The organism is Polaribacter sp. SA4-12, assembly GCF_002163675.1.
Classification (GTDB): domain Bacteria; phylum Bacteroidota; class Bacteroidia; order Flavobacteriales; family Flavobacteriaceae; genus Polaribacter.
In genome coordinates this window covers 3,180,928-3,238,598 of record NZ_CP019334.1, presented here as the reverse complement: position 1 = coordinate 3,238,598, position 57,671 = coordinate 3,180,928, and the positions used below count along the sequence as shown (strand labels likewise).

Genomic DNA, 57,671 nt, shown 5'->3' with positions numbered 1-57,671 from the left:
TTTTTTGGGGTGCTTTTGAACAAGCAGGAGGATTAATGAGTTTATACACTGAACAAAAAACAAATAGAATTTTATCATTTTCTTTACCTTTTATTGGGAATGAAATTCCTGCAGCAGTTTTTCAATCTGTAAATGCTTTTTTTATTATAGTATTAGGAACTGCTGTTGGTGGGTTTTGGCATAAATGGAAAAGTAAAGGAAAAGAATCTTCTTCATTATTTAAAATGGCAATAGGTGTAATCATTATGGCCTTTGGTTTTTTCTTTATGAGTAAAGCTGCTTCTGAAGTAATTATGAATGGAGATGAAGTTGCAGAAAAATCTGCAATGATATGGTTAATTTTAGCTTATCTTTTTCATACTATTGGAGAGTTATGTGCTTCACCAGTTGCACTGTCATTTATAACAAAACTAGCTCCTCTAAAATATGCTTCATTAATGATGGGTGCCTATTTTGCAGCAACAGGGTTAGGTAATAAAGTTGCTGGTTTTATTGGAGGACTTTCTGAAAATGCTGGAGATTTTGAAGTATTTACAGGTATAGCGATTACTTGTACGATTTTTGGACTGTTAATAATTGCTGTTTTAAAACCTTTAAAACGATTAACACATGGTGCTGAAGATATGAAAGGAACAAATAATGAAGAAACAGAAGGTTTCGAATTAGTAGACTATTAGTAAACATATAAAAAAACCTCATGAATTCAATTTATGAGGTTTTTGAATTTTAAATAAATATAATTTTATGAGTACAAATGTTATTAGATTTGAAGGTTCAGATATGAATCGTAAACTATTAATGGGACACCCATCTGGTTTATTCGTTTTGTTTTTTACCGAAATGTGGGAACGTTTTTCATACTACGGTATGCGAGCTATTTTGGTTTTATTCTTAACCTCTTCAATAACGGGAGATAATCCAGGATGGGGATGGTCTAGAGAAGAAGCTTTAGGATTATATGGTACTTATACTATGCTTGTATATTTTACACCAATTATAGGAGGATATTTAGCAGATAAATTATTAGGTTATAGATGGGCAGTAGCTATCGGAGCACTTATTATGACTATTGGCCACGCAACAATGGCATTAAATACTCCTTGGAGTTTATATGTTGGTATTGGATGCTTAGTAGCAGGTAATGGATTATTTAAACCAAATATCACTTCTATTATTAACGGTATATATAAAAATGCTCAAGATAAAAAAGACGGTGCATTTACCATTTTTTATATGGGAGTTAATGCCGGTGCTTTTATAGGTATTTTATTATGTGGTTATGTAGGTGAAACAGCAGGATGGCACTATGGATTTGGTTTAGCTGGTGTTTTTATGTTTCTTGGGATGCTGCAGTTTTGGTTTGCTCAAGGTATTTTTGGAAGTATAGGATTATCTCCATCTAAAACAATTGAATATAATGATGCAATTGAAAATAGTAATGAAAAAACAATAATTACCGAAGAAAAGGTTCCTGCTAACGTTCAGAGAGATCGTTATATTGTTGTAGGTATTTTAGCTTTTTTTACTATTTTTTTCTGGGCAGCATTTGAACAAGCTGGTGGTTCAATGACCATCTTTGCAGGAGATTATACAAATAGAGTTTTAGAAGGCAATTCTGCAAATATATTTAGAATTGCAAATACGCTACTAACAGTCGTTCCTTTATTGATAATTACATATGTACTATTTCAATTGTTTAAAATCACTTTTAAGAAATATGCATTATCTAATATTTTCTTAGGAATTAGTTTTTCTATTATCTGGTGCATAGTTATTTGGATGTTAAAAAACCAATTTAGTGATGTTAAAACAGAGGTTCCAGCTTCTTGGTTTTCTATTTTAAATTCATTTTACATAATTGCTTTTGCTCCATTAATTTCAAAAATTTGGGAAAGTAAATACAATCCCGCTGCTACTGTAAAGTTTGGTATGGGATTAGTTCTTTTGGGTTTAGGTTTTGGAGTATTAGCCTATGGTTCGTCTGCAATTCCTCAAGGAGCACAAACAGCATCCGTTAGTATGATTTGGTTAATATTAGCTTATTCTCTCCATACTTTAGGTGAGTTATGCTTATCACCTGTTGGTTTATCTTATGTATCAAAACTTGTACCTGCCTCTACAATTGGAGTTATGTTTGGACTTTGGTATATTGCAGTAGGTATGGGAAATAAAGCTGCCGGTTCTATGGGAGGTCTGATAGATAAAATTACTGCAACTTACGATATGAGTACCTTTTTCTTAATTTTTACGATTGTACCAATTGTTGCTGGTTTAATTTTAATGAGCTTAACATCATTAGTTAAGAAGTTAATGCACGGAGTAAAATAATTTTATTCAATAAAATAGAACTTAGAAAAAGAGCTTTATATAAAGCTCTTTTTCTTTTTATTGTAAATTCGGCATATCATTTGCGACTCACTTTAATATGAAGAAATATTTATTACTTATTACGTTCACACTGTTTTACTTGAGTTCGAATGCGCAAGAAAGTGTAAAATGGCTTTCTTTTGAAGAAGCAATAGCTCTTAATAAAGAAAATCCAAAACCTATTTTAGTTGATGTCTATACAGATTGGTGCGGCTACTGTAAAAAAATGGACTTAAACACATATGCTAATAAAACCATTTCAGATTACATAAATAAAAGTTTCTACGCTGTAAAGCTAGATGGTGAAGAAAAAAAAGACATTATTTTTAATGATCATACTTTTAAATTTCAAAAACAAGGAAGAAGAGGTTATCACCAATTACCAGCAACTTTAATGGATGGAAAATTATCTTACCCAACCACCATTATTCTTTCTACGGATGAAAAAGTGTTAGATAAAATTCCAGGTTATTTAGATAAAAAAATCATGGAAAAAGTATTAGTTTTTTTCTCAGAAGAACACTACAAAACAAAAAAATGGAAAGATTTTGAAAAAAAATTTAAAAGTAAATTGTAAATTTATTTCTAAATAACATAAACTTAAACCTTGGCACACCATTTGCATCACAAAAAATATGAAAAAAACAATACTACTTTTAACAATTTTGGCTTTTAGCTTACAAACAAAAGCTCAAAAAATAAATTGGCTTTCTTTAAATGAAGCTTTAGAACTTCAAAAGACAACACCAAAAAAAATAATGATGGATGTTTACACGAATTGGTGTGGTCCTTGTAAATTATTAGACAAAAAAACCTTTCAAAATAAAGATGTTGCAGACTATGTAAATAAAAACTACTATGCTGTTAAATTTAATGGTGAAGGTAATGAAACTGTAAATTTTAAGGGAAATTCTTACGGAAATCCTAATTATGATAAAACCAAAGAAAATAAGAGAAATAGCTCTCATGGTTTTGCAAATTTCATAGGAATTAATGCCTATCCAACTATTGTGTTTATGAGCGAAAAAGGAGATTTAATAATGCCTTTAAGAGGATTCCAAAATCCAAATCAGCTAGAATTATATTTAAAATTATTTAAAAACGACGAACACAAAAATATTACGACTAAAGAAAAGTTTGAAACTTATAACAAGAACTTTAAACCTGAATTTAAAGTAACAAAAGATTAGTTTTTTAATATGTAAGCTCCTTTTTGACCTGTATAATGAAAAGGAATCTGATTTTGTAAACAAATCTTTTCCCAACGGAGAACATAACTTTTATAATTAGAACCATCAGCAATTATTATTGATGGTTTTATTTTTTCAATTAATCTTGTCATATTTATTTTAGGCGAATATTGTAACACAACAATTGGTTTATTCATTCCATAAACTTGATAAATACCTAAACTGTCTATCAATAAAACATCTTTATCAGAAAACTTAATAAAGTTCTTAAAGCTCATTTTTTGTATTTCAGTTACACTTTCTGCAACACTGTATGATTTAATGCTATTTTCATTTAATAGCTTTAAACTGTCTAAATCGTGTTGTAAAAAGAGCTGTTCTCCTGTTCTTTTCCCAATTATAGAGAATCTACTTTTATGAAAAACAATTACTTCTTCTTTTGATTTATTTTCATTCGATTCTAACAGAAAAACACTTTGTATTAAAATGATAGAAATGAAAAAGTAAATCAATCTTTTTGATGTTTTATCAATCAAGAAATAAATACCTAAAAAGATAAAAGCATACCAACATATCATCGCATTAAATGAAATGGAAATTTCTTTAAATAAGAATTCTTCTTGATGAGAAATCCAACTGACAAATGCATTCATCCAGGAAATAATTATTCCGTAAAAATCTGCTAAAACCTGTGGTAAGATATTTAGAAGAGAAGTAATCATCACTAAAACTCCTCCGATTAAAATTGCGCCTAAAAAAGGAATAATAACCAAGTTTGAAGCTAAGAATAATCCTGGAAATTGTTGAAAATAATAAATACTTAAAGGTAATATTCCTATTTGAGCAGCAATTGAAACTGTAAATAACTGCCAGAAAAAATCGACAACTTTAGATTTTGGTTTCCAAATAGCATAAATTTTTGGTTGTGTCCAAAGAATTCCAAAAACGGCTAAATAACTTAGCTGAAAACCAACATCAAACAAAAACATAGGTTTTATCAACAATAAGAAAAACATTGAGGAAATAAATGAAAATTCAACTACATTTTTTCTTCTAAAAGACATTCCTATGGCTAAAAAAGTAAACATGGTAACTGCTCTAACTACCGATGCAGAAAGACCTGCGATAAAGGCAAACATCCAAAGTAAAAAAACAATGATAACCGTTTTAATAAACTTACCGTACTTTAATTTTTCAACAGGTTTAAAAAGGAAAGATAAAATCAATAAAATAACACCAACATGTAAACCTGAAACTGCCAAAATATGGACTGCTCCTGCTCTTTGATAATCTCTTATTAATTCTTTCGAAATATCTTGTCTTTGTCCTAATAATAACGCATTAATTACGGCTAACTCGTTATTCTTAAAATTATATTTCTTTAATGATTCTTGAATTCGATTTCTAAACTTTGCTGACAAACCAAACAAAGTAGTTGTAGTTGAATTTAACTTTAAAAACTGATGCTTCTCTGTAAATAATTGATGATGAATTCCCTGTTTAGCTAAATATGATTTATAATCAAATTGATGTGGATTTAATGACGGAATTAACTCTTTTAAAATAGGCTTTAAAAGTATTTGATTATCAACTTTTAAACTAGTAGAAACACTATCTCTTTTAATATTTAACAGCACAATACCAGTAGTTTTTACACCATCAATTTTAATAACATTCGCTTCATATTTATTATAATAATTTCCTGGCTTTAGAATCGTACGAATCTGAAGAATTACAGTTGAATTTTCTTCTAAATGATGTTCATAAAACGAATCGTAATTCCTATTATCATTAATAAATACTGATGAAACGCCGATAAAAAAAAAGAGTAAGAAGGTAACGAATGTTCTTAAAACTCTATTATTAATTTCGAAGACAAGCATCGTTAGAAAACCTAACAAAAATAGGGTTTCTCTAAAGTTAAAATTCCAAAATTGAGTAAAAAACTGGAAACATATTCCTAGAATTCCAAGCACAACAAAATGCAAGGGTAAATAATTGAGTAACCTTTTCATAGCAAGTTAAAGTTAGTGAAAATAACTTTAATAATTTTATCAATAGAAAGTTACAACGTTTATAGACAAAAAAATCAATGGTTTTAATAAATATGATGTAACTTATTTATTAAACAACATCCTTATTAACGAAGCTTTTAAATAGGTTTGCTCCAAAAATCAGAACAGAAAGACAAATTACAGAAAGAATAAAACGTAAGTCTAATTCCCAAAAATTAAACAAAAACGAACTTAATGAAATAAGAAAAAGGTGAAACACTGATAGAATCAAATTTGTTTTAATTTTAAAAAATAAAAAGAACAGATATAATCCAGAAAAAATAAGAAGTGAAAAGAGTGGAATATTATCAACCCAAGTATTCATAATACTCAATTTCCACCCCATAGTTTCATTAATATTAAAAAAATTAACAAAAATCTTCCCAATTAAGTCAAATACAAAAGAAGCAATTAAAACCAATATTGCCATTCCTTTTGTTAAAGGTTCTCTATATTTTTCTATGAATGAAATCATTCTGTTATCTTTTTTTTGATTATTCAAGAAACTTACAAGCTATGTTTGTCTTCTTATTACAAGATTTTTGTTGCTTTTACGAATGCTTTTTTCCAGTATTTTTCTGATAACGAAGAAACAATAACTCCTCTTGATGAAGTTGCATGTATAAACCGAATTTGTCCTTTTTTATGAGAAACCACCAAACCTACATGGTTGATACTTCTTCTTCTATTTGAGGTTCTAAAAAACAATAAATCTCCTTTTTCAACTTTACTTAAAGAGATTTTTCTTCCCTTTTTAGCCATATCTCTAGAAACTCTTGGCAAATGAATGTTTTCATTCCCAAAAGCAACAAAAACGATTCCGGAGCAATCCATTCCGCTTTTTGTTGTTCCTCCAAATCTATAACGAACACCTTTATATTCTAAAGCATTTGCTACAATTTTATCAACTTTAGAAATTGGTTTTTTCTTAGTTTTAACAACAGTTTTAGAAGATGAACAAGAACTCATCATTAAAGAAAACAAAACCGCTAAAAATAGTATTTTCTTCAAACTGAACCTTATTTTAAATTACTTACAATTTGTTTCGCTACTTTTTCGGAAGCACCTTTTCCTCCCAATAATTTTTCTAATTCAAAGTATTCTAAAAACAGCTTTTCACGATGGTTTTCATCTAGAATTTTAGTCAACTCTGTTTTTAAATTTTTAGTATTAAAATCATTCTGAATTAATTCTTTAACAACTTCCTTATCCATAATTAAATTCACCAAAGAAATAAATTTTAAAGTGATAATTCTTTTTGCAATCTGATACGAAATAGCACCTCCTTTATAACAAACTACTTGTGGCACTTTAAACAAAGCAGTTTCTAAAGTTGCAGTTCCAGAAGCAACTAAAGCTGCATAAGAAATACTCAATAAATCGTAGGTTTTATTGTTGATAAAACTCACTTTTCTCTTTCCTATAATATTCTGATAAAAACTTAAATCTTGACTTGGAGCACCTGCAATTACAAATTGATATTTAGAAAAATCATCAACCATAGACAACATTACAGAAAGCATTTTTGTAATTTCTTGCTTTCTACTCCCTGGTAATAAAGCAATAATAGGCTTCTCTGTTAAGTTGTATTCTTTCTTAAAAGCAACCTCATCTACTTGCTTTCTATCTGCAATTCCATCAATTAAAGGATGCCCAACAAATTGAACTTTGTAATTATATTTGTCGTAAAACTCTTTTTCAAAAGGAAGAATTACAAACATTTGATCAATATCTCTTTTAATGTCTTCTACTCTACTTGCTCTACTTGCCCAAACTTGTGGCGAAATATAATAATTGGTTCTAAAACCTTTTTCTTTTGCCCATTTTGCAACTCGTAAATTAAAGCCTGAATTATCTATAAAAATAATAACATCTGGATTGAATTCTGCAATATCTTTTTTACAAACTTTTATAAAACCTAATACTTTAGAAAGATTCATTAATACTTCGAAAAAGCCCATAAAAGCTCGTTCTTTATAATGACTTACTAAAGTTCCGCCAACGTGTTGCATTAAATCTCCACCCCAAAAACGAATATCTGCATTTGCATCTTCTTTATACAATGCTTTCATTAAATTTGAACCATGTAAATCTCCAGATGCTTCACCAGCAATGATGTAATATTTCATATTTTCTAAGTTAGAAAAACTTTAAAACTAAAGTTGTAAATGCAATTAAAATGGTTGCTAACAAAACTCCTTTTGCTTTGTTATCTTGTTTCTTTTTGATAAAAATAAAGAACACAAATAAATTAGGAATTGCAGCTAAAGACAATACTTTTCCGTACAATTTTCCTTCTCTAATTAAATCTATGGTTTCGTAAAACCCATATCTTGAAAAATATTCTAAATATAAGAAAACACCTCCAAAAGTTGCAAATAACGAAACTAAAATCCCTATTAAAATGTGCTTTTTTACAGTTCCCAAGAATTTAATTTTTGAATCATATGATGAGCAGTCATATCAAATTGAACAGGAACCACAGAAATATATCCACTTTCTAAAGCAAATATATCTGTATCTTGACCTTTATCTTTATTCACAAATTCACCTGAAAGCCAGTAATATTCTTTACCTAAAGGATTTTTACGTTTATCAAAATTTTCTTTCCAATACCCATTTGCTTGTCTACAAATTTTAACTCCTTTTATCTCTTCCTTTTTTAATTTAGGGATATTTACATTTAAAATAATCCCTTCAGGAATACCGTTTAACAAGGCGTTTAATGTAATATTCTTTACATAATCTTCAGAAGATTTAAAATCTGCATGTAGTTTATAGTCTAATAAAGAAAACCCAATTGCAGGAATTCCTTCTATACCAGCTTCAATTGCTGCACTCATTGTTCCTGAATAAATAACACTTATTGAAGAATTTGCGCCATGATTAATACCAGAAACACACAAATCTGGTTTTCTATTTAAAATTTCATTAATAGCCATTTTTACACAATCTGCAGGTGTACCAGAACATGTATACTCTAATTGCGGGCCTTCATCAATTGTAATAGGATTGCAAGTCAAAACATTATCAACTGTAATTGCATGTCCCATTCCACTTTGTGGACTATCAGGTGCAACTACAACAACTTCACCTATTTTATTCATTATTGTAATTAAAGCTCTTAAACCTGGAGCTGTAATTCCATCATCATTAGTAATTAAAATTAATGGTTTGTCTTGCATTTATAAAATTTTAGATACAAATGTAATTGATTTTATACTATTTTCTTTTTAACATTTTGTAAAGAATAAAATTTCTCTTTTTTACGTAATATTGTAGTAGACCAAGGTTGTTTTTAAATTATATAAGAAGAAACACAAATGGAAATTATTTCTTAAACTTTTAAAGGAATATATACTTACTAAAAAATTTGGCATTATTTTAGTAGATTAGCAAAGCACAACTAGTAATTACTGAACAAGAATCACGACATAAAATTTATGAATACAAAATTTAAAATAACCTCATTTTTATTAGCAACGCTAATATTTTTAAGCAGCATACAAACACAGGCATCAAATTTAGATACCGATTCAGATCCGGAAAAGGATAAAATATTAGTTTATATTTTAAGAAACATCCTTACGAGAAGTCATTTTGTTGTAAAAGATATGAATGATGATTTTTCTGAATATGTTTATAATGAATTTATTGATGGCTTAGATCCAAATAAAAGATACTTTACTCAAAAAGATATTAAAGATTTTTCGAAATTTAAATATGAAATTGATAATCAATTATTAAAAGAAGATGTTTCTTTTTACAACTTGGTATATGAAAGATTTTCTAGCAAAATTAAAAATGCAAAATCTTATTATGGAGATTTATTAGCACAACCATTTAACTTTAAGAAAAAAGAAACAATTGATGTTGATTATGAAAAAGTTTCGTTTGCTAAAAATGAAAATGAATTAATAAATTACTGGCGCAAACAACTTAAATTAAGCACATTAATTAGAATTCAAGATAAAATTGAAAAGCAAAAAGGAAAAGTAATAAAAGACCAAAAATATAAAGTTAAAAATTTTAAGACTTTAGAAAAAGAAGCGCGTTTAGAGGTTCTTAAAAACATGGATGACTTATATGTTAGAATTGAAGAATTAGAGCATGAAGATTGGTTTTCTACTTTTTTAAATAGTGTTGTTGGTGCTTTTGACCCACATACAACTTATATGGCGCCAAGTATTAAAGAACGTTTTGACCAGGATATGTCTGGTAAACTAGAAGGAATTGGAGCTAGATTACAGAAAAAAGGAATTTATACACATGTTTTTGAATTGGTTTCTGGAGGTCCTGCATGGAAACAAGGAGATTTAGAAGCTGGTGATATTATATTAGAAGTTGCCCAAGGAAGGAAAAAAGCTTTAGATATTGTTGGTATGCGTTTAGATGATGCTATTAAATTTATCAAAGGAAAAAAAGGAACTGAAGTTAGACTTACCGTTAAGAAAAAATTAGATGGTTCTACCAAAATAATTTCTATTATTAGAGATGTTGTAGAACTAGAAGAAACTTTTGTAAAATCTAGTATTGTAGAAAAAGAAGGTAAAAAATACGGAATTATAGATTTGCCTAAATTTTACATAGATTTTGATGAAAAAAACTATAGAGATTCTGCAAAAGACATGGAGAAAGAAATCGAAAGATTGAAAAGCGAAGGTGTTACTGGTTTAATTGTAGATTTAAGAAATAATGGTGGCGGTTCTTTAAAAACGGCTATAGAAATTAGTGGTTTATTTATTAATGAAGGTCCTATTGTACAAGTAAAATATAGAGGTGAAAACCCTATAATAAAAAAAGATATTGATCCTAAAGTTCAATGGGAAGGAGCTGTAGTTGTTTTAGTGAATGAATTTTCTGCTTCTGCTTCAGAAATTTTTGCAGCTGCAATGCAAGATTATAGAAGAGCTATTATAATTGGAGGAAACCAAACGTATGGTAAAGGAACTGTACAAAGCGTTCTACCAATTAATCAGTTTACTAAATATGATAAAAATTTAGGAGCGTTAAAAATGACGATTCAAAAATTCTATAGAATTAATGGTGGGTCAACTCAAATTGAAGGTGTGTACTCAGACATCGCAATACCAAGTAGATATAGTTATATGAAATTAGGAGAAAGAGATTTAGATGGCGCATTAATTTGGGATAAAGTGAATCAAGCAGAATATACGCAAACAAATTCTTATGAAAACTTTTCTGATGTAATTTTTAACAGCAAACAAAGAATTGCTGCTGATTCTAAATTTAAATTGATAAATGAATATGCAAAATGGTTAAAAGAGAATCAAGATGATACTTCTTATTCTTTAAACTATAAAATGTTCGAAAAAGAAAATATTGCTCATGAAAAAGATGCTGAAAAATTTAAATCTGTTTTCGATTATAAATCTGATTTAAATTTTACTTCTCCAGAATATGAACTTTCTCTATTTAAAAAAGATACTGCTTTAGCAGACAAAAGATTGGCATGGCATAAAAACTTATCTAAAGATGTTTATGTTTTTGAAGCATTAAATGTTTTAAGTGAATTAAAACTAAAACTTTCAAACCAAATAGTAAAACATTAAAACCTAAAAATCATCAATAATAGCCTGATAATATAACATTATATTATCAGGCTATTTTAAATACTAAAAAATGAGTTTTAAAGTAACATTTGCATCAAAATGGTCTGATTTTGACCCAAACAGACACATGCGTCATACAGCATATAATGACTATGCTGCAGAAGTAAGAGTTCGGTATTTTAGAGATCAGAATTTCTCTATAGAAGAATTTACAAAACACAATATTGGCCCTATTTTATTTACTGAAGAGACTTCTTTTAGAAAAGAAATACATTTAGGAGAAAATATTACTGTAGATTTTAAATTGTCTGGTTTATCAAAAAATAATGAACGTTGGAAAATAACACATCATGTTTTTAATGAAGCTGGAAAGTTATCAGCAATTATAAAAGTATATGGAGCTTGGATAGACTTAACTAAAAGAAAGCTAACAGTTCCGCCAGAAGAAGCACAACACTTGTTTGATATTGCAGAACGAAGTGACGATTTCAAAGAAATTTCACTTACAAGAAGTTAGAAACTTAAAAAAGTGTTAGTGTTTTCATTCTTGATTAGGTGAGAAACCATATTAATCTAACTTTAAGTTCCTATTCGTTTTATAATATCTAAAGTAATTGCATACTTTTAATCTTTATAACAAAAAAAATCGTCTAAATTTCTTTAGACGATTTTTTTATGATTAATTATTTGGTGATTTCTACCAGAATAAAGCATATAATACTGCAAGTAAGATACATACTATAAAAGAACCAATATTAAATAAAGGTGTAGTTTTAAATAAGTCTTTACTTAACTCAATACCTTTAGGGTCGTCAATATATTCAGTGATAATTTCAAACTTGTATGGAGATTTAGACTCAATTGCATATTGTCTTTTACTTTGAATATTACTTAAAACGATCGTAATTATCATCGTCAATAAAGTTGCAATTCCCATTTGATGCATCCAAGGTTCAAATACTGCAATAGGAATAAACTTTAATGCTAATGCAATTGGAATAGATAAAACTGCTCCCCAAATTGCTGCATTATTAGTTGTTTTCTTATAAAACAAACCTAACATAAAAACTGCTAAAATACCTGGACTTACAATACCTGTATATTCTTGAATAAACTGAAATGCTTGATCTATTCCTCCTAAAAGTGGAGCAACAATAACGGCAATCAATAAAGCAACACCTCCAGAAATTCTACCAACATTTACTGTTTTTTTATCACTCGCATTTTTATCTATATACTGCTTATAAATATCCATTGTAAAAATGGTAGATGTAGAGTTAACCATAGAAGCTAATGAAGAAACCACAGCTGCAGCTAAAGCAGCAAAAGCAACACCTTTAAGACCTGTTGGTAAAAATTGTAATAACCAAGGATATGCTTTATCAGCTTGTCCTGCAGATGGTGTATTTAACATACCTGCCCCACCTAAATTGGCCATAATATCTGGATCATTTACCATAACATATGCTGCAATACCTGGTATAACAACTATAAATGGAATAAGTAATTTTAAAAATGCCGCTAATAAGATTCCTTTTTGAGATTCTTTTAAAGATTTAGCAGCTAAAGTTCTTTGTATAATATATTGGTTGAAACCCCAATAGTATAAATTTGCAACCCATAAACCACCTACAAGTACCCAAATACCTGGTAAGTTTACATAGTTATCATTTGACTCTTCAAGTATCATATGAAATTTTTCTGGAGCTGCGTCCATTACTTTAGAGAATCCTGCTAATACTCCTTCTCCTCCAGAAACTGTATTCAATGCTAAGTACGTTGTAATTAACCCTCCTAAAACTAAGAAGACAACTTGTATCACATCTGTCCAAGCTACTGCAGATAAACCTCCGTAAAGAGAATACGCAGCTGCAAATAGAGCCAAACCAATAATAGCATACGTCATATCTACACCCATGATTGTTTCAATTGCCAAACCTCCTAGGTATAATACAGAAGCTAAGTTTACGAATACATATAGAGCTAACCAGAAAACAGCTAAAATTGTCTTTAAATTGGTAGAAAAACGTTTCTCCACAAATTCTGGAATTGTATACAATCCTTTTTCGATAAAAATTGGTAAGAAATATTTACCCACTATTATTAATGTTAATGCTGCCATCCACTCATAAGAAGCTATTGCAATACCCAAAGCAAATCCAGAACCAGACATTCCGATAAATTGTTCTGCTGAAATATTTGCCGCAATTAATGAGGTACCAATTGCCCACCATGGTAAAGATTTACTGGCTAAAAAATAATCTTCAGCGTTTTTTTGATGGCCATCTTTATCTCTTGAAACCCACAAACCAACTCCTAAAATTAAAATGGCATATGCAATGAAAACTACATAATCCCACGTTCCAAATCCTGCTGTCATAATTGTTATTTTTGTTTAGTTTAATTAATTAATTCTGTAAATATTGATTTTTTTATTTTTTGAATTGTTTACTTCCGTAAATTAAATGTGTTTTTAAGTAAATAGATGAAACAAATCGGTTTTTATTTAACTCAAATGGTGGATTTCAACAATTAAGTAAGTTTTCTTTACCATTTTATGTTCATCCAATAAAAATTAAGTAGCAAAGATGTAAAAAAAAGTATTCTTTCAAGTATAAATATACAAATATTTTTAAATAAAAACATACTAGACCCTACTAGTTGGTTTTTATTTAAAAAAGTTATAACTTTGTCTTACTTATGATCTCAATTAAAAAAAAATCTAGTATTCCAAAATATAAGCAAATAATAACTGCTATAGAAAACGCTATTTTGAATGGAGAATTAAAAAAAGGAGACCAACTACCTTCTATTAATACTCTAAAAAATAAAAACAAACTATCTAGAGATACTGTTTTAACAGCTTTTAATGATCTTAAAAATAGAGGCATCATTCAATCTGTAGTTGGTAAAGGATATTATGTCTCTAGCGAAAATATAAATGTACAGCAAAAAATATTTTTACTTTTTGATGAGTTAAATTCATTTAAAGAAGATTTATATAATTCTTTTTTAGAAAATTTAGGAGAACATATTCAAGTAGACATTTTCTTTCATCACTTTAACCAAAAAATATTTGATAAATTAATAAACGACAATTCTGGTGATTACAATTACTATGTAATTATGCCTGCAAATTTTAAAAATACTAGTAAAATTATTGAAATTTTACCAAAAGATAAAGTGTATATTTTAGATCAAATTCATGAGGATTTAGAAAACTACCCATCTATTTATCAAAATTTCGAAAAAACTATCTATACCAATTTAAATACAATTTCAGGATCAATAAAAAAATATCAAAAACTTAATCTTATAGCTTTAAACCATAATCAGCCTAAAAGCTTAATAAAAGGTTTTGTTCAATTCTGTGAAGAAAAAGAAATCCCTTTTGAGATAATAGAAAAAACATCAGAACAACTTTTAACAAAAGGTGAGTTATTTATAATTCCTGATGATAAAAGTTTATTAAGGATTATAAAAAAAATGAAAAAACAAAATTTCGTTTTAGGTCAAGATATTGGAGTTATTTCTTACAATGACACCTTACTTAAGGAAATTGTAGAAGGAGGAATTACAACAATCACAACTGACTTTAATGAAATGGGAAAAAGATTAGCTCAAATGATTTTGAATAAAGAACAATTGAAAATAGAAAACCCAAACAAACTTATTATTAGAAACTCAATATAGAAAACTGTGTATACAATAAACCACAACAAAGAGGCAAATATTTTAGAAGTAAAAAATTCTGACAATTCAGTTTTCGGAAAAATTTACTTAAACCAAGGAGCTAGTTTACAAGAATTAACTTTAGGAGGAAAAACAATTATTCAAGATTTAACTCCCTTAACCTATAATTCTACGTTCGCTTCTTCAATTTTATTTCCGTTTGCAAATAGAATTAAAGACGGAATATATTCTTTTAATAATGAAAGTTTTCAACTAGAAAAAAATCAAGAAGAAGAAAAAAATGCGCTTCATGGCTATGTTTATGATAAAACATTTAACGTAATCGAAAAAGAAGTTTCTCTTGATACCGCTAAAATAACTTTAGAATATACAGAGCATACCAAAACTGCAGGTTTTCCTTATACGTATTCGATTCAAGTAACTTATATTTTTAATAATGATACTTTAAGTTTACAACTTAATGTAAAAAACACAGATGATAACGCTTTTCCATTTACAATGGGATGGCATCCTTATTTTATAAGTGATAATTTATCAAAAAGCACTTTAAATTTTGATTGTGATCAACAAGTAATTATTGGAGATAGAAACATTACTACTGGAGTTAAAGATGTTAATTCTAAAGTTGCATTAGATATTGAAGACAAACAATTAGATGATTGTTGGGTTTTAAATTCTGATAAAGTTCAGTTTAACACTCCAAAATATCAATTAAACTTTTCTTCTTCTGTAAAAGATAACTTTTTACAAGCTTATACTCCACCGAGATTAAATACAATAGCTATAGAACCTACAACAGGTGTTTCAGATAGTTTTAATAATAAAATAGGTTTACAAACTTTACAACCAAACAAAGAACACTCCATTACTTGGAAAATAAACATTAATAACATTTAACGATATTCAAATGAGTGCAACACTAATTAAGGATGTTAAAGATACATTCATCGATAAATTTAAAACAGAACCTTTATTAATTTTTTCTCCTGGAAGAATAAACATTATTGGAGAACATACAGATTATAATGATGGTTTTGTATTTCCTGCAGCTGTAAACAAAGGAATTGCAGCAGCAGTTCAAAAAAGTGATTCTGCTAGCTCTACAGCTATTGCTTTAGATCTAGACAGTACAATAGAGTTTGAACTGGATAAATTAAAACCTTCTAAAGAAGGAAGTTGGGAGAACTATGTTTTTGGTGTTGTTGCAGAAATTCAAAATAAAAATAAAGTTATCGGTAATTTTAACATCATTTTTAAAGGAAATATTCCTGGAGGAGCTGGTATGTCATCTTCTGCTGCTTTAGAAAACAGTGTTGTTTTTGGATTAAATGAAATTTTCGATTTAGGACTTACTAAGCACGAAATGATTTTAATATCGCAAAAAGCTGAACATAATTATGTGGGTGTAAACTGCGGAATTATGGATCAATACGCTAGTATGTTTGGTATTAAAGACAATGCTTTACACTTAGATTGCAGAACTGTGGAGTCTAAACCATATAAAATTGATTTTAAAGATCATCAATTAATGTTGATTAACACAAACGTAAAACACAGTTTATCTGATAGTGCTTATAATGATAGACGTTCAGCTTGTGAAGGAGTTTCTGAATTATTAGGAATAAAAGCGTTAAGAGATGCTACTGAAGCAGATTTAGAAACTATTAAAGACAAGGTTACACCTGCTAACTATCAAAAAGCTTTATTCGTTATTCAAGAAAACGAAAGAACTCTAAAAGCAGCAAAAGCAATTGAAGATAATGATTTAGAATTATTAGGTTCTTTAATTTATCAATCTCACGAAGGTTTATCTAATCAATATTTTGTGAGTTGTGATGAGTTAGACTTTTTGGTTGATCAAGCAAAGCAAAACAAAGAGGTTTTAGGAGCAAGAATGATGGGTGGTGGTTTTGGTGGTTGTACGATCAATTTAATTTCAAAAAGTGAAGCTAAAGCATTTGCCGAAACAGCATCTAAGGCTTACAAAAATAAATTCGACAATGAATGTTCAGTATATTTTATTGAACTTTCTGAAGGAACACATATCGTAAAATAATCAACTACAAGACTAAAAGATGAGTACTACTAATTTACAAGATTATTCGCATAAGCGATTTAATATTCTTACAGGAGAATGGGTTTTAGTTTCTCCACACAGAGCTAAAAGACCTTGGCAAGGACAAAACGAAGAAGTAAATAACGAAAAAAGAGCATCTCATGATGAATCTTGTTATTTATGTGCTGGAAACACAAGAATTAACGGAGAAGTAAATCCGGAGTATAAAGATGTTTTTGTTTTTACTAACGATTTTGCAGCTTTACAAAACGATTCACCAACATTTAATGTAAATGATGGTCTTTTAAAAGCAGAAAGTGAAACTGGTATTTGTAAAGTAATTTGCTTTAGCCCAGATCATTCAAAAAGTTTAGCAGACATGTCTGCTTCAGAAATTCAAAAAGTAGTTTTTGCTTGGCAAAGAGAATTTAAAGAATTGTCTGAAAATCCTAAAATCAATTATGTTCAAATTTTTGAAAATAAGGGAGCTGTAATGGGATGTAGTAATCCACATCCACATGGACAAATCTGGAGTCAATCTTCTTTACCAAACGAAGTTGATAAAAAGAACACACAACAATTAAATTACTTTAACGACAAGAAAAGTAGTTTATTAGGTGATTATTTAACACAAGAATTAGAAAAGAAAGAACGTATTATTTTTGAAAATGATGGTTTTGTAGTTTTAGTTCCTTTCTGGGCTATTTGGCCATTTGAAGCAATGATTGTTCCTAAAAAACATCAAGCGAATATTTTAGAAATGAATGAAGAAGAAGCTTTACAATATGGAGAAGCAATTGCTGTTTTAACCAAAGCTTATGATAAAATATTTAATACTTCTTTCCCATATTCTAGTGGTATTCATCAAGCGCCAACAGATGGAAATGACAATAAGCATTGGCATTGGCATATGAGTTTTTATCCACCATTATTAAGAAGCGCTTCTGTAAAGAAATTTATGGTAGGTTATGAAATGTTTGGAACTCCGCAAAGAGATATTACTGCTGAACAAGCTGTAAAAATGATAAAAGACTGTTTGTAAAACAACAAACTTCTAAAAGCAAAAAGCTTCTCATTGAGAAGCTTTTTTTATTTGTCAGGATATCTTTTAAACCTTATAATTATCAAAAAAAAATCATTCCAAGTTAATTACAATTTTACTTGATTTTATTCCTTTTACATTCGCAATAACTTCAACTTTTCCTGCTTTATCATTCGCTTGAATAATCAATAGTGTTCTACCTTTATAAGTTGTATTTATATTTGTTTTAAATTTCTGAATACTATTTTTCCACCCATTATCAACTCCTAATAATTCTACATCTCCTTTAATTTTAAAAGTAATTTCTTTTTCATCCGTTTTAACTGGATTACCTTTCTCATCGACTAATTGAGCAATAATGTGCGAAACATCATAATTATTTGCTTTTATATTTTTCTCTTCAGAAGTCAATATAATTGCAGTTGATTTTCTAGCAGTATTTATTTCTGAAACAAATGCTTTACCCTCTTTTTTTCCTTTAGCAACCAATTTACCATCAGTAAAAGGAACTCCCCATTTGTAAATATGATCTTCAAAATCTAATAATTTTTTAAGACCTAAAGATTTTCCATTCAAGAATAATTCAATTTCATCACAATTTGAATACAATTCAACAGAAATAACATCACCTACTTTATAATTCCAATGTTCATTAATATCATACCATTCCCATAATTGTTTTTTCCATTTTTCAGGATCTTTAGGAACAATTTTTCCATTATAATCAATTTTATTTAATGACTTTTCAATGTTTTGAGTTGCAAAATAAATATGAGGATCTTTAGACCATAATGTTTTCATCATATGATAAGAACCTTTTGTAAAACCAGCAGTGTTTAACAATCCTGAAGGCTGAACCCTTGTTGGCCAAGGATCTCTTATTTCTCCCATATAATCGAAACCAGTCCAAAGAAAAATTCCAGAAATGTGGGGTCTTTCTAAAACAGCTTTCCATTCGTGATATTGTGCTAAGTTTTCTGTGCCCAAAATTGGTTTGTTTGGGTAATTTTTATGGCCATAATCGTATAATACTCTTCTGTAACTATAACCAACAACATCTAAAGCATCTGCATAACCAGATAAATGACTTGCAGAAGGTAAAATACAATTTGCAGTAACAGAACGAGTTACATCTAACTCTTTTGTCCAATCAGATAATTTTTGTGCAGTTTCTCCAATATCATACTTACCTCTTGGAAGTGTTTCTAACTGTTCTTTAATTTCATCTGTAGAATAAGGCGATTCAGACCAAAAATAGTTTCCACCCCAGCTCATATTATTAAAAAATCCGGTTGCAGCGGCATTTCGAGGATAGGTCCATTCAATTTCATTTCCAATACTCCATTGAAAAACTGACGGGTGATTTCTATGACTTAACACAACTGCCTGTAAATCTTTTTTAGCCCACTCTTGAAAATATTCTCCGTAACCACGTGTAATGTAATCTGTACTTTTAGATTCGTTTTGATTGTAACGTTTGTCTTTTGGATTGTCCCATTCATCAAAAAATTCATCTTGAACTAAAAACCCCATTTCATCACATAAATCTAATAATTCATTTGAGGCAGGATTATGTGAAACACGAATAGCATTAACACCTGCATCTTTTAAAATTTGCAGTCTTCTTCTTAAAACTCCTTTCGGAATTGCAGTACCAACCATACCAGCGTCGTGATGAATACAAACACCTTTAATCTTCATATTTTCTCCATTTAGGAAAAAACCTTTATCTGCATCAAACTTTACATTTCTTATTCCAAAATCGGTAGTATAAGAATCTACTTCTTTAGAATTTGTAAGTATTAAAGTAACAGCCTTATAAAGATTAGGGTTATCAATATCCCATAAAGAAGGATTCAATACATTTATATTTTGACTAACTTTTTCTAAAGAATTTCCTTTTAGTTTAATATCAGAAGTTACAGTATTAACTTCATTATTATTCGCATCAATAATTGTTGTTCTTACAGTTATATTTTCTTCTGAAGAAAAATCATTTTTGACTGAAACCTCAATATTTATAGTTGCTTTTTCTTTAGAAACCTGAGGTGTTGTAATAAATGTTCCCCAAACAGGAATGTGTAATTTATTTACACTAATCAATTCTACATTTCTATAAATTCCTGCTCCAGTATACCATCTACTATCAGCAAATCTAGAATGATCCACCTTAACATAAATCACATTTTTTTTTCCATCTTTATTTAAATATTCAGAAATATTAAAGTAAAATGGAGAATATCCATAAGGATGAAATCCTAATTTTGTTCCGTTTATAGAAACTTCAGAATTATTATAAACTCCATCAAATAAGATATATGTTACTTTATTTTCATCAAAAGGAATATCAAAAATCTTTTTATAATAACCATATCCTTTACTTGCTAAATATCCAGTTCCAATCGCATCATCTCCCAATGATTTATCAAACTCATTTTCAACCGCCCAATCATGTGGTAGGTTCAATGTTTTAAATTCTGAGTGCGAAATTGAATTTATATGAACATTTTCTTGAGATAACGAAAATTCCCAATTCAAATTAAAATCAGAATTTCTTGAAAACTCTACATTATTTTTTGAAGAACAACTTAGCAAAACAAAAACTGTCAAAAAAAGCAAGGATATTTTTTTCATTTTTTAATTTTTTCCTTCTGTAAAAATCAGGTTAATTATTTAGATATAATAATACATTTGATTAAAAGACGAACACTTTTAACCTATTTATTACCAAAATCAAAAAGGGAAAAACAATTTATTGCACTTAAGTTGTACCCAATAAAAAACCTTTCAAAGAAAAATCTTTGAAAGGTTTATATTGTACAGGCGGAGAGACTCGAACTCTCACACCTCGCGGCACTAGATCCTAAGTCTAGCGTGTCTACCAATTCCACCACGCCTGCAACTTATCCAATTTAATTGGGATGCAAATATAAACAATACTTGCAAACTGCAAAGCAGTTCATTATAATTTTTCTACTTTTGATATAGAAAAAAAAATATCACAATGAATAATATACAATCTTATATAAAAGACAACAAAGAACGTTTCTTAAACGAGTTAGTCGATTTACTTAAAATTCCATCTGTAAGTGCCGATTCTGCTTACAAAAAGGATGTTTTACTAACTGCCGATTTTGTTTTAAATAGTCTAAAAAAAGCAGGTTGCGACAATGTAGAAATGTGCGAAACTCCAGGATATCCAATTATTTATGGAGAAAAAATTATAGATAAAAGCTTACCAACTGTTTTAGTTTATGGTCATTATGACGTGCAACCAGCAGATCCAATAGAATTATGGACTTCTCCTCCATTCGAACCTGTAATTAAAAAAACAGAAACTCATCCTGAAGGAGCCATTTTTGCAAGAGGTGCTTGTGATGATAAAGGACAAATGTATATGCACGTTAAAGCATTAGAATACATGACATCTACAGGGAATTTACCTTGTAATGTAAAATTTATGATTGAAGGTGAAGAAGAAGTTGGTTCTGAAAGTTTAGCTTGGTTTGTACCAAGAAACAAAGAAAAATTAGCGAACGATGTAATTTTAATTTCTGATACAGGAATGATTGCCAATGATATTCCTTCAATTACAACAGGTTTACGTGGTTTAAGTTATGTAGAAGTAGAAGTTACGGGTCCAAATAGAGATTTACATTCTGGTTTATATGGTGGTGCAGTTGCAAATCCTATTAATATTTTAACCAAAATGATCGCTTCTTTACATGATGAGAATAATCATATTACGATTCCTGGTTTTTATGATAATGTAGAAGAATTATCAACTGAAGAAAGAGCAGAAATGGCCAAAGCGCCGTTTTCTTTAGATAAATATAAGGATGCTTTAAAAATTGATGAAGTTCACGGAGAAGAAGGATATTCTACCAACGAACGTAATTCTATTCGCCCAACGTTAGACGTAAACGGAATTTGGGGAGGTTACATTGGTGAAGGAGCAAAAACTGTAATTGCAAGTAAAGCATTTGCTAAAATTTCTATGCGTTTAGTTCCTAATCAAGATTGGAGAAACATTACTGAATTATTCAAAAATCATTTTGAAAGTATCGGTTCAAAATCTGTAACTGTAAAAGTAACACCTCATCATGGAGGTCAAGGTTATGTAACACCAACAAATAATATTGCGTATCAAGCAGCTAGTCAAGCGTATGAAACTAGTTTTGGTAAAACTCCAATTCCACAAAGAAGTGGAGGAAGTATTCCTATTGTTGCGTTGTTTGAACAAGAATTAAAAAGCAAAACTATTTTAATGGGATTTGGTTTAGATTCTGATGCAATTCACTCACCTAACGAGCATTTTGGGGTTTGGAATTACTTAAAAGGTATTGAAACGATTCCTTATTTTTATAAATATTTTACAGAGTTATCAAAATAAAAAACAATCACATTTAGCTTGTCGAATATAATTTCGGCAAGCTTTTTTTACACTTCTATTTAATCTACTCTTTATGAAATATCGTTTTTCTCTTCTACTTTTTTTGACATTAATCTGTTCTTTAAGTTCATGTTCTCAAGGATTGTTAGGAGAAAAAAGCAATTTCACAAGACAAGATACTTTAAGAGGTTCAATTACTCCAGAAAGAATTTGGTGGGATTTAACTTACTATCATTTAGAAGTAAACGTAAACCCTGATAAAAAATACATTTCAGGAAAAAACACGATTAAGTACAAGGTTTTAAGCGCTAATAAAACAATGCAAATTGATTTACAAGCACCTTTAACAATTACTAAAGTGATGCAAGATGGTAAAGAATTAAAAGTGATTCATGATGGAAATGCACATTTTGTAAAATTGATAAAAAATCAACATATAGGAAAAACGGAAACAGTTATTGTCTATTATCAAGGAAACCCTAAAGAAGCAATTAGAGCTCCTTGGGATGGAGGTTTTTCATGGAAAAAAGATAAAAACGGAAATCATTTTGTAGCAACTTCTTGTCAAGGTTTAGGAGCAAGTGTTTGGTGGCCTTGTAAAGATCACATGTATGACGAGGTTGAAAGTATGCGAATTAGTGTTACTATTCCTTCTAATTTAATGGACGTTTCTAATGGTAAATTAGAAAGTGTAGAAGATAATGGTAGAACAAAAACGTATAATTGGTTTATAGACAATCCTATTAATAATTATGGTGTAAATGTAAACATTGGTAATTATGCGCATTTTTCTGAAGTCTTCAATGGAGAAAAAGGTTCTTTAGACATGGATTATTATATACTAAAAGACAATTTAGAGAAAGCAAAAAGTCATTTTAAAGATGCTCCAAAAATGATGAAAGCTTTTGAACATTGGTTTGGACCTTATCCTTTTTATAAAGACGGTTATAAATTGATAGAAGTACCTTATTTAGGTATGGAACACCAAAGTTCTGTTACTTATGGAAACAAATATATGCAAGGTTATTTAGGGCGTGATTTATCTGGAACTGGTTGGGGTTTAAAGTTCGATTTTATAATAATTCACGAATCTGGACATGAGTGGTTTGCTAATAATATTACCAATAAGGATATTGCAGATATGTGGATTCATGAAAGCTTTACCAATTATTCAGAAAATCTATTTTTAGATTATTACTATGGAAAAAAAGCTTCATCAGAATATGTAATCGGTACTAGAAAAGCGATTAAAAATAAAAACACCATTATTGGTCAATATGATGTAAATAATGAAGGCTCTGGAGATATGTATTATAAAGGAGGAAACATGCTTCATACCTTAAGACAGTTAATTAACAATGATGATAAATGGCGTTCTATTTTAAGAAAAATGAACAAAACATTTTATCATCAGACGGTTACATCTGTGCAAATTGAAGCGTTTTTATCCTCAGAAACTGGTTTTGACTTAACACCTTTCTTCAATCAATATTTAAGAGACATAAGAATTCCTACATTAGAATACTCTATTAAAAATAAGGTTTTAAATTACAAATGGACAAATGTTGTTGATGCTTTTAAAATGCCAATAAAAGTTACAATAAATGATAAAGAACAATGGATTTATCCTACAGAAGAACTGAAGAAAATGAATCTAAAATCTGAAAATTCAGAAATAAAAGTAGATCCAAATTTTTATATCTACACAAAAAACTAAATCATTTAATTAAATATGCTTTTATAATGTAATCTACTTTTGGGTATTTCTCTCTTAAAAAAGTATTTCCATATTTATTGATTTTTTCTTGTTGTCTGCCTAATTTATCGCCATAACCATTGTAAAATTTCAACACATTTTCTTTCCCTTCAATTACTTTTGCAATTACAGGAAAACCAGAAACACCAGAATAAGTTAATTTATCTAAACGATAATTATCTTTTAAATTGATAAAAATCTGATTCGATCTTGTTGCTATTCCACCTCTTGCAAATGCAAGTGTCATTGCATCATTTTTCTGAATTACAGGTTCGTCTTGAATTCCTTTTTCCCAACTTTTATTAATTAAAGAATCATTGTGAATTCCGAATTGAGCAACAAAATCAGGTACTACTCTAAAAAGAGCAACATCATCATAATATCCATATTTTATTAACTGATAAAATCGATCTACACCTTTTGGCGACCATTCTCTGGTTGCTTCAATATCAAAATTTCCTTGTGTAGTTTCAAACCTAGCTTTAAAAGTTGCTGGCGCTTCTTTTTCTAACCATTTTTCTTTAAATTTTTTAGTCGCACAAGAAGTAAATAGTACAATACTAGCAATTAATAGAATATTATTTTTCATTTTTTTAATTCGTTTTCTCTTTATAACGCTACAAATATACCAAAATGAAGTTTCAAAAATGAACTCTACATTTGTAGAATCCATTTTTTTACTCTATGTTTGTAGAGCAAAAACAATATCCGATGCAATTATCTAAAACTGAAGAACAATTAATGCAATATTTATGGAAACGTAAAAAAGCATTTTTAAAAGAATTATTAGAAGATTTCCCTGAACCAAAACCAGCAACAACAACAGTTGCAACTTTGCTAAAAAGAATTTCTGATAAAGGTTTTATCGATTATAAATTGTTTGGTAAGTCTAGAGAATACTTTCCAATAATAAAGAAAACAGATTATTTTTCGAAACACGTAAATGGTTTAATTAAAAACTTCTTTAATGATTCTGCAAGTCAGTTTGCTTCTTTCTTTACAAAAGAAACAAATCTTTCTACAGAGGAATTAGAAGAATTAAAGAAGGTAATTGATAGTCAAATTAAAAAACAACAATAATGGTACTTTATCTTTTAAAATCTGCTGGTTGTTTAGCTCTTTTGCTTGCTTTCTACCATTTAGTTTTAGAACGTGAAAAGATGCACAAATTCAATCGTTTCTATTTGTTAGGCAGTGTTTTGTTTTCTTTTTTAGTTCCTGCTTTTGTTATTTATATAGAAGCTATTCCTAAAATAATAACATCAACACATTCAATAAGCTATTCTACATTAGAAACACCTGTTGAGAAAAGTATAAACTATACATTAATATTTACTAGTATTTACTTTATAATTTCTAGTGTTTTTACTTTTAGATTTGGTAAAAACTTATTTAAAATAATTAATAAAATTAAAAGGAATCAACATCAAAAACTAGATTATGCGACACTCGTTTTAGTGGATGATAAAATATTACCACATTCTTTTTTGAACTATATTTTTATCAATAAAGAAGAATACATTTCAGATAAAATTGAACCTGAATTAATAACGCACGAATTAACCCACGTTAATCAAAAACATACAATTGATGTATTAATAGTTGAATTTCTATACATCCTTTTTTGGATAAACCCATTATTTATCATTCTTAAAAAAGCAATACAATTAAATCACGAATTTTTAGCCGATAACAAAGTTATTGCTACTTATAAAAACACATCTCAATATCAGCATCTACTGCTAGGTAAAGCTGCTTGGAACAACGAATATTACTTGGCCAGTAATTTGAATTATTCACTTACTAAAAAAAGATTAACAATGATGACAACAAAGAGTTCAAACTCAAAAATATTAATAAAAAAACTCGCTATTATTCCGTTATTAGCTGGTTTTATATTCCTCTTTGCCAAAAGAGTTGAAGCAAAAAATGATAATTCAATATCAATTTCTGATTTAAAAATTAGTGAAATAAATAAAGATACAATTCCTTCTAATGTAGAAATAAAATATGAAAAACTATCAGCTACAAAATCTGAAGTAAGAGAATACAAAAAGCTATTAGCTAAAGGGAAAAAGGCTAAAATATTTAAACAGAAAGATGTACTAAAACTGCAGTATCTGTATAAAGTAATGTCTGAAAAACAAAAAAATTCTGTAGAGAATGTTTTTGATGTAATTCCACCACCTCCACCTCCAGTAAAAGAAAACAATAAGGAAATAAAATTTGCAACATCTCTTCCTCCTTCAGTTTCTCCCATAGTTCACATAATAAAAATGGCAAAAAAAGATGCTATTTTCATTTTTGAAGCTAAAGAAATCACATCAGATAAAGCAATTGAATTACTTAAGAAAAACAAGGATTTAAATATTGAGACAAGAAGTGAAAATTTAAAAAATCCGATTGTTAAAATTTTTAAAAAAGGAATTACTGTTAGAAGAATTGATACAGGAAAAAAAGTGAAACCAACTTATTACATAGATGGCAAGATTGTTTCCGAAAAAGAAATGAAAACATTGACCCCTGACAAGATAAAAAGTATAAATGTTAAAAAAAACAAAGATGGTTCTGGTTCTATTTATATAACAAGTAAAAAAACAATAACTATTAAAGAAATTGATACAAAACAAAAAAAAGAACCAACCTATTACTTAGACGGCAAGATTATATCAAAGGAAGAAATGGAAAATTTTAACTTTGAGAATATAAAAAATGTCAATGTTAAAAAAAATAAAGATGGTTCTGGGTCTGTTTATATAACAAGTAAAAAAGAGTAATCTAACCAACCTCAACTGAAAAAACCTCGAACATTCGAGGTTTTTTTATGTAACAAATTAGCTATAAACACGTTGTAACTATATAATCAAATAGAAAACTGTGCTTAAAAAATTCTTTATTACTTGTTCTGGAGTAGATAAAACGATTCTAAATAATTGTTCTGATGGCGAACAAAATAAATACGTTGGTATTGGCGCTACTGTATTTTTCACAGCTGTTATGGCTACAATTGCTGGAAGTTATGCACTATTTACAGTTTTTGATAACTTGTACGGTGCCATTTTCTTTGGAAGTATCTGGGGATTGTTAATCTTTAATTTAGACCGGTTTATTGTTTCTACAATTAAAAAGTCAGATTCTAAGTGGAAAGAATTTTCACAAGCTTCACCAAGAATTATTTTGGCAGTTATTATTGCGATTGTAATTTCTAAACCTTTAGAATTAAAGTTGTTTGAGAAAGAAATCAATCAGGTTTTATTGACAGAAAAAAACCAAATGACGTTGGATAATAAAACTCAGATTGCTGAACAATTTACGCCTGAAATTGTGAAAATAAATTCAGAAATTGATGGATTAAAACAAGAAATCACAACTCAAGAATCAAAAACCAATGCTTTGTATGAAACGTATATTTCTGAGGCAGAAGGCAGAAAAGGAACCAAATTATTAGGAAAAGGTCCTGTTTATAAAGAAAAACGAATAAAACACGACGCTGCTTTAACGGAACTGAATCAGCTTAAAAAAGACAATGCTGATAAAATAAGCACGAAAGAAACAGCAATTATAGACATACAAAAGAAACAAGAAGTATACGAAAGTAAAACACAACCTATCATTGCAAATTTTGATGGTTTAATGGCGAGAATAAATGCTCTTGGTAAATTACCTTGGTTGCCATCGTTCTTTATATTCTTATTGTTTTTAGCTATTGAAACGTCGCCAATATTTGCAAAATTAATTTCACCAAAAGGTGAATATGATTTTAAACTTCAAGATGAAGAAAGTGCTGTAAAAACGTGGGTAAAACAACAAGTTCAGCAAAGAGAAGAAATGCTGAAAGCAGATATTATTATAAATAACAAAGTTTATAAAGATATTACTGAAGAGGAAGAACTACATGCTTATAAACAAAAAATGGCTCGCGATTTAATGAAATTGCAAGCCGATTCTTTTTATAAAAAACAACAAAAAATGTTGTAGAAAATTTTAAATTTACTCGTCATTGCGAGGAACGAAGCAATCTCTTAATCAATAAACAGATTGCTTCAGTCATTCTTCCTTCGCAATGACAAAAAACTACTCCTTTTCTGGCATTTTCTTAACGAAATCTGTAATAATTACAATTTGCGTTGGTCCTACTTTACCTTCAATATGTTTCGCGTTTTCGTGATCTAAAGAAATTCTACGAACTGCTGTACCTTGTTTGGCAACCAAACTAGATCCTTTTACTTTTAAATCTTTAATTAAAACTACAGAATCTCCTGCTTGTAAAATTGCTCCGTTTGCATCTCTGTGAATAATTTTTTCACTGTCATCTAAATGATCTCCAGATTCTTTTGCAAAACGTAAATCATCATCTTCTAAATACATCATATCTAGTAAATCTTTTGGCCAGCCCTCGTTTCTTAAACGAGATAACATTCTCCAAGCAACTACTTTTACAGCTCTGTGTTCACTCCACATAGAATCGTTTAAACAACGCCAGTGGTTTGCTTCTGTATCTTCTGCACTATCAATTTGAGTTCTACAAGTTTCACAAGCAAGTAAACTTCCGTCAACTCCACTACCACCAACGGTAGATGTTGGTTTTACTTCGTAAATTGCTAAATTATCTTTTGAAGCACATAATTCGCATTGACTTCCACTTCTACTTTCTAAATCTTGTTGTAAACTCATATTATAATTTTTGTGAAGCAAAAGTACATTTTTAATTTAATCTACTTATTTTTATTGAATGAAATTAGAAAGCGAAAGGTTAATTATTAGAGATATTAAAATAAGTGATGCTCCATTTTATTTTGAATTGTTCAATAATCCAGAATGGATTTATTTTATAAGTGATAAAAGCTTAAATTCTATTGATGAAACTGCTACTTATCTAAAAAAGATGCAGCTTGAAAACTCAAAATTAGGCGGATTGGGTTTCTTTACCGTAATCTTAAAAGAAACCAACGAAGCACTTGGGGTTTCTACAGCATTGCAAAGAGACAAATTAGAATTTGTAGATATTGGTTATGGCTTTTTACCTAAAGGAAGAGGAAAAGGCTATGCAGCAGAGGCTACAAAGTTAATTATAGAATATGTTCGTGCTACTTTTAGACAAAAAAAAGTATTCGCTTTTACGAAACCTGATAATGTGAATTCTCAAAAATTATTAAAAAAATTAGACTTTAAATTTATTGGGTTACAAGAAGTTTTTGGCGACGAAAAAGATGCTGTTTTTGAGTATGCCTTTTAGAAGCTATTTCCTGCTTTCACTACTCGCTTTTTTCTTATGCTGAATTTATTTCAGCATCTCTCTATTTTTAAAAAGTAAATTCATTATTGAAACAGATACTGAATCGAGTTCAGCATAAAAAAAAGAGCTCAAACAAACCGTTCAATCAGGGCTAGACTTGTTTGCTAGCTTTTTATTTATTAAGAATAAAGTGAATTTTAAAGAAGGTAACAGTTTTGTCATTCCCGAGAAATCGGGAATCCAAACTAATCTATTAAAAGGTTATCATACCAATCTTTTGCTAAATCTTGCCAACTGGCATTCTCCTTTTCTATCAATTCTATTTTCCAACTTCTATTCCATTTTTTTAATTTCTTTTCTCTAACAATAGCTTCTTCAATATTTTGAAACGTTTCAAAATATACCAATCTATTTACTCCATATTTGAACGTAAAACCTTTTTTGATTCCCATTTTGTGTTCGTAAACTCTTCTTTGTAAATCATTTGTAACACCAATATATAAAGTACCTCTAATTTTACTTGCTAATAAATAAACGTAATATTGATGAATTGTTTTCATATTAAATTTCGAAGTATGGATTCCCGATTTCTCGGGAATGACAAGTTACGAATATCATTTCGAAATGAGATTACTTTATTCCGACTGCATTCAGCAAAGGCTCACCTTACAATGACAAAGTTTTATTTAATTTCTAAAGAAATTAAATTTAAAAGAAGTTCATCGGTTTGTCATTCCCGAGAAATCGGGAATCTAAACTAAATAAAACAGAAAATCATTTACTTATTAAATTAGAGACAAATGAATTGATGCAATAATTTTTATATATCAATTATGGATTCCCACTTTCGTGGGAATGACAAAGCACTATTGTCATTTCGAAATGAGCTTTTTTAAGCGATTGAGAAATCTCCTTTTAAATTGAGATTTTTGTGAATGAGAAATTTCCACAAGGAGTTCAGAAGTTAGCAAAAAAGCAACTACTTTTAATTATGAACTAATTTAGTAATTTTTAGTACACGGCTTAAGTTAGCTTTTCGTTTTTAGTCGTTTTTCAATATTATATTTTTCACTTTTTTCTAAAACAATCAATACATTATTTTTCAAATAGTAAAACATTGATTCAAGGTAAGAATCCAATTTATCTAAATATTCAGACTCAATTCGTTCATTATTTTTAGATATTTCAAGATAATCAAGAATTCTTTTCAAGAAAATAAAAGCCCCTTCAAAATCTCTTGCTTGAAAAAGAAAAATTGAATGATTTATATAAGTCACTAAATGATATTCAGGCATATTTCTCCTGAAATAACGTTTTGGAACAATTTTGCTAAAAGTTTCAATCCAAAAATTAATATCAAATTCAATTTTCTTTTTATTTATAGTAATGAATTCATCTACAAATTCTCCTTTCAAATCATAAATTCTTAAATAATCACCAATTGGTTGAAGTGAATTAACCCAAATTTCATTTTTATCCACTAAGTAGATTCCTAATTTGACACGAATCATTTCCTTTTCGCCATTCTCATTCAAATCAACTCCAAATCGGTCAAATCTTACTATTAACTCTTCTCTTTTATTTCCACTAAATTCATCAGTTCCAAATTCGGTAGACATATTTTCTAATTCCTCAAAAACTTTTTGAATTCCGCTTTCACTTTCTTTTCTCAGTTTATTTAGTAATTCGATTTTCATAATTTTGATTAAATGAAAGCTAAAACAGTATTATCTTATCTCTAAAGAAGTAAATTTAAAAGAAGTTCCATCGAACAAACCTTTGTCCGATAATTTTAAAGACGGAATTACCAATAAAGCCATAAAAGACAAACTCATATAAGGAGCACGTAATTTACTTCCCATTTGTTTTGCCATTTTATCTAACTCAGCATATGATTTACCAATTTCCTCTGCAGATAAATCAGACATAATTCCTGCAACTGGTAATGAAACTATTTTTTCTTCTTTTGCATTTACAGCACAAACTCCACCTCTATTTTCTATAATTAAATTTACGGCTCTACAAATATCTTCATCAGAAACACCAACGGCAATAATATTATGAGAATCGTGACCAACAGAACTTGCAATTGCGCCTTCTTTTAATCCGAAATTCTTTATAAATGCGATTGCTGGCTCATCGTTTTTATAACGATTTACAACTGTCATTTTTAAAATATCTGTGGCTGTATTAGAAACTAAATTTCCATCAACAATTAAAGAATCTTCTTCAATCTGATTCGTTACTAATTCTCCATCTAAAGCTTCAATAACTCTAATTTTTTCAACATTAGAATCAAATCTAAAATCGGTTACGTTCTTTTTATCAGTATCAAAGTTATTTAAAACTTCAAAAGGAACAGATTTTACAAAACTCTCTCCGTCTTTGGCAACTAAATCACCATTTATATACGTTTCTAAAACATTAAATTTCTCTAAACTATCAACTACAATAAAATCTGCATCATCTCCTTTTTGTAACAAACCAACATCTAAATTATAATGTTTAACAGGGTTTACACAAGCTGCTTGTAATACTTTATAAACATCAATTCCTTTGGCGAGTGCTCTTTCACACAATTGATTTATATGACCTAATAATAAATCATCTGGATGTTTATCATCAGAACAAAACATCATATTTTCAAAATGTTCTGGTAATAAAGCTATTAAAGCTTCAAAGTTTTTTGCTGCAGAACCTTCTCTAATAATAACCTTCATTCCTTTCTGTAACTTTTCTAAAGCTTCATCATAAGAAAAACACTCATGATCTGTAGAAATTCCTGCAGAAATATATTTAGTAACATCATCTCCTCTTAAACCAGGCGCATGACCATCAATGGGTTTGTTATTATTTTTTGAATGTTGAATTTTAGCTAAAACCTCAGCATCATCAAATAAAACACCTGGATAATTCATCATTTCTGCTAAATACTTGATATCAGGATTTTCCATCATCAATTTAATGTCATCAGCATCTATAATTGCGCCAGCACTTTCAAAAGAAGTTGCAGGCACACAACTTGGAGCGCCAAAATTGAATTTCAACGGAACTTTCTTTCCGTTTTCAATCATAAACTCTACTCCTTTTACTCCTAAAACATTGGCAATTTCATGTGGATCAGAAACGGTTGCAACTGTACCGTGTTTTACAGCAATTTTTGCAAATTCTGAAGGAACTAACATAGAACTTTCTATGTGAATATGTGCATCTACAAAACCTGGTAAAATGTAATTTTCTTGGTTGTGATTCACTTCTTTTAAAGAAGCTATTTTTCCGTTTACAACTTCAATTTCTCCTTTGTAAATTCGTTTGTTCTGTATGTCTACTATATTTCCTTGTACAATCATTGCTTTCTATTTCTACAACAAATTTACAAAGAATAAACACGGTTTTTAAATTTTACTTCGGATAGATTACTTGATGTAAAGGAATATCAAATTCGTTAGTATCTTCAATCCTATCAATTGGCTGAAAAAAGTTTAAACCAATGGTTTTAACATCCGGTTTGCATTCCGCAAGAAATCGGTCATAAAAACCTTTTCCGTAACCAACTCTATATTTTTTTTCATCAGAAATTAATAAAGGAACAAATACTAAATCTATTTTTTTAGGATCGATTTCTATTCCGTTTATGGGTTCTGGAATACCGAACGAACTTACTTTTAATTTTGTCTTTCTATCAAACAAAAAATGGGTTAATGTATTTGTAGAAAAATCACTGACACTAACAACAATCGTTTTGTTTTTTAATAATAAAAAATCGATGATTGGGTTTGTATTTATCTCTAACAATCTTTCTATTGATAGAAAAATATGAATTGTATTTATTTTAGAAAAATCGAATTCAAAAACTTGTTGATATATATTTTCTTGAAGATTTTCAACCTCAACAGCAGATAAATCTTTACGTTTTTGTTTGTATATTTTTCTAAGTTCTTTCTTTTTCATTTTATAAATTAAGAATTCTATCTACAGTTATCACTCTAAAAGTATTAGAATTAATCGTAATTCTAATATTATATTGATTGTTCGAAATATAAAAATTCTTTCCTTTTTTTATATAGTTTTCTATGACTGTTTCTTCTAATACTTTTTTGATAAGAATTTCACTTTCATCATTAGAAAAATTGGTTTTTAATTTCTTGTTTATCCTTTCATAAACAAGTTTTGTATAACAATGATTCTTTAAAATTTCATTCTTATTCATTTTTATAATTCTTCTAATTCCTTTTGTAGTTTTTTGGTCAAACCTTTTACAACTAAATCATAAGAATGATTGATAAGTTCTCTTACCAAATCGTCTGAAACATCGCTAGAATTTATGGTAACAGTGTTCCAAAGTCTCTTGTTCATATGAAAACCAGGATTTACACCTTCGTATTCTCCTCGTAATTCTTCTGCTTTATCAGGATCACATTTTAAATTGATTTTCGCCTCGCCTTTTTCCCAATTATTTAAACCAGTAAGTGCAAACATTTTAGACATCACTTTAAAAACAAGTGTAGTTTCATCAAAAGGAAAATGTTCTGTTACTCCTTTTTTGGCAATGCAAAAATCTCTTAATTGTTCTATGTGCATAGTATCCTGTTTTGAATTGAGAAAAAAATATTTTTTTATCAATATAAAAAGTATCTTTATCTATCAAATTTACAATTATTTTCAAAATGAAAAATCAATTTTTAGACAATACATCTATTATAAGTTATTCTGATAAGAATTATGAAAAGACAAATTTTTCTACAATTTCAGAAATTGAATTGACAAAGAATAATGGTTTAATAAAATGGTTAAACACTTATGGAATTAATTATAATGAAGAGTTTAAAGCGGTTGTTAATCAAAATAAATTAGACGATTTTTTAATTAAATTGTTGATGGATGAAGATCATCCTAACAAAGTTATTTTATTAGAAGATTTGTTATTTATAACAATTCGTGTTCTAAAAACTGAAAACCAAACATTCGATTCTGAACAAATGTTTTTTATTGTTTCTTCTGATTTTTTATGGTCAATTCAAGAAAAATCTGGAGATTATTTTAGTTGGATTCGCGAACGTTTAGAAGGAAATAAAGGTCTTGTTAGAAAAAAAAGTGCCGATTATTTATTGTTTTTAGTCCTTGAATCTATTATTGATAATTACCAAGATACGTATCAGGAAAATGCTGAATTAAGTTCAGACAGGTTGCGTTCTACCAATATAAAACCAACACCTGAATTTACTTCTTTGGTTGAAAAAAGAAAGCAAGAATTATTCAACTTTAAAAAAGCAACAATTGGTTTAAAAGATGTAATTATAAAGTTAGAAAAAACAGAAATTAAAGATTTAGACAATAAATATTTTAGTGAATTAAAAGAACAAACCAATAATCTAATTTCTAACATAGATTTTGAATTACAAGAGTTAGAAAGTAAGATAAATTTAATATTCAGTATTCAAGGACATCGTTTAAATGAAGTGATGAAAACACTTACAATTCTGTCTGTAGTTTTTATTCCATTAACTTTTTTAGCAGGAATTTACGGAATGAATTTCGAGAACATTCCTGAATTAAAATTTAAGTATAGTTATTTTATTTTATTAGGTGTAATGGTTATTATTACCTTAATCTCTGTTTGGTATTTTAAACGTAAAAAGTGGTTTTAATATCAAAAATTACTTTATAATTTTATATAAAATAGGTTTACTTGGCGTTGCATCATTTTCGAAAGGAGCAATCATTAAGTTTAACAAATACTCACCATCTTCAACGTCATTTGGTACAAATATAAACTCAGTGATTGTAGCATCCATTCTTAGCGCTCCTTTAGTATTCCAAAAAGTGTTATGAACAACTAATTTACCGCCATCTTTTTCTTTATCAACAGATGGTAAATCTACTAGCAAATGTTTTATTCCTTTTTCAACTAAATAAATAGCTGCTGTTTCAGATAAATAAGCTGGATTTGTATTAAAATATCTCGTTGATTTTTTATCAGATAAATTTGGAAGTGTTCTAATAATAATAGCATCTCTTTTTTTATTTCTTAATGCCGTTTTTAGCTGTTTTTCAGAAATAACAAAATCCTTTCCTATTTGTTCTGGAGCAACTGTTACAACTTCTGCAACGAAGAAATAATGCTTTAAATTTTTATTTATAGAATGTACTTCTTTGGTAATATGCCCCACACATTCTGTATGTGTAATATGAGAATGTGGATTAAAACTGATGCTGTTAAAGTTAACAACTGCGCCGTTTGCAACACTAACTTCATAATCATCAAATTTTTCTACTTCAATTTTAGGATCATCAATTCCCCAAGCATTAACGTTCTCTTTTGTCATATCAATTGGAATTGAAATATCAATTGGTTCTGAAACATTTATGGTGATTTTTCTAGAATTGTATTCTATAACTGCTTTCATTTATGCTGTACTTTTTTTCTTTATTAATTACTTTGAATAACCTAGTTTATCATAAATAAATCTGATGCTATTCCGTCTGATAAAAACTTCCCTTTTTGAGTCGTTTTTAGTATTTCGTCTTCAATATACAATAATTCTTGTTCAATAAATTTCTCTGATTGATTTTCTAAATATTTAATATATTTTTCTCCAAAATCACTTTTTATTTTATCAAAAGAAACTCCCCAAATGGTTCGTAAACCCGTCATAATATATTCATTATAACCATCCATTTCTGTTAAGACTTCTCTTTCTAAAGGAAGTGTATTTTCTTGAATCGCTTTAATATACTTCGTATTATTTTTTACATTCCAACTTCTTTCTTTCCCGTTAAAAGAATGAGCAGAAGGACCAATACCTAAATAAGGTTTACCTAACCAATAAGATGAATTATTTTGACTAAAAAAACCTTCTTTACCAAAGTTAGAAAGTTCGTAATGCACAAAGTTTGCTTTCGCTAATTCTTCAATTAGAATATAAAACTGCTCTTGTGCTTTTTCTTCATCAACATTTTTAATTTTTCCTTTTGCAATTAAAGTTTCTAAAGCCGTTTTTGGTTCTACAGTTAATGCATAACTCGATATATGAGGAATTCCGAAGCTCAATGCTGTTTGTATATTTTCTCTCCATTCCTCATTGGTACAATCTGGAATTCCGTAAATTAAATCGACAGAAATATTATCAAAATAGCGAGTTGCAAAAGACAAACAATTTTTTGCTTCTTCAGAATTATGCGCACGATTCATCAATTTTAAATCCTTTTGATAAAAAGATTGAACGCCAATACTTAATCTATTTATTGGTGATTTTGAAAGTTCTATAATTTTTTCTTCTGATAAATCATCAGGATTTGCTTCTAGCGTAATTTCTGGTGCTGCAACAACTGTATGATTTTTATAAACAGCATCAATTATAGTTTGAATTTCATCAACAGATAAAACACTTGGTGTTCCTCCTCCAAAATAAATGGTTTCTACAATCGAATTATTTAATTCATCTTTTCTAATTTCAATCTCTTTTACAAGTGATGAAATCATTTCATCTTTCTTTTTTAAAGAAGTTGAAAAATGAAAATCGCAATAAAAACATGCTTGTTTACAAAACGGTATGTGTATATAAATTCCGGACATAAATTAGTATTCAGTTTTCAGTATCAGTTAGCAGGCTTATTTGACTCCAAACTTACCAGGATTATTAATCATATAATTTATTAATTTTCCTACTTCTAGATTTTCTGCGGATAAATTATCAAACAAACATTTATCTAAATAATTACATTTTAGGGCAAACATTAACCAAGTTAAAGTTTCAGAATTTTCGGCATCTGAATCACTTAATTTACTAGCAAAATGTTTAGGATATTGTCTTTTTCTATACGCCTCAGAAATATTTGCAGATACACTTCTCGACGACCTTCTTATTTGATCTGTAAGAGAATATTTTTCTTCTTTTGGAAAAGATTTTGAAACTTCAAATATCTTCATTGATAAAGAAAATGATTTTTTAAAAAAAAATAAATCTGTAAAACTCATATATTTTATTTTTTACTGAATACTGCTGCTACTGCTACTGCTACTGCTACTGCTACTGCTACTGCTACTGCTACTGAAAACTAAATTTTATTTTTTAACTCGTTTTTCATTCTGCTTCACAAAACTCGCCCAACCTGTATAGTTTTTTCCACCAACAACTCTTCCTGAATTGTAAAAATGACAAACTGCAGCTGCTAATCCATCAGTTGCATCTAAATTTTTAGGAAGTGTTTTTAAATTCAATAATGATTTTAGCATCAACGCAACTTGTTCTTTACTCGCATTTCCATTTCCCGTAACTGCCATTTTTATCTTCTTTGGCAAATATTCTGTAATCGGAATTTCTCTTGATAAACCTGCAGCCATTGCAACTCCTTGTGCTCTACCTAACTTTAACATCGATTGCACATTCTTACCAAAAAAAGGTGCTTCAATAGCAATTTCATCAGGATTATAAGTGTCAATTAATTCTATGGTACGCTCAAAAATGAGTTTTAGTTTTAGGTAATGATCGTCGTATTTTTTCAACATCAATTCATTCATTTGAATAAATTCCATCTTTTTACCAACAACTTTTATGATTCCAAAACCCATAATTGTTGTTCCTGGGTCAATTCCTAAAATGATTTTTTCTATCGCCAAACTCGCAGATTGTTTTTGTATTTATCATCAAACATACTGATGATTATTTATTACTTTGCAAACAATGTATAATTCGCTTTCACACAAAACTAAGCAATTCTTTTCGTTGATAATAAAACTATCGATTGTAATTGGTTGTGGGTATTTTATTTACCAGAAATTGATAGAAAACGAACAATTACAGTTTGCTTTTTTTTATCAAAATTTGATAGAAAACAATGTTTTTACACTCAAAAACAGCGTTATTCTTTTACTTTTCACCTTTTTTAACTGGTTTTTCGAAATCAGTAAATGGCATTCGTTAATTTCTTCTATTGGCAATTATTCATTTAAAAAAGCTTCAATTCAAAGTTTCGCTTCTTTAACTACTTCTTTAATTACACCAAACAGAATTGGAGAATATGGCGCAAAAGCATTGTATTTTGAAAAAAAACAGCGGAAGCAAATTTTGGGATTGAACTTAGTTGGTAATTTTTATCAGCTATTGATGACGCTAATTTTCGGAGTTAGTGGTTTTAGCTATTTTGTTTTTCAGCATAAAATTGAAATAGATTTTCAGCAAATACTGAGTGTTTTACTTATTGGAACATTTGTAATTATAGCCTTTTTTTTTGCTATGAAATACTTTAATTTCAGCAATTCATATTTTGAAAAGACAAGAGTATTTATAAAGGAAATTCCGCAGAACATTAACATCAAAGTAGGTCTTTTTTCGTTTTTACGATTCGTAATTTTCTCTCATCAGTTTTACTTTTTATTGTTGATATTTAAGGTTGATGTTTCTTATTTTGACGCAATTTCAGCAATTACATCTGTTTATTTAATTGCTTCAATAATACCAATGTTGTCTTTATTTGATGTCGTTCTAAAAGGAACAGTTGCAATTTGGGTGTTTTCATTTTATAATATAGAACCACTTACAATTTTATCAATTACATCTATTATGTGGATTCTTAATTTTGTTTTACCTGCATTTATTGGAAGCTATTTTGTGTTAACTTTTAAACCTAATTTTGTAAAATGATTTGGTTTCTAGTTTTCATATTTACTTTTTATGCAATTCTGATTGTTTCTTTAACAATTGGTTTTAAAAAAGTTGATGAATTTAATGAAATCTTAGAAAATAATTCAACTTCTTTTTCTGTGGTAATTCCTTTTCGGAATGAAGCTAAAAACCTACCTCTTTTATTAGAATCAATTACGGAATTAAACTACCCAAAAGAATTGGTTGAGTTTATTTTGGTTGATGATGACTCTTCTGATAATTCTGTTGAAATTATTAAAAAATGTCAGGTTGAGCGCAGTCGAAACCTCAAACCTCTCGACTGCGACCGAGTAGATATTCGTGTTATAAAAAATATAAGAACATCAAATTCGCCAAAGAAAGATGCGATTACAACTGCTATTTCTATTGCAAATAATAATTGGATTGTTACTACAGATGCAGATTGCATTGTTACTGAAAACTGGTTAAAAAATTTAGATACTTTTATTCAAGAAAAGAATTCTAAAATGGTGGTTGCACCTGTTAATTATAAAGTTGAAAACAACTTTTTAGAGCAGTTTCAATTATTAGATTTCATGAGCATGCAAGGAACTACGATTGGTGGTTTCGGAATTGAATTTCCTTTTTTATGTAATGGCGCAAACTTTGCTTACAGGAAAGATGAGTTCTTAAAACTAAATGGTTTTGAAGGAAACAATAATATTGCAAGTGGCGATGATATCTTCCTATTTGAAAAATTTATAAAAGCTGATAAAAGAAGTGTTCATTATTTAAAATCGAAAGAAGCAATTGTAACTACATTTCCTGTAAAAAGTTGGAGAGATTTAATCAATCAAAGAACAAGATGGGCAGCTAAAACAAGTAGTTTTAGTTCTATAAAAGTAAAGTTGATTGGCTTATTGGTATTACTTACAAACTTCTTAGTTATTTATTACTTATTTACTCAATCTATAGAAGTTCTATTGATTCCTTTTGTAATAAAAATGGTAATTGATTTGTTTTTATTTCTGCCCACAATTCAGTTTTTTGAGCACAAATCTTCTTTTTATAAATGGTATATTTTTGCAAGTTTGCTATATCCTTTTTTCAGTATTTTCGTTATCTTTAACTCACTATTCTTCAAATATAATTGGAAAGGAAGACGCTTTAAAAAGTAACTTTCATATACTAATTTACAATAGCTTGCAAACAAGTCTAGCCCTGATTAACTCTGCTTTAATATTTTCTTTGAATCGTTGAATGCTTCGCATTTGAAGCAATTGTTTGAGCTCTTTTTTACTTTTCGTAAAAAAAGCGAGTGCGTAAAGCAGGAAATAGCTTCAAAAAAATATTTTTATAATAATGCATTCATAATATCTTCAGCTTTAAACCAAAGAAATATCGCTAATGCTAAAAGCAAGATTAAAAAAATTCCTTTTGTAGGTTTTGTCTCTTTTTTTCTCCCAAATTTTCTTTTAAATTCCATATAAATAATTAGTTTTTAGTAATTAGTTTTGTAGCTCGTAACATTTCTCTTTTTCCTGGAGGTCCAGGCAAACGCTCTACTGTAAAACCAACTTCTTGCATTGCTCTTCTAACACTTCCTTTTGCAGAATAGGTTACTAAAATTCCGTTTTCTTTTAATGATTCAAACATTTTTCGGAAGATTTCTACAGTCCACAATTGAGGTTGAACACGTGCACCAAAGGCATCGAAATAAATTAAATTAAACGCATCTTTATCATCAATATCTTCAAAAAACTGCTTTCTTTTTGTGAGTGCAAATTTATCAGAAATTTGATGTTTTTCTTCCCAAGAAACGTCATGAATTTTATCAAAAGTAGCTTTATCTTTTTCCGCATTTAATATAGAAATAAAGTTCATACTCTCTACTTCTTCTGAAGTAACAGGATATGCTTCTACGCCTACATAATGAATTTCTTTTTTAGCTTCTAAATATGTTATAAAACAATTTAAACCGGTACCAAAACCGATTTCTAAGATTGAAACGGTATCAGAAGAAACCTGCCTTAATCCACTGTTTATAAAAACGTGATATGACTCGTTAATTGAACCGTTTTTAGAATGATATTGCTCATTTAAATCAGGCAAATTAATGGTTGTAGAACCATCTGAAGTTATTAGAATTTCTCTTTTCATAATTATTTTATTAATAACTTTTTAATTCTAGGTATTGGTCCTACACATGTAGTTTCATGACAAGCAATACAACTATTAACTGCATTATTGTGCTTCAAAATAAGTGAATCTTTTGAGGTTGTAAAAACCTTTTTAAAACTGTTTAAATAGAAATTTGAGAACATTTTAAATGCGGGATTTCTATTTGAAGGATCTGTTAATTGAGCTGTATGAATATTTAAAAACTCTTTTGGAAAATCTTTTGGCTCTTTCCCTTGTAAAACAAGTGTTTTGTTTTCTAAGTTTTTATCATACATTTTAAGCATTAAAGCCGCCATTTCTGACTGATTGACTCTTTTTCTTTCTACAATAATTATTTTCTTAGGTATTTCTTTTTTACAAGAAAAAATTGAAATTAATAAAAATACTAATGCTAGTTTTCTCATTATTGTTTCATTAAAACTCCATCAGCTTCAAAAGTATACTCAATTTTAGATGCTGTTATTTTTGCTATTTCTTCTTTCGTTTTTCCTGCATCTTCAGCATAATGTTGTAATTCTTTTACAGATGTTTCATTTATAAAAGCTTTACCGTTTAAAACAACTTCTCTTCCTTTAGAATCTAAAGGCATAAAGAAACCGTAATCTTTAAAACGAACCATTGTTTCTGCATCATCGCCTAAAGGAAGCTTCATCCAACATCCTTTTTTAGAACAAACTTCCTTAATACTAGAAGCAAATTTTACGTTAATTGTATCACCAGCTTTCATTGTTTTAAATTTAGCTAACAACTCTTCTGAAGTAATTGCTTTATCTAAAGATATTTTTTCACCAAAAGAATCATAAACAACTTCTTGTTTTGGTTGCTCAACTTCTTTAGCTGTTTTCTTTCCTTCTTTACAGGCTGTAAAAGCGAATAAAACTATTAAACAAAATTGTAATAAATATTTCATAACTAATAAATTTATTGGATATCCAACAAAAGTACATCTTTTAAAGAATAATAGCAATGATTTGTTATTTTGTCAGATGAATAATTTATGTACATTTGTGGGATAATCTCAATCAAATAGAATGAAATCTAATATAGAAATTCAACATATAGAAAAGTCGAAAATAGATACTGTAGATTTTGACAATTTACCTTTTGGTAGTGTATATTCTGACCATATGTTAGAGTGTGATTTTGTAAATGGCGAATGGCAAACATCTGTTATTAAACCTTATGCACCAATCTCTTTAGATCCTGCTGCAAAGATTTTCCATTACGGACAATCAATTTTTGAAGGAATGAAAGCCTACAAAGATGCAGAAGGAAATACAATGTTATTTAGACCTTTAGAAAACTGGAAGCGTTTAAATAAATCTGCAGAACGTTTGGTAATACCTCAAATTCCTGAAGATATATTCATGGATGGTTTAAAGAAATTATTAGAAGTTGATAATAACTGGATTCCTACAAACGAAGGAAGTTCTTTATACATAAGACCTTTTATGTTTGCTTCTGGAATAGGGTTTCATGCTTCTCCTGCAGATGCGTATAAATTTATAATTTGTACAGCTCCTTCTGGCGCTTATTTTGCTGGAAAAGTAAAAGTTTTAATTGAAGAAAAATATGCACGTGCTGCAAATGGTGGTGTTGGTTTTGCTAAAGCTGGTGGTAATTATGCTGCTCAGTTTTACCCTACACAATTAGCTATAGAAAAAGGGTATAATCAAGTTATTTGGACGGATGATAATTCGCACGAATATATTGAAGAAGCTGGCGCGATGAATATCTTTATCAGAATAAATGATACGTTAATTACAAGTCCTACTAGTGATCGTATTTTAGACGGAATTACACGTAAAAGTGTTATTCAAATTGCTAAAGATTTAAATATTGATGTAGAAGTTAGAAAAATTTCTGTTTCTGAAGTTATTGCCGCGGCACAAAGTGGTAGTTTAAAAGAAATGTTTGGAGCAGGAACTGCTGCAGTAATTTCGCCAATTGCTGGTTTTGGATATCAAGATACAGATTATGATTTACCTGAATTAGAAACTCCTTTTTCTGGAATTTTAAAGAAAGCAATTACAGACATTCAAACAAATAAAGCTGAAGATCCTTATGGATGGAGAGTGATGTTATAAAATAACAAAAATATTTTAAAAAAAGCATCAAGGTTACCACTTTGATGCTTTTTTTATATATATTTCTAACAACAAATATTAATTTCTAATTTCTTACAGTGATAATTACAATCCTTACCAAAATATTCTTTTTAATTGCAGTTTTAGATCCTATAGGTTCTGTACCTGTATATTTAGAAGCAACCAAAGAACTTACAAAATCTGAAAAAAAGAAAGTAGCTGTAAGAGCTTCTGTAGTAGCTTTCTTTATTTTGTTGTTTTTTATAGTAATCGGACAACTTATTTTAGAAGGAATGTCCGTTACTTTAGATGCTTTTCAGATTTCTGGTGGAGTTATTTTATTCCTATTTGCCATTACTATGATTTTTGGAGATGGAAAACCAACTCGAGAAAAAAATCAAATTACAGATTATAGACATGTTACTATTTTTCCTGTAGCAATCCCTTCTATTGCTTCTCCTGGAGCAATAATGGCTGTAGTTTTACTTACTGATAATCATTTATATTCAATTCAAGAGCAAACAATTACTACACTATTAGTGTTGTTTGTTATTGCTTTAACAGCGCTGTTATTATTGATAGCAAATAGTGTTCAAGAAAAAATTGGAACTTATGGAATTACTGTAATTAGTAAGATAATGGGACTTATTTTAGCTTCTTATGCAGTACAAAGTATTTTAAGCGGAATTAGTGGATACTTTTTAAAATAATGATGAAAATAAAATCCTTTATTCTATGTATTCTAGTTTTTGCTTTTTTATTTTCTTGTGATGAAAAGACGCTAGAAAAAAAACAACTAAACAACAAACAATATATTACTGTTTTAGGAATCGCTCAAGATGGAGGTTATCCTCATATTGGTTGCCAAAAAGAATGTTGTGCTAATTTTTACAATGGAAAAAACAGTAAAAAAAGTGTCGTTTCTTTAGGTTTGGTTGATGTAGAAAATCAACAAAAATGGTTGTTTGATGCAACTCCAGATATGCATACACAATTAGCAGCATTAGAACAAAATCATTTAAAAACACCCTCCATTATTGATGGAGTTTTCTTAACACATGCGCATATTGGGCATTATACAGGTTTAATGTATTTTGGAAGAGAAGCTTTTGGTAAAAAAGACACCAAAGTCTATGCAATGCCAAAAATGAAAAGCTTTTTAAAAGCTAATGGACCTTGGAGTCAATTGGTTTCTTTACAAAATATTCAGCTTAAAAATTTACAACACGATTCTACAATGGTGTTGAATAACAAATTAAAAGTAACTCCCTTTTTAGTACCTCACAGAGATGAATTTTCTGAAACGGTTGGCTACAAAATTGAAGGAACTAAAAAAACTGCATTATTCATTCCGGATATTGATAAATGGCATAAATGGAAACGCAGTATTATTGAAGAAGTAAAAAAAGTTGATTATGCTTTTATTGATGCTACTTTTTTGAATCAGAAAGAAGTTAAAAGAGCGATGACAGAAGTTCCTCATCCATTTATACAAGAAACAATCAATTTATTTAAGAATGAATCTTTATCAACCAAAAATAAAGTAATTTTCATCCACTTTAATCACACAAATCCTACACTTCAAAAAGACAGTAAGGAACGAAAAGAAATTGAAAAGTTAGGTTTTCAATTTGCGAGTGAGGGTGATAATTATCAATTATAAACGATCATTTTACCTTACAAATCTATAGGTTGCTTTTATTAAAAAAGTATCTTCTAAAGGTCTATCTACAATCTGATTTCGTAAACTTTTTGAAAGTGAATTTTTGGGATTATCATAACCAACACCACCTCTAGCCCAAACAAAAAATAATTCTGATCCTGGTATATATTCCCATCTTGCAACTAAGTTTGTTCTAAATTGTACGTAAGAAAAGTCTGGTTTATCAAATGTATAATCTGTAATTGCATCTAAATTTTCATCAACAGAAAAAGTATCATTGTTTTCAGAAATTTGATTTACATCATACATCCTTACTCGATCATTAATACTTGCTGCTGTTGAATTTGTTACGTAATTAAAATCAGAATATCTTCCTCTTGCAACATAAGGTTGTCCATAAAATTGAATAGACATATTTGGATTGATGCTATAATTTAAACGTAAAGTTGTAGACCAATTTTGATTATCAATCTTTCCTAAAATATATCTTTTTTGATTTCCTAAATCTGAAGTTGTAACATACTGAGTTTTATCTGTAGTTTTTTCGAATTCTGTATTTAAAGACATACTAAAAGCATCAAAAGGCTGATAATTCATTCTAAAAACATATCGCGCAAAACTATTGGCATTTTCTTCTGCTTTACTCGTTACATATCCTAAAGTAAAATTCATTTTTTTACTTCTATCAGATCCAAAAAATAAGAAAACAAAGTTTTCATCCGCAAAACGCCAACGAGGACCACCTCTTAAATAGGCGTTTCCATAAACTAAAGGTTTATGACCTAAACCCAATTCTGTCCACCAATTATTTATCCAATTAACATTTACTTGAGTTTCATATTGCATCTTATTTTGATTCCCTTGAAAATCAAACGTTGAAAATTGCTCTAATCGAAACCTAATATCTCTATACGTTTTTGTAGGAACTTGCCATAAATATCTAACATTTGAAAACTGAATCATTTCATCTGTTTGACGCAAAAACCCAACATCGTTTAATTCTAATTCTGGAGAACGCCATACAAAACCAGCATTATATCTCCAATTTCCTCCACCTTGTTTCCCTACTTCAATTCTTCCACCTGTTCCTGTAAGCGAAGTTCTTGTAGGATCTAATTCTACATGGGTTGCATCTACTCTTTGAAATAATCTAGCAATAGAAAGTTGAGTGTTTTCAATCGCCTCCTCACTTCCTACAACATGACTCATTATTGTATTTCCTTCTAAATAAAAATCTCTTTTGTGCCAAGTATGCCTAAAATCTATTCCCCCTGTGTAAGCTGCTTTGTGTAATTCTGAAAAATCGCCATCTAGATTTCTGTTAGTTGCAGTAAAAATCCCTCCTAAATAAGAATTTCTTTCATTAAAATCTTTTTGAACTCTAGTAACAAAATAATTGGTTAGAGGTTCAACAATTTGTTTTCTTGTTTCACCATCTACTTGTTTAATTTTTGCATATTCATTAGAGGTAATACTTTCTAAAACACCAATTGACCAACCACTTTTGGTTTTCCCCGAAAACTTTGCGGCTCCTAGAATAGTTGAGTTTATAGGTTCTTTAGCATATTCACCATTTTCTAAATCGGCACTTCTATGAGGGCTACCTCCAATCCTTCTACTGTAGAATAGATTGTCTCTTCCGTTAGCAAATTTATAATCAAAAATATTTTTATTCTCTACAAAAAACGGACGCTGTTCTTCGAAGAAAATTTGAAAACCATCCAAAGCAATTGCTCCAGGATCTGCTTCTACTTGACCAAAATCTGGATTTATTGTTAAGTCTAAAGTTAAATCGTTTGTAATCCCGATTTTAGCATCTAAACCTCCATTAATTTTAAAATCGCTTCCATCTCTATAAGGATTATTACCTTCTTTAGGATAAGAATCATATTGTAAAACTGTAAAAGGCTGAATTTCTAATTGCTTTTGAGGAACTAAATTAATCAATCCATGTAATTCTCCTGCTTCACTAATAAACCCCGATTGAGAATTCGGAATTCTTTGCCACAAAGATCTTTCTTGTTTTCTGAAAATAGTTCGGTTTATATTAAAACCCCAAATTTGTTCTTTTGCTTTACCAAAACGTAATTGACTAAAAGGAATTTTCATTTCTGTAGACCAACCATCATTATTTACTTTAGCATCTGTATACCAAATCGGGTTCCAACTATCATCCCAATTATCTCCATTTTGAGTTGTAATTTCTTCTCCTTTTACACCTGCAGCAGTTGTGGTAAAAACAAACGCAGTTCTTTTATCGTGGTAACTATCTATAATTACATTTACCCTATCGCCTGCAAAACCATCTCTTCTTGTTAATCTTTGTTGAATTAATTCTGGCTCTTCATCAAAGGCAACAATAGCAATATATAGGTACTTTTCATCATAGATTACTTTAAACTTCGTTTGATGACTTGGTGCTTTTCCTTCATTTGGTGTTTTCTGCACAAAGTCTGATGACCATTCTACAACATCCCAAGCTTCATCAGAAATATCTCCATCAATTACTGGTACTTTTTTTAATTTCTTAGTTGTATATATTCTTTTAGTTAACTCTTCTTCAGGTAATTCTTGAGAAGAAGCGCAAAAAGAAATACTAATTATTAATAATAAACTAGATAAATAAAGCTTCATATTGTTGGTTGATTGTTGTAAAAAAGAGCACTTTAAAACACCCCTTAAGTTCTGCAAAAATAACTTTCTAGTTTCTTAAGAAAATGTTAATTTATATAATGTAAAAATCATTAACACGTTAAGTGTAAAATAAATATAAAACACTATTTGTCAATCAAATAAAAAACGGTACATTTGCACTCCTTTTTTAAGGAAAAATAATTTATTAATAAACAAAAACTAATAGTGTAATTATGAACACATTAAGTTACAAAACAGTATCAGCAAACAAAGCTACCGTAAACAAGGAGTGGGTTTTAGTTGATGCAGACGGGCAAACGTTGGGTCGTCTAGCTTCTAAAGTAGCAAAGCTAATTAGAGGTAAATACAAACCAAATTTTACTCCTCACGTAGATTGTGGAGATAACGTGGTTATCATCAACGCAGAAAAAATTGTTTTAACTGGTAAGAAATGGACTGAGAAGTCTTACATCCGTCACACGGGTTACCCAGGAGGACAAAGATCGTTAACTGCAACAGAAATGTTTGAGAAAGATCCTACAAGATTAATCGAAAAAGCAGTAAAAGGAATGTTACCTAAAAATATTTTAGGAGCAGCTCTATACAGAAACTTGTATGTATATGCAGGTGGAGAGCACAAACAAGCAGGTCAAGAACCTAAAGCTATTAACCTTAACGATCTTAAATAATGGATATAGTACATAAAATCGGTAGAAGAAAAACAGCTGTTGCTCGTATTTATCTTTCTGAAGGAAGTGGGAACATTACAGTAAACAAAAAAGACTATAAGAACTACTTTACTACTGGAACTTTACAGTATAAAGTACAACAACCTTTAATGTTAACAGAAAACTTAGAATCTTATGATATCAAAGTTAATGTATACGGAGGTGGTGTAACTGGTCAAGCAGAAGCAATTCGTTTGGCAATTACTAGAGCTTTAGTTTCTATTAACGAAGAGCACAGATTAGTATTGAAACCAGAAGGTTTATTAACTCGTGATCCAAGAATGGTTGAACGTAAGAAATTCGGTCAGAAAAAAGCACGTAAAAAATTCCAATTCTCGAAACGTTAATAGTAATCAGAATTTATTCTGTAATACATTATATCGAGAACTGTTATTATATTTTAATATTAAACAGTTTAGCATCTAAATAGTTAGGACTCGAAAGACTACCTAACTATTGATTTCAAAACAGAAAGTAAACACATTTAGAAAAAATGGCAAACGTAAACATTCAAGAATTATTAGATAACGGTGTACACTTTGGACACCTTACTAGAAAATGGAACCCAAACATGGCTCCATACATTTATACAGAACGTAATGGTGTACACATCATTGACTTGTATAAAACAGCAGCAAAAATAGAAGAAACTTCAGAAGCTTTAAAAAAGATTGCTAACTCTGGACGTAAAATTTTATTTGTTGCTACAAAAAAACAAGCAAAAGATATTGTTGCTGAAAAAGCAAAATCTGTAAACATGCCTTTCATTACTGAAAGATGGCCTGGTGGTATGTTAACTAACTTTGTAACTATTAGAAAAGCTGTTAAGAAAATGGCTCATATTGATAGAATGAAGTTAGATGGATCTTTTGATGCATTATCTAAAAGAGAAAAATTACAAATCAATCGTCAGAGAGAAAAATTAGAAAAGAATTTAGGTTCTATTTCTGATATGACTCGTTTACCTGGAGCATTGTTTATTGTAGATATTAAGAAAGAGCACATTGCAGTAGCAGAAGCTAGAAAATTAAGCATTCCTATTTTTGCAATGGTTGATACAAACTCTGATCCTAGATTAGTAGATTTTATCATTCCTGCTAATGATGACGCATCTAAATCTATTGACAAAGTTTTATCTTTTGTTATTGATGCAGTTGCTGAAGGTTTATCAGAAAGAAAATCAGACAAAGAAAAAGTAAAAGAAACTAAAGAAGTTGCAGCTCCAAAGGCAGTAAAAGTAGCTCCTGAAGTTGAAGAAGCAAAAGTTGAAGAAACTAAAGCTGAAGTTACTGAAACTCCTTCTGAAGAAAAAAAATAATTATAATTAAAAAATATAAATAGCATGGAAACAGTAAAGATTAGTGCTGCTGATGTTAAAAAATTAAGAGAAGCAACTGGAGCTGGAATGATGGACTGTAAAAAGGCATTAGTTGAGGCAGTTGGTGATTTTGATAAAGCAATTGATATTTTACGTAAAAAAGGTCAAAAAATTGCTGCAAAAAGAGCTGATAGAGATTCTTCAGAAGGTGTTGCAGTAACAAAAATTAACGCAGACAGCACTGTTGGTGTTGCTATCGTTTTAGCTTGTGAGACTGATTTTGTTGGTAAAAACGATGCATTTGTTGCATTAGGTGGTCAATTCGCTGAAATAGCTTTAAATTGTGCTGACAAAGAATCTTTCTTAGCTGCAGATTTTGGAGGTATGACTGTTGCTGAAAAATTAATTGAGCAAACTGGTGTTATTGGAGAAAAGTTAGATATAACTGCTTTTGAGAAAATCGAAGCTGCTTATGTTGGTGCTTATACTCACATTGGTAAAATTGCTGCTTTAGTTGGTTTATCTGCTGCTGTAGATAATGCTGATGTTTTATCTAAAGATGTAGCTATGCAAGTAGCTTCTATGGGTGCAACAACTTTGTCTTATAAAGATTTTGATCCTACATTTGTAGCCGCTGAAACAGAAGCTAGAATTGCGGTAATCGAAAAAGATAATATTGAATTAGGAAGATTAGGTAAAACATTGAAAAATGTTCCTCAATTTATTTCTATGTCTCAATTATCTGAAGGAGTATTAGCAAAAGCTGAAGAAGCTGCAAAAGCAGAATTAGCTGCTGAAGGAAAACCAGAAAAAATCTGGGAAAGAATTTTACCAGGAAAAATGGAAAGATTCGTTTCTGACAACACAACTTTAGATATGGAGCAATGTCTTTTAGACCAAGCTTTTATTAAAGATGAAAAGAAAAATGTTGACCAATATGTTAAAACATATGGTGACGTTTCTGTAAGTACTTTTAAAAGAGTTACTTTAGGATAACATTTATCTATTATTCCTGTAAATACAGGAATCTAAATATTTAAAACCTCGCATTCTATAATTTTAGAATTGCGAGGTTTTTTTGTTTCCCAAAAAAAGGAAACTCAAAAAAAAAGCTTAATTTTGCACAACTTTCAAAACAAGCTATGGAATACAATAGAATTCTTTTAAAATTAAGTGGAGAAGCATTAATGGGTGAAAGACAATATGGAATAGATCCCAAACGTCTTTCTGAATATGCAAAAGAAATTAAGGATGTCGTTGCTAAAGGTATTCAAGTTGCTATCGTTATTGGTGGTGGAAACATTTTTAGAGGTGTTGCTGGAGCAGCTAATGGTATGGATCGTGTACAAGGAGATCACATGGGTATGCTAGCAACATGTATTAATGGATTGGCACTACAAAGCGCACTTGAAGACGAAGGAGTTGATACACGTTTACAAACTGCTTTAGAAATTAAAGAAGTTGCAGAACCATATATTAAAAGAAAAGCAATTCGTCATTTAGAAAAAGGTAGAGTTGTTATTTTTGGAGCAGGAACAGGAAATCCTTATTTTACTACAGATACAGCGGCTGTTTTAAGAGCAATTGAAATAGATGCAGATTGTATTTTAAAAGGAACTCGTGTAGATGGTATCTATAATGTAGATCCCGAAAAGGATAAAGATGCTATTAAATTTGAAACGATTACTTTTAAGGACGTTATTAAAAAAGGTCTTAAAGTAATGGATATGACTGCATTTACATTAAGTGAAGAAAATAAATTACCTATTATTGTTTTTGATATGAATACTAATGGAAACTTATTAAAACTAGTTTCTGGAGCAAAAATTGGTACTATTGTTGATAATCATTAATCATAATCTTTTAAAAAAACACTAAAGATGAACGAAGAAATTGAATTTATTCTTGATTCAGCTAAAGAAGCAATGAATAATGCTATAGAGCATTTAATTAAAGAATTACGAACTATTAGAGCAGGTAAAGCAACTCCAGCAATGTTAGCAAATGTTATGGTAGATTATTATGGATCTTTAACTCCATTAAGTCAGATAGCAAATGTTACTACTCCAGACCCAAGAACTATTAGTGTTCAACCTTGGGAAAAAAACATGTTACAGCCAATTGAAAAAGCAATTCAAGTAGCAAACTTAGGATTTAATCCTATGAATAATGGTGATATTATTATGATTAATGTACCACCATTAACAGAAGAAAGAAGAATTGGATTAGCTAAGCAATCAAAATCTGAAGCAGAACATGCTAAAGTTGGTATTAGAAATGCACGTAAAGATGCAAACAATGATATCAAAAAAACAGATATTTCTGACGATATGAAGAAAATCGCAGAAGACGATATTCAAACATTAACAAACACTTATGTAAAACAGATAGAAGATAAACTAGCTGTAAAAGAAGTGGAAATAATGAAGGTTTAAAAAAACCTAAATAATAAAAAGAGAGTGTTTATTAGCACTCTCTTTTTATTTACAAACAATATATAATTTAATTACATTTTCGTAAATTTATAAAAATGAATTTCTGGACAAAAGTTGCTGGTACTATCTTAAGAAACCGATATTTGGTTTTACTAGGTATTGCTATCGTTACAGGGCTATTAGCATCACAAATGAAGTATATGAAGTTTTCATATACAGAGGCTAATTTATTGCCAGAAGATCATGAGGCAAATTTACAATACAATCAATTTTTAAAGATTTTTGGTGAAGAAGGGAATTTAGTTATTCTTGGAATAAAAGACTCAACAGTTTTTACACCAAAAAAGTTTAATGCATGGAATAATTTAGTTAAAAAATTTGATAGTTTAGAGGAAATAGATTTTACACTTTCTATTGCTGATGTTCAGGAATTAAAAGCAGATAGAAAGAACAGAAAGTTTGTATTAGAACCTTTATATGAAAAAAATCCAACTACAACAGACGAAGTTTTAGAAATAAAAAAACAACTTTTTGAGAAACTTCCTTTCTACGATAACTTACTATTTAATAAAGAAACAGGAACGCTACAAACTGCTATCTATATAAAGAAAGAAATTATTAATACGCCTAAACGTAGAGATTTCATTTTTAATATTTTAATACCAACAATAAAAGAGTTTGAAAAAGAGAATAATGTAGATGTTCGAGTTTCTGGAATGCCGTATATTAGAACACTAAATGCTCAAAATATACAAGATGAAATTATACTTTTTGTAGGTGGTGCATTAGCTATTACGGCTGTAATATTCTTCTTTTTCTTCCGCTCTTTCAGAGCAACATTTATCACTCTATTAGTAGTAATGATTGGTGTTACTTGGGCTTTTGGTTTTATAGGATGGTTTGGTTATGAAATTACTGTTTTATCAGCATTAATACCTCCTTTAATTATTGTTATTGGGGTGCCAAATGCAGTTTTCCTTATTAATAAATATCAACAAGAAATAAAAAAACACGGACAACAAGCAAAAGCTTTACAACGTGTAATTTCTAAAATAGGAAACGCTACTTTAATGACAAATATTACAACTGCATCTGGTTTTGCAACCTTTGTTTTTGTAAAAAGTAGTTTACTACGTGAATTCGGAATTTTAGCTTCTGTAAACATCATAAGTATCTTTATTTTAGCTTTATTAATTATTCCTATTCTATATAGTTTTATGCCGCTTCCAAAGAAGAAACATTTAAATCATCTTGAAAGAAGATGGATTGAAAATGTTGTTGACTGGATGGAAAAAATGGTAAGAAACCGAAGAATTACAATATATTTTACAACTGTAATTGTTATAATTGCAGCTATTATTGGCGTTTATAAAATTAAAGTATCGGGTAGTTTAATAGAAGACATGCCAAAAAGCTTAGAATTTTATCAAGATATTAAATTCTTTGAAAGTGAGTTTGGAGGAATCATGCCTCTTGAAATTTTGATTGACACAAAGAAAGACAAAGGTGTCATGAAACTATCCACTTTAAAAAGGATGGAGAAGATTAATGAAGCTATAGAAACTTTTCCAGAATTATCTAAACCAATATCTGTAACCAATCTAGTAAAATACTCTAAACAAGCATATTACAAAGGAAATCCAAGATATTATCAATTACCTACAAGCCAAGAGCAAAGTTATATTTTTGCATACACGAAGAATTCGAACAGTGAAGCTGGTATGCTTAAAAACTTTGTAGATTCTACAGGTCGTTATGCCAGAATAACCACTTTTATGAAAGACATTGGTACTGAAAAAATGAATGTAATTCAGGAACGATTAAAAGCAGTTATCGCAAAAGAATTTCCTTCAGAAAAATACGATGTTTCTCTAACAGGAAAAGCATTAGTTTTTATAAAAGGAACTAACTATTTAATTAAAAACCTAGTGATTTCTTTATCATTAGCTATCTTTTTAATTGCCATTTTTATGGCGTGGATGTTTAGATCACCACAAATGATTTTCATTTCTTTAATACCAAATATATTACCATTATTGATTACGGCAGGATTAATGGGCTTCTTAGACATCCCTATAAAACCATCAACAATATTAGTATTTAGTATCGCCTTTGGTATTTCTGTGGATGATACTATTCACTTTTTAGCAAAATATAGGCAAGAATTAATTGCTAATAAATGGCGTATAAAACCTTCCGTTTATGCTGCTCTTCGTGAAACCGGGGTAAGTATGTTTTATACTTCTATTGTATTGTTTTTTGGGTTCTTAGTATTCACTTTATCAAGTTTTGGAGGTACTATTGCTTTAGGTGGATTAGTTTCAATTACTTTATTATTAGCAATGGTTTCTAACTTGTTATTATTACCCTCTTTATTATTAACTTTTGAAAAGAAAATCGCAAATAAGAAAGTTTTTAAAGAACCTGCAATAAAAATTTTCCCTCCAAAGGAAGAAAATACAGAAAAGTAAAATTGAATTTCTATTTTTAGTTTTTAGAAAAAATAGTATCAAATAATAAAAACCGGATGTTTATTAAAACATCCGGTTTTTAGTCTAACAAAAAATCAAAAAAATTGGATTAAATAAATTATGTGAAAAAGATTCATATAATAAACTATTATCTTTAATTGCACAAAAGTATAAAATAATGCAATAAATTTTACAGGTATTTTAACCCTAAATTCAATAATAAACTACTTAAAAATATCATTGCTCATCTTAACCCAAAAAAGTATCTTTACTTTTTATTAATAACATATATTTATATCAATATTATAAGAATATGATAAACAAAAGCGTTGCCGAACTTATAAAGTCGGAAGGATTATTACTACAAGAAGTACAACTAAAAGGATGGGTTAGAACATTTAGAAGCAATCGTTTTATTGCTTTAAATGATGGTTCTACCATTAATAATATTCAATGTGTTATCGATTTTGAAAACACATCAGAAGAAACATTAAAAAGAATTAATACGGGAGCCGCAATTTCTATAAAAGGAACTTTAGCTGCAAGTCAAGGTAGAGGGCAATCTGTAGAGATTCAAGTTTCAGAAATTGAAATTTTAGGAGATTCAAATCCAGATGAATATCCTATTCAACCTAAAAAACATAGTTTCGAGTTTTTAAGAGAAAATGCACATTTACGTGTAAGAACAAACACTTTTAGCGCAGTAATGCGTGTGCGTTCTAAATTATCTTTTGCTGTTCATCAATATTTTCAAGAAAGAGACTTTAACTACGTTAACACGCCTATTGTTACTGGTTCTGATGCAGAAGGAGCAGGAGAAATGTTTAGAGTTACAAATTTTAAAGACAATGAAGCACCGCTTACAGAAGATGGAAAGATTGACTATTCTAAAGATTTCTTTGGAAAAGAAACGAACTTAACTGTTTCTGGACAATTAGAAGCTGAAACTTATGCGATGGCTTTAGGGAAAGCATATACTTTTGGACCTACTTTTAGAGCAGAAAACTCAAATACAACACGTCATTTAGCAGAATTCTGGATGATTGAACCAGAAGTTGCCTTCATGGATTTAGATGGCAATATGGATTTAGCTGAAGATTTTATAAAAACAGTTTTAAATTCGATTTTAGAAAGTTGCAAAGACGATTTAGCCTTTTTAGATCAACGTTTAACACAAGAAGAAAAAAGTAAACCACAAGCTGAAAGAAGCGAAATGAGTTTGTTAGAAAAACTTCGTTTTGTGGCTGATAATAATTTCAAAAGAGTTTCATATACTGAAGCAATTGATATTCTACGTAATTCGAAACCAAACAAAAAGAAGAAATTTCAATTTCCAATTAATGAATGGGGAGCAGATTTACAATCTGAACACGAGCGTTATTTAGTTGAAAAACACTTTAAATGTCCGGTTATTTTATTTGATTATCCAGCAAATATAAAAGCATTTTATATGCGTTTAAATGATGATGGAAAAACAGTTAGAGCTATGGATGTTCTTTTTCCAGGAATTGGAGAAATGGTTGGTGGTGCTCAACGTGAAGAACGATACGATGTCTTATTAGAGAAAATGAAAGCCATGAATATCGATGAAAAAGAATTATGGTGGTATTTGGATTTAAGAAAATTTGGAACTGCAGTTCACTCTGGTTTCGGATTAGGTTTCGAAAGATTAGTACAATTTACAACAGGGATGAATAACATTAGAGATGTAATTCCTTTTCCAAGAACTCCACAAAACGCTGAATTTTAATAAGTATTTTGTATATTTAAGTCTATGCTAAAACAAAGTTTACATTATAAACTCTTACAAAAATTATCTCCTCAACAAATTCAGTTGATGAAGTTAATTCAATTGCCTACACAAGCTTTTGAAGAACGCCTAAAACAAGAAATTGAGGAAAACCCAGCACTAGATACTGGTAAAGAAGATTCGGATTCGATAGATGATGATTTATCTAACGAATTTGATGATGCGGGTACAGAAAAAATTGAAGCCGAAGACATAAATATTGATGAGTATTTGAGTGATGATGAAATACCTAATTACAAAACTCAAGCAAATAACTATTCAGCAGATGATGAAGAGAAAAATGTACCTTATGCAGCAGGAACAAGCTTTCATCAATCATTAAAAAATCAACTGAACACCTATAGTTTTGATGATGAAGAGCGTTCAATTGCTGAGTTTTTAGTAGGTAGCATTGATGATAGTGGTTACATTCGAAGAGATATTTTAGATTTAGTGGATGACTTAGCTTTTACTGCTAATGTTTTTACTACAGAAGAAAAAGTTATTGGCATTCTAAAAAAAGTGATTCACACTTTAGATCCAATTGGTGTTGGAGCTAGAGATTTGAAGGAATGTCTTATTATTCAACTCAAAAGAAAAGAGAGTACAAAAATAAGAGCTTTAGCAATTGATGTTTTAGAATTAGCTTTTGATCATTTTGTGAAGAAACATTACAAAAAGTTACAAGAAAAATTTAATATTTCTACAGAAGAATTAAAGGAAGTAAATACTGAGATATCTAAACTAAATCCTAAACCAGGAAGTTCTTATGCAGGAAATAATAAGATTGCAGAACAAATAGTACCTGATTTTTCTATCAAACTTGTGGATGGAGAATTAGATTTGATTTTAAACTCCAGAAATGCACCTGAATTGCATATATCTAGAGAGTATAATAATATGTTAAAAGGATATCAAGAGTCTACTGTAAAAAGTAAATCTCAAAAAGATGCCGTATTTTTTATCAAGCAGAAATTAGATTCTGCAAAATGGTTTATTGACGCAATAAAACAACGTCAACAAACATTATTGGTAACCATGAATACGATCATGCATTATCAATATGAATATTTTTTAACTGGTGATGAACGCAAGTTAAGGCCTATGATTCTAAAAGATATTGCGGATAAAATAAACATGGATGTTTCTACCGTTTCTAGGGTAGCAAATAGCAAGTTTGTTTCTACACCTTATGGTACAAAATTGATTAAAGAATTCTTTTCTGAATCAATGAAAAATGATCAAGGAGAAGATGTTTCTACAAAAGAGATAAAGAAAATTTTAGAAACAGTAGTCCTTGAAGAAAACAAGAAAAAACCATTAACAGACGAAAAATTGGCAGCCATTTTAAAAGATAAAGGATATCCAATTGCAAGAAGAACAGTTGCTAAATATAGAGA

Annotated in this window: 56 protein-coding genes and 1 tRNA gene (2 of these 57 only partly in view); 31 read left to right on the top strand and 26 right to left on the bottom strand. The window is 29.3% G+C overall.

What is annotated here, in order from left to right:
* The 4 genes from BTO07_RS14085 to BTO07_RS14070 all read left to right on the top strand — a co-directional run.
* A protein-coding gene (locus BTO07_RS14085) for a peptide MFS transporter (protein WP_087521838.1) crosses the window boundary here: on the top strand, positions 1 to 677 show its 3' portion. It extends 748 nt beyond the left edge of the window; only the last 677 of its 1,425 coding nucleotides appear in the window; the start codon falls outside the window, past its left edge; the stop codon is at positions 675 to 677.
* A gap of 67 nt (positions 678 to 744) precedes the next feature.
* A complete protein-coding gene (locus BTO07_RS14080) occupies positions 745 to 2,328 on the top strand; it encodes a peptide MFS transporter (RefSeq protein ID WP_087521837.1) in 1,584 nt (527 codons plus the stop codon).
* Between the two features lie 97 nt (positions 2,329 to 2,425).
* Positions 2,426 to 2,944 (top strand): thioredoxin family protein, encoded by a 519-nt coding sequence (locus tag BTO07_RS14075; protein ID WP_087521836.1) that lies wholly within the window; start codon positions 2,426 to 2,428, stop codon positions 2,942 to 2,944.
* A 58-nt stretch (positions 2,945 to 3,002) separates the two neighbouring features.
* Positions 3,003 to 3,557, top strand: a complete 555-nt coding sequence (locus BTO07_RS14070; RefSeq protein ID WP_087521835.1) for a thioredoxin family protein — start codon at positions 3,003 to 3,005, stop codon at positions 3,555 to 3,557.
* On the opposite strand, the gene BTO07_RS14065 is transcribed toward BTO07_RS14070, so the two are convergent.
* The 6 genes from BTO07_RS14065 to surE form a co-directional block, all read right to left on the bottom strand.
* Positions 3,554 to 5,572 (bottom strand): ComEC/Rec2 family competence protein, encoded by a 2,019-nt coding sequence (locus BTO07_RS14065; RefSeq protein WP_087521834.1) that lies wholly within the window; start codon positions 5,570 to 5,572, stop codon positions 3,554 to 3,556. The two genes, BTO07_RS14070 and BTO07_RS14065, sit on opposite strands and share 4 nt — an antisense overlap.
* Before the next feature lie 109 nt (positions 5,573 to 5,681).
* Positions 5,682 to 6,086 (bottom strand): hypothetical protein, encoded by a 405-nt coding sequence (locus BTO07_RS14060; protein WP_157663355.1) that lies wholly within the window; start codon positions 6,084 to 6,086, stop codon positions 5,682 to 5,684.
* 56 nt (positions 6,087 to 6,142) lie between these two features.
* Complete coding sequence (locus tag BTO07_RS14055) at positions 6,143 to 6,622, bottom strand: C40 family peptidase (RefSeq protein ID WP_232457039.1); 480 nt, start codon at positions 6,620 to 6,622, stop codon at positions 6,143 to 6,145.
* A gap of 8 nt (positions 6,623 to 6,630) precedes the next feature.
* Positions 6,631 to 7,740, bottom strand: a complete 1,110-nt coding sequence (gene lpxB, locus BTO07_RS14050) for a lipid-A-disaccharide synthase (RefSeq protein WP_087521831.1) — start codon at positions 7,738 to 7,740, stop codon at positions 6,631 to 6,633.
* Positions 7,741 to 7,750: 10 nt separating this feature from the next.
* A complete protein-coding gene (locus BTO07_RS14045) occupies positions 7,751 to 8,038 on the bottom strand; it encodes a hypothetical protein (RefSeq protein ID WP_087521830.1) in 288 nt (95 codons plus the stop codon).
* Positions 8,026 to 8,796 (bottom strand): 5'/3'-nucleotidase SurE, encoded by a 771-nt coding sequence (surE, locus tag BTO07_RS14040; RefSeq protein WP_087521829.1) that lies wholly within the window; start codon positions 8,794 to 8,796, stop codon positions 8,026 to 8,028. The genes BTO07_RS14045 and surE overlap by 13 nt, the downstream gene beginning before the upstream one ends.
* A gap of 258 nt (positions 8,797 to 9,054) precedes the next feature.
* On the opposite strand from surE, the gene BTO07_RS14035 reads away from it, so the two are divergent.
* Positions 9,055 to 11,184, top strand: a complete 2,130-nt coding sequence (locus BTO07_RS14035) for a carboxy terminal-processing peptidase (RefSeq protein WP_087521828.1) — start codon at positions 9,055 to 9,057, stop codon at positions 11,182 to 11,184.
* A 70-nt stretch (positions 11,185 to 11,254) separates the two neighbouring features.
* A complete protein-coding gene (locus tag BTO07_RS14030) occupies positions 11,255 to 11,701 on the top strand; it encodes an acyl-CoA thioesterase (protein WP_087521827.1) in 447 nt (148 codons plus the stop codon).
* A gap of 180 nt (positions 11,702 to 11,881) precedes the next feature.
* On the opposite strand, the gene BTO07_RS14025 is transcribed toward BTO07_RS14030, so the two are convergent.
* Positions 11,882 to 13,564 carry a sodium/sugar symporter gene (locus tag BTO07_RS14025; RefSeq protein ID WP_087521826.1) on the bottom strand — a complete coding sequence of 561 codons (1,683 nt, stop codon included), beginning with the start codon at positions 13,562 to 13,564 and terminating at the stop codon, positions 11,882 to 11,884.
* A gap of 320 nt (positions 13,565 to 13,884) precedes the next feature.
* Between BTO07_RS14025 and BTO07_RS14020 the strand changes: the two genes are divergently transcribed.
* Genes BTO07_RS14020 through BTO07_RS14005 form a run of 4 tightly spaced genes read left to right on the top strand, consistent with a single transcriptional unit; the run spans position 13,885 to position 17,975 of the window.
* On the top strand, positions 13,885 to 14,877 hold the full coding sequence (locus BTO07_RS14020) for a GntR family transcriptional regulator (protein ID WP_087521825.1): 993 nt from the start codon (positions 13,885 to 13,887) through the stop codon (positions 14,875 to 14,877).
* 6 nt (positions 14,878 to 14,883) lie between these two features.
* Positions 14,884 to 15,774, top strand: coding sequence for an aldose 1-epimerase (locus BTO07_RS14015; RefSeq protein ID WP_087521824.1), 891 nt, complete (start codon positions 14,884 to 14,886; stop codon positions 15,772 to 15,774).
* A 10-nt stretch (positions 15,775 to 15,784) separates the two neighbouring features.
* Positions 15,785 to 16,933 carry a galactokinase gene (gene galK, locus BTO07_RS14010; protein ID WP_087521823.1) on the top strand — a complete coding sequence of 383 codons (1,149 nt, stop codon included), beginning with the start codon at positions 15,785 to 15,787 and terminating at the stop codon, positions 16,931 to 16,933.
* 19 nt (positions 16,934 to 16,952) lie between these two features.
* On the top strand, positions 16,953 to 17,975 hold the full coding sequence (locus tag BTO07_RS14005) for a UDP-glucose--hexose-1-phosphate uridylyltransferase (RefSeq protein ID WP_087521822.1): 1,023 nt from the start codon (positions 16,953 to 16,955) through the stop codon (positions 17,973 to 17,975).
* Positions 17,976 to 18,068: 93 nt separating this feature from the next.
* Here BTO07_RS14005 and BTO07_RS14000 read toward each other — a convergent pair whose 3' ends face one another.
* Both BTO07_RS14000 and BTO07_RS13995 read right to left on the bottom strand, forming a co-directional pair.
* Positions 18,069 to 20,609 (bottom strand): glycoside hydrolase family 2 TIM barrel-domain containing protein, encoded by a 2,541-nt coding sequence (locus tag BTO07_RS14000; RefSeq protein ID WP_087521821.1) that lies wholly within the window; start codon positions 20,607 to 20,609, stop codon positions 18,069 to 18,071.
* A 184-nt stretch (positions 20,610 to 20,793) separates the two neighbouring features.
* Positions 20,794 to 20,875: transfer RNA gene (locus tag BTO07_RS13995), tRNA-Leu, on the bottom strand.
* Between the two features lie 104 nt (positions 20,876 to 20,979).
* Between BTO07_RS13995 and BTO07_RS13990 the strand changes: the two genes are divergently transcribed.
* Entirely contained in the window at positions 20,980 to 22,368 is a 1,389-nt protein-coding gene (locus BTO07_RS13990) for a dipeptidase (RefSeq protein WP_087521820.1), read from the top strand.
* Positions 22,369 to 22,441: 73 nt separating this feature from the next.
* A complete protein-coding gene (locus BTO07_RS13985) occupies positions 22,442 to 24,085 on the top strand; it encodes a M1 family metallopeptidase (RefSeq protein ID WP_087521819.1) in 1,644 nt (547 codons plus the stop codon).
* Position 24,086: 1 nt separating this feature from the next.
* On the opposite strand, the gene BTO07_RS13980 is transcribed toward BTO07_RS13985, so the two are convergent.
* Positions 24,087 to 24,713, bottom strand: a complete 627-nt coding sequence (locus tag BTO07_RS13980; RefSeq protein WP_232457038.1) for a peptidylprolyl isomerase — start codon at positions 24,711 to 24,713, stop codon at positions 24,087 to 24,089.
* A gap of 122 nt (positions 24,714 to 24,835) precedes the next feature.
* On the opposite strand from BTO07_RS13980, the gene BTO07_RS13975 reads away from it, so the two are divergent.
* From BTO07_RS13975 to BTO07_RS13965, 3 genes are all read left to right on the top strand, one after another.
* Complete coding sequence (locus BTO07_RS13975) at positions 24,836 to 25,204, top strand: BlaI/MecI/CopY family transcriptional regulator (protein ID WP_087522659.1); 369 nt, start codon at positions 24,836 to 24,838, stop codon at positions 25,202 to 25,204.
* Positions 25,204 to 26,901 carry a M56 family metallopeptidase gene (locus BTO07_RS13970; protein ID WP_087521818.1) on the top strand — a complete coding sequence of 566 codons (1,698 nt, stop codon included), beginning with the start codon at positions 25,204 to 25,206 and terminating at the stop codon, positions 26,899 to 26,901. The genes BTO07_RS13975 and BTO07_RS13970 overlap by 1 nt, the downstream gene beginning before the upstream one ends.
* A gap of 100 nt (positions 26,902 to 27,001) precedes the next feature.
* A complete protein-coding gene (locus tag BTO07_RS13965) occupies positions 27,002 to 28,102 on the top strand; it encodes a DUF4407 domain-containing protein (protein ID WP_087521817.1) in 1,101 nt (366 codons plus the stop codon).
* Between the two features lie 96 nt (positions 28,103 to 28,198).
* On the opposite strand, the gene BTO07_RS17585 is transcribed toward BTO07_RS13965, so the two are convergent.
* A complete protein-coding gene (locus tag BTO07_RS17585) occupies positions 28,199 to 28,798 on the bottom strand; it encodes a PhnA domain-containing protein (protein WP_087521816.1) in 600 nt (199 codons plus the stop codon).
* Between the two features lie 58 nt (positions 28,799 to 28,856).
* Here BTO07_RS17585 and BTO07_RS13955 point away from each other — a divergent pair, with 58 nt between their 5' ends.
* Positions 28,857 to 29,360, top strand: a complete 504-nt coding sequence (locus BTO07_RS13955) for a GNAT family N-acetyltransferase (RefSeq protein WP_087521815.1) — start codon at positions 28,857 to 28,859, stop codon at positions 29,358 to 29,360.
* A gap of 245 nt (positions 29,361 to 29,605) precedes the next feature.
* Here BTO07_RS13955 and BTO07_RS13950 read toward each other — a convergent pair whose 3' ends face one another.
* The 6 genes from BTO07_RS13950 to BTO07_RS13925 form a co-directional block, all read right to left on the bottom strand.
* Positions 29,606 to 29,920, bottom strand: coding sequence for a GIY-YIG nuclease family protein (locus BTO07_RS13950; RefSeq protein WP_087521814.1), 315 nt, complete (start codon positions 29,918 to 29,920; stop codon positions 29,606 to 29,608).
* 468 nt (positions 29,921 to 30,388) lie between these two features.
* A complete protein-coding gene (locus BTO07_RS13945; protein ID WP_087521813.1) occupies positions 30,389 to 31,057 on the bottom strand; it encodes a hypothetical protein in 669 nt (222 codons plus the stop codon).
* Between the two features lie 30 nt (positions 31,058 to 31,087).
* Positions 31,088 to 32,710, bottom strand: coding sequence for an adenine deaminase (gene ade, locus BTO07_RS13940; protein WP_087521812.1), 1,623 nt, complete (start codon positions 32,708 to 32,710; stop codon positions 31,088 to 31,090).
* Between the two features lie 52 nt (positions 32,711 to 32,762).
* Positions 32,763 to 33,311 carry a 5-formyltetrahydrofolate cyclo-ligase gene (locus BTO07_RS13935; protein ID WP_087521811.1) on the bottom strand — a complete coding sequence of 183 codons (549 nt, stop codon included), beginning with the start codon at positions 33,309 to 33,311 and terminating at the stop codon, positions 32,763 to 32,765.
* Position 33,312: 1 nt separating this feature from the next.
* Positions 33,313 to 33,570: a DUF3781 domain-containing protein gene (locus BTO07_RS13930; protein ID WP_087521810.1), complete on the bottom strand. Its 258-nt coding sequence runs from the start codon at positions 33,568 to 33,570 to the stop codon at positions 33,313 to 33,315.
* 2 nt (positions 33,571 to 33,572) lie between these two features.
* A complete protein-coding gene (locus BTO07_RS13925; protein WP_087521809.1) occupies positions 33,573 to 33,941 on the bottom strand; it encodes an MmcQ/YjbR family DNA-binding protein in 369 nt (122 codons plus the stop codon).
* Between the two features lie 86 nt (positions 33,942 to 34,027).
* On the opposite strand from BTO07_RS13925, the gene BTO07_RS13920 reads away from it, so the two are divergent.
* Positions 34,028 to 35,008 carry a CorA family divalent cation transporter gene (locus tag BTO07_RS13920; RefSeq protein WP_087521808.1) on the top strand — a complete coding sequence of 327 codons (981 nt, stop codon included), beginning with the start codon at positions 34,028 to 34,030 and terminating at the stop codon, positions 35,006 to 35,008.
* Between the two features lie 9 nt (positions 35,009 to 35,017).
* Here the strand turns inward: BTO07_RS13920 and BTO07_RS13915 are convergent, their stop codons facing one another.
* From BTO07_RS13915 to ruvC, 4 genes are all read right to left on the bottom strand, one after another.
* Positions 35,018 to 35,767, bottom strand: a complete 750-nt coding sequence (locus tag BTO07_RS13915) for a cyclase family protein (protein WP_087521807.1) — start codon at positions 35,765 to 35,767, stop codon at positions 35,018 to 35,020.
* A gap of 41 nt (positions 35,768 to 35,808) precedes the next feature.
* The gene (gene hemW / locus BTO07_RS13910) at positions 35,809 to 36,936 is read right to left on the bottom strand and encodes a radical SAM family heme chaperone HemW (protein ID WP_087521806.1); all 1,128 of its coding nucleotides are present in this window, start codon (positions 36,934 to 36,936) and stop codon (positions 35,809 to 35,811) included.
* Positions 36,937 to 36,972: 36 nt separating this feature from the next.
* The gene (locus BTO07_RS13905) at positions 36,973 to 37,338 is read right to left on the bottom strand and encodes a four helix bundle protein (RefSeq protein WP_087521805.1); all 366 of its coding nucleotides are present in this window, start codon (positions 37,336 to 37,338) and stop codon (positions 36,973 to 36,975) included.
* A gap of 87 nt (positions 37,339 to 37,425) precedes the next feature.
* Complete coding sequence (ruvC, locus tag BTO07_RS13900) at positions 37,426 to 37,980, bottom strand: crossover junction endodeoxyribonuclease RuvC (protein ID WP_087521804.1); 555 nt, start codon at positions 37,978 to 37,980, stop codon at positions 37,426 to 37,428.
* Between the two features lie 106 nt (positions 37,981 to 38,086).
* Between ruvC and BTO07_RS13895 the strand changes: the two genes are divergently transcribed.
* The gene (locus BTO07_RS13895) at positions 38,087 to 39,004 is read left to right on the top strand and encodes a hypothetical protein (RefSeq protein ID WP_232457037.1); all 918 of its coding nucleotides are present in this window, start codon (positions 38,087 to 38,089) and stop codon (positions 39,002 to 39,004) included.
* Entirely contained in the window at positions 39,001 to 40,143 is a 1,143-nt protein-coding gene (locus tag BTO07_RS13890; RefSeq protein ID WP_087521802.1) for a glycosyltransferase family 2 protein, read from the top strand. The genes BTO07_RS13895 and BTO07_RS13890 overlap by 4 nt, the downstream gene beginning before the upstream one ends.
* A gap of 176 nt (positions 40,144 to 40,319) precedes the next feature.
* Here BTO07_RS13890 and BTO07_RS17645 read toward each other — a convergent pair whose 3' ends face one another.
* From BTO07_RS17645 to BTO07_RS13875, 4 genes are read right to left on the bottom strand one after another with little or no spacing between them, the layout of a single operon-like run.
* Positions 40,320 to 40,451 carry a hypothetical protein gene (locus tag BTO07_RS17645; RefSeq protein ID WP_257789749.1) on the bottom strand — a complete coding sequence of 44 codons (132 nt, stop codon included), beginning with the start codon at positions 40,449 to 40,451 and terminating at the stop codon, positions 40,320 to 40,322.
* A gap of 8 nt (positions 40,452 to 40,459) precedes the next feature.
* Complete coding sequence (gene mnmD / locus BTO07_RS13885) at positions 40,460 to 41,125, bottom strand: tRNA (5-methylaminomethyl-2-thiouridine)(34)-methyltransferase MnmD (protein ID WP_087521801.1); 666 nt, start codon at positions 41,123 to 41,125, stop codon at positions 40,460 to 40,462.
* Positions 41,126 to 41,127: 2 nt separating this feature from the next.
* Complete coding sequence (locus BTO07_RS13880) at positions 41,128 to 41,550, bottom strand: hypothetical protein (RefSeq protein ID WP_087521800.1); 423 nt, start codon at positions 41,548 to 41,550, stop codon at positions 41,128 to 41,130.
* Positions 41,550 to 42,056: a DUF4920 domain-containing protein gene (locus BTO07_RS13875; RefSeq protein ID WP_087521799.1), complete on the bottom strand. Its 507-nt coding sequence runs from the start codon at positions 42,054 to 42,056 to the stop codon at positions 41,550 to 41,552. Before BTO07_RS13875 ends, BTO07_RS13880 begins: the two co-directional genes overlap by 1 nt.
* 121 nt (positions 42,057 to 42,177) lie before the next feature.
* On the opposite strand from BTO07_RS13875, the gene BTO07_RS13870 reads away from it, so the two are divergent.
* The 3 genes from BTO07_RS13870 to BTO07_RS13860 all read left to right on the top strand — a co-directional run bounded on the left by BTO07_RS13870 (position 42,178) and on the right by BTO07_RS13860 (position 44,896).
* A complete protein-coding gene (locus BTO07_RS13870) occupies positions 42,178 to 43,233 on the top strand; it encodes a branched-chain amino acid aminotransferase (protein WP_087521798.1) in 1,056 nt (351 codons plus the stop codon).
* 101 nt (positions 43,234 to 43,334) lie between these two features.
* A complete protein-coding gene (locus BTO07_RS13865; RefSeq protein WP_087522658.1) occupies positions 43,335 to 43,943 on the top strand; it encodes a MarC family protein in 609 nt (202 codons plus the stop codon).
* Between the two features lie 2 nt (positions 43,944 to 43,945).
* Positions 43,946 to 44,896 carry an MBL fold metallo-hydrolase gene (locus tag BTO07_RS13860; protein WP_087522657.1) on the top strand — a complete coding sequence of 317 codons (951 nt, stop codon included), beginning with the start codon at positions 43,946 to 43,948 and terminating at the stop codon, positions 44,894 to 44,896.
* Between the two features lie 9 nt (positions 44,897 to 44,905).
* On the opposite strand, the gene BTO07_RS13855 is transcribed toward BTO07_RS13860, so the two are convergent.
* Positions 44,906 to 47,530 carry a DUF5916 domain-containing protein gene (locus BTO07_RS13855; RefSeq protein ID WP_087521797.1) on the bottom strand — a complete coding sequence of 875 codons (2,625 nt, stop codon included), beginning with the start codon at positions 47,528 to 47,530 and terminating at the stop codon, positions 44,906 to 44,908.
* A 233-nt stretch (positions 47,531 to 47,763) separates the two neighbouring features.
* On the opposite strand from BTO07_RS13855, the gene rplM reads away from it, so the two are divergent.
* From rplM to rpoN, 9 genes are all read left to right on the top strand, one after another.
* On the top strand, positions 47,764 to 48,219 hold the full coding sequence (gene rplM, locus BTO07_RS13850; RefSeq protein WP_087521796.1) for a 50S ribosomal protein L13: 456 nt from the start codon (positions 47,764 to 47,766) through the stop codon (positions 48,217 to 48,219).
* Positions 48,219 to 48,605 (top strand): 30S ribosomal protein S9, encoded by a 387-nt coding sequence (gene rpsI, locus BTO07_RS13845; protein ID WP_087521795.1) that lies wholly within the window; start codon positions 48,219 to 48,221, stop codon positions 48,603 to 48,605. Before rplM ends, rpsI begins: the two co-directional genes overlap by 1 nt.
* A 146-nt stretch (positions 48,606 to 48,751) precedes the next feature.
* Positions 48,752 to 49,576, top strand: a complete 825-nt coding sequence (gene rpsB, locus BTO07_RS13840; RefSeq protein ID WP_087521794.1) for a 30S ribosomal protein S2 — start codon at positions 48,752 to 48,754, stop codon at positions 49,574 to 49,576.
* A gap of 24 nt (positions 49,577 to 49,600) precedes the next feature.
* The gene (gene tsf, locus BTO07_RS13835) at positions 49,601 to 50,572 is read left to right on the top strand and encodes a translation elongation factor Ts (RefSeq protein ID WP_087521793.1); all 972 of its coding nucleotides are present in this window, start codon (positions 49,601 to 49,603) and stop codon (positions 50,570 to 50,572) included.
* A 146-nt stretch (positions 50,573 to 50,718) separates the two neighbouring features.
* The gene (gene pyrH / locus BTO07_RS13830) at positions 50,719 to 51,429 is read left to right on the top strand and encodes a UMP kinase (RefSeq protein ID WP_087521792.1); all 711 of its coding nucleotides are present in this window, start codon (positions 50,719 to 50,721) and stop codon (positions 51,427 to 51,429) included.
* A gap of 27 nt (positions 51,430 to 51,456) precedes the next feature.
* Positions 51,457 to 52,011 carry a ribosome recycling factor gene (frr, locus tag BTO07_RS13825; RefSeq protein ID WP_087521791.1) on the top strand — a complete coding sequence of 185 codons (555 nt, stop codon included), beginning with the start codon at positions 51,457 to 51,459 and terminating at the stop codon, positions 52,009 to 52,011.
* A gap of 95 nt (positions 52,012 to 52,106) precedes the next feature.
* Complete coding sequence (locus BTO07_RS13820) at positions 52,107 to 54,482, top strand: efflux RND transporter permease subunit (RefSeq protein ID WP_087521790.1); 2,376 nt, start codon at positions 52,107 to 52,109, stop codon at positions 54,480 to 54,482.
* Between the two features lie 313 nt (positions 54,483 to 54,795).
* On the top strand, positions 54,796 to 56,232 hold the full coding sequence (gene asnS, locus BTO07_RS13815) for an asparagine--tRNA ligase (RefSeq protein WP_087521789.1): 1,437 nt from the start codon (positions 54,796 to 54,798) through the stop codon (positions 56,230 to 56,232).
* Positions 56,233 to 56,256: 24 nt separating this feature from the next.
* A protein-coding gene (rpoN, locus tag BTO07_RS13810) for an RNA polymerase factor sigma-54 (protein ID WP_087521788.1) crosses the window boundary here: on the top strand, positions 56,257 to 57,671 show its 5' portion. 43 nt of this gene lie beyond the right edge of the window; the window shows 1,415 of its 1,458 coding nt (coding positions 1–1,415); its start codon is at positions 56,257 to 56,259; the stop codon falls past the right edge of the window.

Coding starts and splice junctions, on each gene's coding strand:
- BTO07_RS14080 (WP_087521837.1), top strand. CDS start 745: ATGAGTACAAATGTTATTAGATTTGAAGGTTCAGATATGAATCGTAAA.
- BTO07_RS14075 (WP_087521836.1), top strand. CDS start 2,426: ATGAAGAAATATTTATTACTTATTACGTTCACACTGTTTTACTTGAGT.
- BTO07_RS14070 (WP_087521835.1), top strand. CDS start 3,003: ATGAAAAAAACAATACTACTTTTAACAATTTTGGCTTTTAGCTTACAA.
- BTO07_RS14065 (WP_087521834.1), bottom strand. CDS start 5,572: ATGAAAAGGTTACTCAATTATTTACCCTTGCATTTTGTTGTGCTTGGA.
- BTO07_RS14060 (WP_157663355.1), bottom strand. CDS start 6,086: ATGATTTCATTCATAGAAAAATATAGAGAACCTTTAACAAAAGGAATG.
- lpxB (WP_087521831.1), bottom strand. CDS start 7,740: ATGAAATATTACATCATTGCTGGTGAAGCATCTGGAGATTTACATGGT.
- surE (WP_087521829.1), bottom strand. CDS start 8,796: ATGCAAGACAAACCATTAATTTTAATTACTAATGATGATGGAATTACA.
- BTO07_RS14035 (WP_087521828.1), top strand. CDS start 9,055: ATGAATACAAAATTTAAAATAACCTCATTTTTATTAGCAACGCTAATA.
- BTO07_RS14030 (WP_087521827.1), top strand. CDS start 11,255: ATGAGTTTTAAAGTAACATTTGCATCAAAATGGTCTGATTTTGACCCA.
- BTO07_RS14025 (WP_087521826.1), bottom strand. CDS start 13,564: ATGACAGCAGGATTTGGAACGTGGGATTATGTAGTTTTCATTGCATAT.
- BTO07_RS14020 (WP_087521825.1), top strand. CDS start 13,885: ATGATCTCAATTAAAAAAAAATCTAGTATTCCAAAATATAAGCAAATA.
- galK (WP_087521823.1), top strand. CDS start 15,785: ATGAGTGCAACACTAATTAAGGATGTTAAAGATACATTCATCGATAAA.
- BTO07_RS14005 (WP_087521822.1), top strand. CDS start 16,953: ATGAGTACTACTAATTTACAAGATTATTCGCATAAGCGATTTAATATT.
- BTO07_RS14000 (WP_087521821.1), bottom strand. CDS start 20,609: ATGAAAAAAATATCCTTGCTTTTTTTGACAGTTTTTGTTTTGCTAAGT.
- BTO07_RS13990 (WP_087521820.1), top strand. CDS start 20,980: ATGAATAATATACAATCTTATATAAAAGACAACAAAGAACGTTTCTTA.
- BTO07_RS13985 (WP_087521819.1), top strand. CDS start 22,442: ATGAAATATCGTTTTTCTCTTCTACTTTTTTTGACATTAATCTGTTCT.
- BTO07_RS13980 (WP_232457038.1), bottom strand. CDS start 24,713: ATGAAAAATAATATTCTATTAATTGCTAGTATTGTACTATTTACTTCT.
- BTO07_RS13975 (WP_087522659.1), top strand. CDS start 24,836: ATGCAATTATCTAAAACTGAAGAACAATTAATGCAATATTTATGGAAA.
- BTO07_RS13970 (WP_087521818.1), top strand. CDS start 25,204: ATGGTACTTTATCTTTTAAAATCTGCTGGTTGTTTAGCTCTTTTGCTT.
- BTO07_RS17585 (WP_087521816.1), bottom strand. CDS start 28,798: ATGAGTTTACAACAAGATTTAGAAAGTAGAAGTGGAAGTCAATGCGAA.
- BTO07_RS13955 (WP_087521815.1), top strand. CDS start 28,857: ATGAAATTAGAAAGCGAAAGGTTAATTATTAGAGATATTAAAATAAGT.
- BTO07_RS13950 (WP_087521814.1), bottom strand. CDS start 29,920: ATGAAAACAATTCATCAATATTACGTTTATTTATTAGCAAGTAAAATT.
- BTO07_RS13945 (WP_087521813.1), bottom strand. CDS start 31,057: ATGAAAATCGAATTACTAAATAAACTGAGAAAAGAAAGTGAAAGCGGA.
- ade (WP_087521812.1), bottom strand. CDS start 32,710: ATGATTGTACAAGGAAATATAGTAGACATACAGAACAAACGAATTTAC.
- BTO07_RS13935 (WP_087521811.1), bottom strand. CDS start 33,311: ATGAAAAAGAAAGAACTTAGAAAAATATACAAACAAAAACGTAAAGAT.
- BTO07_RS13930 (WP_087521810.1), bottom strand. CDS start 33,570: ATGAATAAGAATGAAATTTTAAAGAATCATTGTTATACAAAACTTGTT.
- BTO07_RS13925 (WP_087521809.1), bottom strand. CDS start 33,941: ATGCACATAGAACAATTAAGAGATTTTTGCATTGCCAAAAAAGGAGTA.
- BTO07_RS13920 (WP_087521808.1), top strand. CDS start 34,028: ATGAAAAATCAATTTTTAGACAATACATCTATTATAAGTTATTCTGAT.
- BTO07_RS13915 (WP_087521807.1), bottom strand. CDS start 35,767: ATGAAAGCAGTTATAGAATACAATTCTAGAAAAATCACCATAAATGTT.
- hemW (WP_087521806.1), bottom strand. CDS start 36,936: ATGTCCGGAATTTATATACACATACCGTTTTGTAAACAAGCATGTTTT.
- BTO07_RS13905 (WP_087521805.1), bottom strand. CDS start 37,338: ATGAGTTTTACAGATTTATTTTTTTTTAAAAAATCATTTTCTTTATCA.
- BTO07_RS13890 (WP_087521802.1), top strand. CDS start 39,001: ATGATTTGGTTTCTAGTTTTCATATTTACTTTTTATGCAATTCTGATT.
- BTO07_RS17645 (WP_257789749.1), bottom strand. CDS start 40,451: ATGGAATTTAAAAGAAAATTTGGGAGAAAAAAAGAGACAAAACCTACA.
- mnmD (WP_087521801.1), bottom strand. CDS start 41,125: ATGAAAAGAGAAATTCTAATAACTTCAGATGGTTCTACAACCATTAAT.
- BTO07_RS13880 (WP_087521800.1), bottom strand. CDS start 41,550: ATGAGAAAACTAGCATTAGTATTTTTATTAATTTCAATTTTTTCTTGT.
- BTO07_RS13875 (WP_087521799.1), bottom strand. CDS start 42,056: ATGAAATATTTATTACAATTTTGTTTAATAGTTTTATTCGCTTTTACA.
- BTO07_RS13870 (WP_087521798.1), top strand. CDS start 42,178: ATGAAATCTAATATAGAAATTCAACATATAGAAAAGTCGAAAATAGAT.
- BTO07_RS13860 (WP_087522657.1), top strand. CDS start 43,946: ATGAAAATAAAATCCTTTATTCTATGTATTCTAGTTTTTGCTTTTTTA.
- BTO07_RS13855 (WP_087521797.1), bottom strand. CDS start 47,530: ATGAAGCTTTATTTATCTAGTTTATTATTAATAATTAGTATTTCTTTT.
- rplM (WP_087521796.1), top strand. CDS start 47,764: ATGAACACATTAAGTTACAAAACAGTATCAGCAAACAAAGCTACCGTA.
- rpsI (WP_087521795.1), top strand. CDS start 48,219: ATGGATATAGTACATAAAATCGGTAGAAGAAAAACAGCTGTTGCTCGT.
- rpsB (WP_087521794.1), top strand. CDS start 48,752: ATGGCAAACGTAAACATTCAAGAATTATTAGATAACGGTGTACACTTT.
- tsf (WP_087521793.1), top strand. CDS start 49,601: ATGGAAACAGTAAAGATTAGTGCTGCTGATGTTAAAAAATTAAGAGAA.
- pyrH (WP_087521792.1), top strand. CDS start 50,719: ATGGAATACAATAGAATTCTTTTAAAATTAAGTGGAGAAGCATTAATG.
- frr (WP_087521791.1), top strand. CDS start 51,457: ATGAACGAAGAAATTGAATTTATTCTTGATTCAGCTAAAGAAGCAATG.
- BTO07_RS13820 (WP_087521790.1), top strand. CDS start 52,107: ATGAATTTCTGGACAAAAGTTGCTGGTACTATCTTAAGAAACCGATAT.
- asnS (WP_087521789.1), top strand. CDS start 54,796: ATGATAAACAAAAGCGTTGCCGAACTTATAAAGTCGGAAGGATTATTA.